The sequence below is a fragment of the Amycolatopsis sp. NPDC034160 genome (assembly GCF_055575355.1).
In genome coordinates, this window is record NZ_JBVISU010000014.1 from 152,203 (window position 1) to 209,873 (window position 57,671).

Annotated in this window: 46 protein-coding genes and 1 riboswitch (2 of these 47 only partly in view); of the genes, 20 read left to right on the forward strand and 26 right to left on the reverse strand. The window is 68.6% G+C overall.

The window, feature by feature from the left end:
• Together ACZ54P_RS26145 and ACZ54P_RS26150 are read right to left on the reverse strand one after the other, a co-directional pair.
• Positions 1-540: the 5' portion of a helix-turn-helix transcriptional regulator gene (locus ACZ54P_RS26145; protein ID WP_465464196.1), read on the reverse strand. It extends 396 nt beyond the left edge of the window; only the first 540 of its 936 coding nucleotides appear in the window; the start codon lies at positions 538-540; its stop codon lies beyond the left edge, outside the window.
• Positions 541-607: 67 nt separating this feature from the next.
• Positions 608-1,411 carry an SDR family oxidoreductase gene (locus tag ACZ54P_RS26150; RefSeq protein WP_465464197.1) on the reverse strand — a complete coding sequence of 268 codons (804 nt, stop codon included), beginning with the start codon at positions 1,409-1,411 and terminating at the stop codon, positions 608-610.
• Between the two features lie 230 nt (positions 1,412-1,641).
• Positions 1,642-1,713: riboswitch (cobalamin riboswitch) on the forward strand.
• Between the two features lie 53 nt (positions 1,714-1,766).
• On the opposite strand from ACZ54P_RS26150, the gene cobN reads away from it, so the two are divergent.
• Positions 1,767-5,348 carry a cobaltochelatase subunit CobN gene (cobN, locus tag ACZ54P_RS26155; RefSeq protein WP_465464198.1) on the forward strand — a complete coding sequence of 1,194 codons (3,582 nt, stop codon included), beginning with the start codon at positions 1,767-1,769 and terminating at the stop codon, positions 5,346-5,348.
• Positions 5,349-5,564: 216 nt separating this feature from the next.
• On the opposite strand, the gene ACZ54P_RS26160 is transcribed toward cobN, so the two are convergent.
• Positions 5,565-6,653: a dihydrofolate reductase family protein gene (locus ACZ54P_RS26160; RefSeq protein WP_465464199.1), complete on the reverse strand. Its 1,089-nt coding sequence runs from the start codon at positions 6,651-6,653 to the stop codon at positions 5,565-5,567.
• 127 nt (positions 6,654-6,780) lie between these two features.
• Between ACZ54P_RS26160 and ACZ54P_RS26165 the strand changes: the two genes are divergently transcribed.
• Positions 6,781-8,352: an ABC-F family ATP-binding cassette domain-containing protein gene (locus tag ACZ54P_RS26165; protein WP_465464200.1), complete on the forward strand. Its 1,572-nt coding sequence runs from the start codon at positions 6,781-6,783 to the stop codon at positions 8,350-8,352.
• A 603-nt stretch (positions 8,353-8,955) separates the two neighbouring features.
• Here the strand turns inward: ACZ54P_RS26165 and paaE are convergent.
• Genes paaE through paaZ form a run of 6 tightly spaced genes read right to left on the reverse strand, consistent with a single transcriptional unit; the run spans position 8,956 to position 14,621 of the window.
• Entirely contained in the window at positions 8,956-10,029 is a 1,074-nt protein-coding gene (gene paaE / locus ACZ54P_RS26170) for a 1,2-phenylacetyl-CoA epoxidase subunit PaaE (RefSeq protein ID WP_465464201.1), read from the reverse strand.
• Position 10,030: 1 nt separating this feature from the next.
• A complete protein-coding gene (paaD, locus tag ACZ54P_RS26175; RefSeq protein WP_465464202.1) occupies positions 10,031-10,519 on the reverse strand; it encodes a 1,2-phenylacetyl-CoA epoxidase subunit PaaD in 489 nt (162 codons plus the stop codon).
• Complete coding sequence (gene paaC, locus ACZ54P_RS26180) at positions 10,513-11,370, reverse strand: 1,2-phenylacetyl-CoA epoxidase subunit PaaC (protein WP_465464203.1); 858 nt, start codon at positions 11,368-11,370, stop codon at positions 10,513-10,515. Before paaC ends, paaD begins: the two co-directional genes overlap by 7 nt.
• A gap of 1 nt (position 11,371) precedes the next feature.
• Entirely contained in the window at positions 11,372-11,656 is a 285-nt protein-coding gene (paaB, locus tag ACZ54P_RS26185; RefSeq protein WP_005168080.1) for a 1,2-phenylacetyl-CoA epoxidase subunit PaaB, read from the reverse strand.
• Positions 11,656-12,594, reverse strand: a complete 939-nt coding sequence (gene paaA / locus ACZ54P_RS26190; protein WP_465464204.1) for a 1,2-phenylacetyl-CoA epoxidase subunit PaaA — start codon at positions 12,592-12,594, stop codon at positions 11,656-11,658. The genes paaB and paaA overlap by 1 nt, the downstream gene beginning before the upstream one ends.
• On the reverse strand, positions 12,591-14,621 hold the full coding sequence (gene paaZ, locus ACZ54P_RS26195; RefSeq protein ID WP_465464205.1) for a phenylacetic acid degradation bifunctional protein PaaZ: 2,031 nt from the start codon (positions 14,619-14,621) through the stop codon (positions 12,591-12,593). The genes paaA and paaZ overlap by 4 nt, the downstream gene beginning before the upstream one ends.
• Before the next feature lie 206 nt (positions 14,622-14,827).
• Here paaZ and paaI point away from each other — a divergent pair, with 206 nt between their 5' ends.
• From paaI to ACZ54P_RS26210, 3 genes are read left to right on the forward strand one after another with little or no spacing between them, the layout of a single operon-like run.
• Positions 14,828-15,220 carry a hydroxyphenylacetyl-CoA thioesterase PaaI gene (gene paaI, locus ACZ54P_RS26200; protein ID WP_465464266.1) on the forward strand — a complete coding sequence of 131 codons (393 nt, stop codon included), beginning with the start codon at positions 14,828-14,830 and terminating at the stop codon, positions 15,218-15,220.
• Positions 15,217-16,500: a phenylacetate--CoA ligase PaaK gene (gene paaK, locus ACZ54P_RS26205; protein ID WP_465464206.1), complete on the forward strand. Its 1,284-nt coding sequence runs from the start codon at positions 15,217-15,219 to the stop codon at positions 16,498-16,500. Before paaI ends, paaK begins: the two co-directional genes overlap by 4 nt.
• Positions 16,497-17,090: a TetR/AcrR family transcriptional regulator gene (locus ACZ54P_RS26210; protein WP_044856178.1), complete on the forward strand. Its 594-nt coding sequence runs from the start codon at positions 16,497-16,499 to the stop codon at positions 17,088-17,090. Before paaK ends, ACZ54P_RS26210 begins: the two co-directional genes overlap by 4 nt.
• A gap of 87 nt (positions 17,091-17,177) precedes the next feature.
• Here the strand turns inward: ACZ54P_RS26210 and ACZ54P_RS26215 are convergent, their stop codons facing one another.
• Positions 17,178-17,447: a hypothetical protein gene (locus ACZ54P_RS26215; RefSeq protein WP_465464207.1), complete on the reverse strand. Its 270-nt coding sequence runs from the start codon at positions 17,445-17,447 to the stop codon at positions 17,178-17,180.
• A gap of 124 nt (positions 17,448-17,571) precedes the next feature.
• On the opposite strand from ACZ54P_RS26215, the gene ACZ54P_RS26220 reads away from it, so the two are divergent.
• A complete protein-coding gene (locus ACZ54P_RS26220; protein ID WP_465464208.1) occupies positions 17,572-18,237 on the forward strand; it encodes a TetR/AcrR family transcriptional regulator in 666 nt (221 codons plus the stop codon).
• On the opposite strand, the gene ACZ54P_RS26225 is transcribed toward ACZ54P_RS26220, so the two are convergent.
• Positions 18,164-19,192, reverse strand: coding sequence for an AraC family transcriptional regulator (locus ACZ54P_RS26225; protein ID WP_465464209.1), 1,029 nt, complete (start codon positions 19,190-19,192; stop codon positions 18,164-18,166). The two genes, ACZ54P_RS26220 and ACZ54P_RS26225, sit on opposite strands and share 74 nt — an antisense overlap.
• 78 nt (positions 19,193-19,270) lie before the next feature.
• Here ACZ54P_RS26225 and ACZ54P_RS26230 point away from each other — a divergent pair, with 78 nt between their 5' ends.
• The 3 genes from ACZ54P_RS26230 (at position 19,271) to ACZ54P_RS26240 (ending at position 23,623) form a co-directional block, all read left to right on the forward strand.
• Positions 19,271-20,371: a winged helix DNA-binding domain-containing protein gene (locus ACZ54P_RS26230; RefSeq protein ID WP_465464210.1), complete on the forward strand. Its 1,101-nt coding sequence runs from the start codon at positions 19,271-19,273 to the stop codon at positions 20,369-20,371.
• A gap of 130 nt (positions 20,372-20,501) precedes the next feature.
• A complete protein-coding gene (locus ACZ54P_RS26235; RefSeq protein WP_465464211.1) occupies positions 20,502-21,959 on the forward strand; it encodes a flavin-containing monooxygenase in 1,458 nt (485 codons plus the stop codon).
• Entirely contained in the window at positions 21,956-23,623 is a 1,668-nt protein-coding gene (locus tag ACZ54P_RS26240) for a GMC oxidoreductase (protein ID WP_465464212.1), read from the forward strand. Before ACZ54P_RS26235 ends, ACZ54P_RS26240 begins: the two co-directional genes overlap by 4 nt.
• Before the next feature lie 72 nt (positions 23,624-23,695).
• On the opposite strand, the gene ACZ54P_RS26245 is transcribed toward ACZ54P_RS26240, so the two are convergent.
• Positions 23,696-25,189: a chitinase gene (locus ACZ54P_RS26245; protein ID WP_465464213.1), complete on the reverse strand. Its 1,494-nt coding sequence runs from the start codon at positions 25,187-25,189 to the stop codon at positions 23,696-23,698.
• Between the two features lie 161 nt (positions 25,190-25,350).
• Between ACZ54P_RS26245 and ACZ54P_RS26250 the strand changes: the two genes are divergently transcribed.
• Positions 25,351-27,735 carry a Tex family protein gene (locus ACZ54P_RS26250; RefSeq protein ID WP_465464214.1) on the forward strand — a complete coding sequence of 795 codons (2,385 nt, stop codon included), beginning with the start codon at positions 25,351-25,353 and terminating at the stop codon, positions 27,733-27,735.
• A 525-nt stretch (positions 27,736-28,260) separates the two neighbouring features.
• On the opposite strand, the gene ACZ54P_RS26255 is transcribed toward ACZ54P_RS26250, so the two are convergent.
• Together ACZ54P_RS26255 and ACZ54P_RS26260 are read right to left on the reverse strand one after the other, a co-directional pair.
• Positions 28,261-29,991, reverse strand: a complete 1,731-nt coding sequence (locus ACZ54P_RS26255; RefSeq protein WP_465464215.1) for an acyl-CoA dehydrogenase — start codon at positions 29,989-29,991, stop codon at positions 28,261-28,263.
• A gap of 24 nt (positions 29,992-30,015) precedes the next feature.
• Positions 30,016-31,353, reverse strand: coding sequence for a serine hydrolase domain-containing protein (locus ACZ54P_RS26260; RefSeq protein ID WP_465464216.1), 1,338 nt, complete (start codon positions 31,351-31,353; stop codon positions 30,016-30,018).
• Between the two features lie 274 nt (positions 31,354-31,627).
• Here ACZ54P_RS26260 and ACZ54P_RS26265 point away from each other — a divergent pair, with 274 nt between their 5' ends.
• Positions 31,628-33,274, forward strand: a complete 1,647-nt coding sequence (locus ACZ54P_RS26265) for a DEAD/DEAH box helicase (protein ID WP_465464217.1) — start codon at positions 31,628-31,630, stop codon at positions 33,272-33,274.
• Positions 33,275-33,368: 94 nt separating this feature from the next.
• Here the strand turns inward: ACZ54P_RS26265 and ACZ54P_RS26270 are convergent, their stop codons facing one another.
• The 4 genes from ACZ54P_RS26270 to ACZ54P_RS26285 form a co-directional block, all read right to left on the reverse strand.
• Positions 33,369-34,301 carry an acyl-ACP desaturase gene (locus tag ACZ54P_RS26270; protein WP_465464218.1) on the reverse strand — a complete coding sequence of 311 codons (933 nt, stop codon included), beginning with the start codon at positions 34,299-34,301 and terminating at the stop codon, positions 33,369-33,371.
• A 143-nt stretch (positions 34,302-34,444) separates the two neighbouring features.
• Entirely contained in the window at positions 34,445-35,338 is an 894-nt protein-coding gene (locus tag ACZ54P_RS26275; RefSeq protein ID WP_465464219.1) for an ABC transporter permease, read from the reverse strand.
• The gene (locus ACZ54P_RS26280) at positions 35,325-36,107 is read right to left on the reverse strand and encodes an ABC transporter ATP-binding protein (RefSeq protein ID WP_465464220.1); all 783 of its coding nucleotides are present in this window, start codon (positions 36,105-36,107) and stop codon (positions 35,325-35,327) included. Before ACZ54P_RS26280 ends, ACZ54P_RS26275 begins: the two co-directional genes overlap by 14 nt.
• A gap of 16 nt (positions 36,108-36,123) precedes the next feature.
• Positions 36,124-37,185: an ABC transporter substrate-binding protein gene (locus tag ACZ54P_RS26285; protein ID WP_465464221.1), complete on the reverse strand. Its 1,062-nt coding sequence runs from the start codon at positions 37,183-37,185 to the stop codon at positions 36,124-36,126.
• A gap of 232 nt (positions 37,186-37,417) precedes the next feature.
• Between ACZ54P_RS26285 and ACZ54P_RS26290 the strand changes: the two genes are divergently transcribed.
• Positions 37,418-38,938, forward strand: coding sequence for a sensor histidine kinase (locus ACZ54P_RS26290; RefSeq protein WP_465464267.1), 1,521 nt, complete (start codon positions 37,418-37,420; stop codon positions 38,936-38,938).
• Here the strand turns inward: ACZ54P_RS26290 and ACZ54P_RS26295 are convergent.
• Positions 38,935-39,654 (reverse strand): TetR/AcrR family transcriptional regulator, encoded by a 720-nt coding sequence (locus ACZ54P_RS26295; RefSeq protein ID WP_465464222.1) that lies wholly within the window; start codon positions 39,652-39,654, stop codon positions 38,935-38,937. The two genes, ACZ54P_RS26290 and ACZ54P_RS26295, sit on opposite strands and share 4 nt — an antisense overlap.
• Positions 39,655-39,793: 139 nt before the next feature.
• Here ACZ54P_RS26295 and ACZ54P_RS26300 point away from each other — a divergent pair, with 139 nt between their 5' ends.
• Positions 39,794-40,357 (forward strand): dihydrofolate reductase family protein, encoded by a 564-nt coding sequence (locus tag ACZ54P_RS26300; RefSeq protein ID WP_465464223.1) that lies wholly within the window; start codon positions 39,794-39,796, stop codon positions 40,355-40,357.
• A gap of 85 nt (positions 40,358-40,442) precedes the next feature.
• Here ACZ54P_RS26300 and folP read toward each other — a convergent pair whose 3' ends face one another.
• Positions 40,443-41,309, reverse strand: a complete 867-nt coding sequence (gene folP, locus ACZ54P_RS26305; RefSeq protein WP_465464224.1) for a dihydropteroate synthase — start codon at positions 41,307-41,309, stop codon at positions 40,443-40,445.
• Between the two features lie 205 nt (positions 41,310-41,514).
• Here folP and ACZ54P_RS26310 point away from each other — a divergent pair, with 205 nt between their 5' ends.
• The gene (locus ACZ54P_RS26310) at positions 41,515-42,693 is read left to right on the forward strand and encodes a glycoside hydrolase family 88/105 protein (protein WP_465464225.1); all 1,179 of its coding nucleotides are present in this window, start codon (positions 41,515-41,517) and stop codon (positions 42,691-42,693) included.
• 54 nt (positions 42,694-42,747) lie between these two features.
• A complete protein-coding gene (locus ACZ54P_RS26315; RefSeq protein ID WP_465464226.1) occupies positions 42,748-43,752 on the forward strand; it encodes a winged helix-turn-helix domain-containing protein in 1,005 nt (334 codons plus the stop codon).
• A gap of 49 nt (positions 43,753-43,801) precedes the next feature.
• Here the strand turns inward: ACZ54P_RS26315 and ACZ54P_RS26320 are convergent, their stop codons facing one another.
• Positions 43,802-45,373, reverse strand: a complete 1,572-nt coding sequence (locus ACZ54P_RS26320; RefSeq protein WP_465464227.1) for an alkaline phosphatase D family protein — start codon at positions 45,371-45,373, stop codon at positions 43,802-43,804.
• A gap of 43 nt (positions 45,374-45,416) precedes the next feature.
• On the reverse strand, positions 45,417-46,073 hold the full coding sequence (locus ACZ54P_RS26325) for a hypothetical protein (RefSeq protein ID WP_465464228.1): 657 nt from the start codon (positions 46,071-46,073) through the stop codon (positions 45,417-45,419).
• Positions 46,074-46,215: 142 nt separating this feature from the next.
• Here ACZ54P_RS26325 and ACZ54P_RS26330 point away from each other — a divergent pair, with 142 nt between their 5' ends.
• The 3 genes from ACZ54P_RS26330 (at position 46,216) to ACZ54P_RS26340 (ending at position 52,164) form a co-directional block, all read left to right on the forward strand.
• A complete protein-coding gene (locus ACZ54P_RS26330) occupies positions 46,216-49,167 on the forward strand; it encodes an AfsR/SARP family transcriptional regulator (protein WP_465464229.1) in 2,952 nt (983 codons plus the stop codon).
• A gap of 145 nt (positions 49,168-49,312) precedes the next feature.
• Positions 49,313-50,539: a hypothetical protein gene (locus ACZ54P_RS26335; RefSeq protein ID WP_465464230.1), complete on the forward strand. Its 1,227-nt coding sequence runs from the start codon at positions 49,313-49,315 to the stop codon at positions 50,537-50,539.
• A gap of 401 nt (positions 50,540-50,940) precedes the next feature.
• A complete protein-coding gene (locus ACZ54P_RS26340) occupies positions 50,941-52,164 on the forward strand; it encodes a glycoside hydrolase family 88 protein (protein ID WP_465464231.1) in 1,224 nt (407 codons plus the stop codon).
• A 55-nt stretch (positions 52,165-52,219) separates the two neighbouring features.
• Here the strand turns inward: ACZ54P_RS26340 and ACZ54P_RS26345 are convergent, their stop codons facing one another.
• Positions 52,220-52,654 (reverse strand): DUF4396 domain-containing protein, encoded by a 435-nt coding sequence (locus ACZ54P_RS26345; protein WP_465464268.1) that lies wholly within the window; start codon positions 52,652-52,654, stop codon positions 52,220-52,222.
• A gap of 263 nt (positions 52,655-52,917) precedes the next feature.
• Here ACZ54P_RS26345 and ACZ54P_RS26350 point away from each other — a divergent pair, with 263 nt between their 5' ends.
• The gene (locus tag ACZ54P_RS26350; protein ID WP_465464232.1) at positions 52,918-53,940 is read left to right on the forward strand and encodes an autoinducer 2 ABC transporter substrate-binding protein; all 1,023 of its coding nucleotides are present in this window, start codon (positions 52,918-52,920) and stop codon (positions 53,938-53,940) included.
• Position 53,941: 1 nt separating this feature from the next.
• On the opposite strand, the gene ACZ54P_RS26355 is transcribed toward ACZ54P_RS26350, so the two are convergent.
• Positions 53,942-55,156, reverse strand: a complete 1,215-nt coding sequence (locus tag ACZ54P_RS26355) for a DUF6923 family protein (RefSeq protein WP_465464233.1) — start codon at positions 55,154-55,156, stop codon at positions 53,942-53,944.
• Positions 55,157-55,161: 5 nt separating this feature from the next.
• Positions 55,162-55,926 carry a bestrophin-like domain gene (locus tag ACZ54P_RS26360; RefSeq protein WP_465464234.1) on the reverse strand — a complete coding sequence of 255 codons (765 nt, stop codon included), beginning with the start codon at positions 55,924-55,926 and terminating at the stop codon, positions 55,162-55,164.
• Between the two features lie 467 nt (positions 55,927-56,393).
• Between ACZ54P_RS26360 and ACZ54P_RS26365 the strand changes: the two genes are divergently transcribed.
• Positions 56,394-57,419 carry a family 2 encapsulin nanocompartment cargo protein polyprenyl transferase gene (locus ACZ54P_RS26365; RefSeq protein WP_465464235.1) on the forward strand — a complete coding sequence of 342 codons (1,026 nt, stop codon included), beginning with the start codon at positions 56,394-56,396 and terminating at the stop codon, positions 57,417-57,419.
• Positions 57,420-57,476: 57 nt separating this feature from the next.
• On the opposite strand, the gene ACZ54P_RS26370 is transcribed toward ACZ54P_RS26365, so the two are convergent.
• Positions 57,477-57,671, reverse strand: partial view of a CapA family protein gene (locus tag ACZ54P_RS26370; protein WP_465464236.1) — the end only. The gene runs 948 nt beyond the window's last position; 195 of the gene's 1,143 nt are visible here — the last part of the coding sequence; its start codon lies off the right edge, out of view; the stop codon is at positions 57,477-57,479.

Here is a 57,671-nt window from a genome sequence, read left to right on the forward strand (position 1 = left end):
CCGGTCATAGTCGACGAAGAACGTCTTCGCCGCCTCGGGATCCAGATACACGAACCGCGCGGTGTTCGCCGGCCGTCGCGTGTCGGCCAGCACCGGTGCATACAGCGCGCGGGCAAGGTGATTCATGGCCAGCACGTCATAACGGCCGTTGCAAATCCACGCCGGCGCCTCGGTGATGGCGTCGAGCACCTGCTGAAGCGCCGGACGCACCGTCACGGCGGATCGACGGCGGCGTGGACCGCCGGGCGCCCTGGACTGCCGCGCAAGGTGGAACAGGTGATCGCGCTCCGCCTCGTCAAGGTGCAAGGCAGAGGCCAACGCGTCGAGCACCCCGTCGGAGGCGCCGGCGAGGCCACCGCGCTCCATACGCACGTAGTAGTCGACCGATACCCCCGCCAGTAGAGCTACCTCTTCGCGACGCAGGCCTTTCACCCGGCGGTTGCCGCCGTAAGCGGACAGTCCGGCCCGCTCAGGCGTGATCCGCGCGCGACGCGAGCTCAGGAACTCCTTGATCTCAGTGCGCAGATCGATCGTGGCCACCCCTTCACCGTAGGCCCTGTTCGCAGGCGAAGGGAGGTCCTGCCGGTACCCCGTTGAGAGCCGACGCTCAGGTACCCGATGCGGTCGTGGCGGTGCCGCCGTCGACCGGGACGATGGTGCCCGTCAGATAAGACCCGGCCCGGCTGGCGAGGAACACGGCGACACCTGCCATGTCGTCGTCGCGGCCGAGCCGGCGCAGGGGGGCCTTCGCCGCGATCGTGTCGCCGATGGCGTCGATCGTGGCCGCCATCATCTGTGACGGGAACACTCCCGGAGCTACCGCGTTCACCGTGACGTGCTGTGGGCCCAGTTCCCTGGCAAGCACCCTGGTGAGTTGATGGAGTGCCGCTTTGCTGCTGGCGTAGGAATAGTTGGGCGCCTCGGCGACGTGGATGGCGGCGATACTGCCGATGTTGATGATCCGCGCGGGATCATCGGCGGTGCCCGCCCGGCGCAGTGCGGGCAGCAGCGCCTGCACCAGCCAGAACGGCGACTTGAGGTTGAGGTCGATCACCGCGTCCCAGGCCTCGGCCGGGAACGTCTCCAGCGGCTCGCGCCACATCGCTCCCGCGTTGTTGACGAGAATGTCCAGGCGCTCCGAGTCGGCCTTGACGAGATCCGCGAGGCGCTGACACTCGTCGTACCTGGACAGGTCCGCGGGGATTGCTCGAACGTCGCCGAATTCGGACAGCAGACGCTGTGCCTCCGCACACGCGTCCGCTTTGCGCGAGCTGACGACGACGCGGGCGCCCGCCTGCAGAAGGCCGCGCGCGATCATCATCCCGATGCCCCTCGTGCCGCCAGTGACAAGTGCGTACTTCCCACTCAGATCGAAAAGGTCTGCGTGGGTGGTGAACTGATTGCCCGTCATCGGTCTTCGTCCGTTCTATCGTGGAAGCATGCGCCTCGCGTGGCTGCGTTGAACAGGCTGACAGGCATCCTGGGCACCTGGGAGATCCTGGCGATACAGGCACTGCGAGAGCCCCCACGCCGCAAGTAGTCAACTAAACGCGGGACGCGGCCACCCCTGAAGGGCACATCACCTTGACGCCGGGCCGAGCCGCACCGGAGAGTGAGCTCCGACCCACGCGTCGGCAGGTGGAGGAACCCGGTGAAAGTCCGGGGCGGTCCCGCCACTGTCACCCCTGAGCCATCAGGGGAAGCCAGGAACTCCGGCCGGCGCGACCGCACGACCCGGGGCGCGGACACCCCGAGTGAGGACTGCCGTGATCCTGCTTCTGTCCACTTCGGACACCGACCTGCTCAGCGCTCGTTCCAGCGAGGCCGATTACCGGCTGGCGAACCCTGCCCGGCTCGACCTCGCCGAGTTGCCCGCCCTGCTCGACGGCGTCCAGATCGTCGTCGTCCGGATCCTCGGGTCCGAGCGCAGCTGGTCCGCCGGTCTCGACACGGTCCGCGCGAGTGGCGCGCACGTGGTCGTCCTCGGTGGCGAGCAGACGCCGGACGCGCAGCTGATGAAGCTGTCCACGGTCCCGGCCGGTACCGCGGCGGAGGCACACGCGTATCTCGCGCAGGGCGGGCCGGAGAACCTCACCCAGCTGCACCGTTTCCTGAGCGACACGCTGCTGCTCACCGGCGACGGGTTCGAGCCGCCCGCGGTGCAGCCGCTCTGGGGTGTCCTCGAGCGCCACACCTCGCGAAAAGAGGGTCCGGTCATCGCGATCCTCTACTACCGCGCGCATCACCTCTCCGGCAACACCGAGTTCGTCCACTCCCTCGCCGACGCCATCGAAGACGCCGGGGGCCGCGCGCTCCCGATCCACTGCGCGTCCTTGCGGACCCGTGAGCCGGAGATGATGGCCGAGCTGGCCAAGGCCGACGCGCTCCTGGTCACCGTGCTGGCCGCGGGTGGCACCCGGCCGTCCGAGGTCGGCGCCGGTGGCGACGACGAGGCGTGGGACGTCTCCGAGATGGCCGCACTCGACATCCCGATTCTCCAGGCCCTCTGCCTCACCAGCGACCGCGAGACCTGGTCGGCCAACGACGACGGCCTCTCCCCGCTCGACGCCGGGAACCAGATGGCCGTTCCCGAGTTCGACGGGCGGCTGATCACCGTCCCGTTCTCGTTCAAGGAGATCGACGACGACGGCCTCCCCAAGTATGTGCCGGACGCCGAGCGCGCTTCCCGTGTCGCCAAGATCGCGCTCGCCCACGCCCGCCTGCGGCACACGCCGCCGCCGGAACGCCGCATCGCGCTGATGCTGTCCGCGTACCCGACGAAGCATTCCCGTGTCGGCAACGCCGTCGGTCTCGACACTCCCGCGTCCGCGATCGAGCTGCTGCGCCTCATGCGCGACAGGGGTTACGACCTCGGAGACGCCCCGTTCCCCGGCGTCGAGCCCACCGGAACCGACCAGCCCGACGGCGACGCGCTGATCCACGCGCTCATCGCCGCGGGCGGCCAGGATCCGGAGTGGCTGACCGAGGAACAGCTGTCCGGCAACCCGATCCGCGTCCCGGCCGACCGGTATCGCGAGTGGTTCGCCGAACTGCCGGCGGAACTCCGTGAAGCGATGGAGGAGCACTGGGGGCCCGCCCCCGGCGAGCTGTATGTCGACAACGGGGACATCGTCCTGGCGTCCTTGCAGTCCGGCAACGTCATCTTGATGATCCAGCCGCCCCGCGGGTTCGGTGAGAACCCGGTGGCGATCTACCACAACCCGGACCTCCCGCCGAGCCACCATTATCTGGCCGCCTACCGCTGGCTGGAGCAGGAATTCGGCGCGCATGCCGTCGTCCACCTCGGCAAACACGGTTCGCTCGAATGGCTTCCCGGCAAGACGGCCGGACTTTCGGCGTCTTGCGCGCCGGATGCCGTCCTGGGCAATCTGCCGCTGATCTACCCGTTCCTGATCAACGACCCCGGCGAGGGCGCGCAGGCGAAACGGCGCGCACACGCCACGATCGTCGATCACCTGATCCCGCCGATGGCCCGCGCCGAAAGCTACGGCGACATGGCCCGGCTGGAGCAGCTTCTCGACGAGCACGCCAACATCGCCGCGATGGACCCGGCGAAGCTGCCCGCGATCCGCGCGCAGATCTGGACGCTGATCCAGGCCGCCAAGCTCGATCACGACCTCGGCGTCGAAGAGCGGCCGCACGACGCGGAGTTCGACGACTTCCTGCTGCACATCGACGGCTGGCTGTGCGAGGTCAAGGACGCCCAGATCCGCGACGGCCTGCACATCCTCGGTGCCGCACCGGAAGGCGAGGCACGGATCAACCTCGTGCTCGCGATGCTGCGTGCCCAGCAGATGTGGGGCGGCAAACAGGGCGCGGTGCCGGGTCTGCGTTCCGCGTTGGGGTTGAAGGAGAACAGCGACGCCCCACTGTCCGAAGTGGACGCCATCGAGCAGAAGGCACGCTCGCTCGTCGAGGCGATGGAGGCCAGGGATTGGTCCCCCGCCGCCGTCGCGGAGGTCGTCGCCGACGTGCCGGAACATCAGGAGGTCGCCCGCGTGCTGACCTTCGCCGCGACCGAGATCGTGCCGCGGCTGGCGGGGACGAGCGGCGAACTCGACGCGGTTCTCCACGCGCTCGACGGCGGCTACATCCCGGCAGGCCCCAGCGGGTCTCCCCTGCGCGGCCTGATCAACGTGCTGCCGACCGGCCGCAATTTCTACACCGTCGACCCGAAGGCCATCCCGAGCCGGCTCGCCTGGGAGACCGGGCAGGCGCTCGCCGACTCGCTTCTCCGGCGCTACCGCGAGGACACCGGTGACTGGCCACGCTCGGTCGGCCTCTCGGTCTGGGGCACGTCGGCCATGCGCACCTCGGGTGACGACGCCGCGGAAGTCCTCGCGCTGCTGGGTGTTCAGCCGGTCTGGGACGAAGCGTCGCGCCGGGTCACCGGCATCGAGGCGATCCCGCTCGCCGAACTCGGGCGGCCGCGGATCGACGTCACCGTGCGGATCAGCGGCTTCTTCCGTGACGCCTTCCCGCACGTGATCAGCCTGATGGACGACGCGGTGCGCCTCGTGGCGGGCCTCGACGAGCCGGACGAGCAGAACTTCGTGCGCGCCCACACCCGCGCGGATCTGGCCGCGCACGGTGACGAACGCCGGGCCACCACGAGGATCTTCGGCTCCAAGCCCGGCGCGTACGGCGCGGGCCTGCTGCCGCTGATGGACTCCGGGAACTGGCGTGACGACAAGGATCTCGCCGAGGTCTACGCGGTCTGGGGCGGGTTCGCCTACGGCCGGGACCTCGACGGCAGGCCCGCCCGCGAGGACATGGAGAACTCGTACAAGCGGATCGTGGTCGCGGCCAAGAACACCGACACCCGTGAGCATGACATCGCCGATTCCGACGACTACTTCCAATACCACGGCGGGATGATCGCGACCGTCCGCGCGCTGACCGGGACCGCGCCCGCGTCCTACGTCGGCGACAGCACCACCCCGGACGCCGTCCGCACCCGCACGCTCGGCGAGGAGACCGCCCGGGTCTTCCGCGCCCGGGTGGTCAATCCGCGCTGGCTGACCGCGATGCGCAAGCACGGCTACAAGGGCGCCTTCGAGCTGGCGGCGACGGTCGACTACCTGTTCGGTTTCGACGCCACCGCCGGTGTGGTCGGCGACTGGATGTACGAGAAGCTCACCGAGTCCTACGTACTCGACGAGGTCAACCAGGAGTTCCTGCGCCAGGCCAATCCGTGGGCGCTGCGCGGCATCATCGAGCGGCTGAACGAGGCCGCCGACCGGGGGCTCTGGGCGGAGCCGGACGCCGATCTTCTGGCTCAGCTGCGCGAGGTCTATCTCTCGTTGGAGGGCGACCTCGAATCGTGACATCACCCGGTGGAGCGGGCCCATGGCCCGCCCGGCGGTACCACTGTCATATGCGCGGAACTTAGCGTGACAGGGGCGGTGGGACGTCAATGATCGGGAGGACAGCGATGATCAAGCGTCTGTTGAAGGTCGTGCTCCGTCACGGTTGCTGCTCGGCGTGCACCGGTCTGGGCTGCGGCTGCTGCGGCGCCTGCAAGTAGGTCCGCAGGACACGGACTAAGGGTGGACACCCGCGATATGGGTGTTCGCGCGGCGGACGTCGGCGGCGAGGGCGGGTACCTCGATCACCCGGCGTCCGGCCGCTTCCAGCATCTCGGCGCCGACGCAGTCGACGAACACCGACGGCTCGCGCCAGGCGAACACGACTCGGGGAAGGCCGGCGTCGAGGATGAGCTGGGTGCAGCTTCGCGGATGTGACGTCCGCGAGCTGCACGGCTCCAGCGACGTGTACATCGTCGCCTTCGCCAGTCGCGGGTCTCCCGGTTCGAGTTTCGCGAGCGCGGCTTCCTCCGCGTGGTTGGCGGGATCGCCGTCGCCCGAGTAGCCGGTGGAGATCACTTCACCGTCGGCGTCGGTGATGACCGCGCCGACGCGGAAAGTCCGCGGCGGGCAGAACTCCGCCAGCGCGATGGCCTCGCGCAAGCGGAGGATGTCCACTTCGGACGGTTCCGGGGTCGCGTGGTACTCCAGTACGGCGATGTCACCCAGCCGGGTGCTTTCGACAAGGGTCAGCCCGCGGGGGAAGGCACCGGGACCGGCGAACCGCGGCGCGCGCGGATCACCGACGAAGAACGGCGCGATCGCCAGATGCAGCTCGTCGACCAGTCCCTCGGTGAGGAACTGGGTGTGGATCGCGCCGCCGCCTTCGACCATCAGCCGTCGCACGCCGCGCGCGTGGAGGTCCGCCAGCATCTCGCGCAGGCCGGTCAGCTCGACCACGGTGGCCTTCACGCCCGTGACGACGCCGGGCGGCGCGTACACCAGCTTCTCCGTGTCGCCGACGGTGAAGAACTGGGCCGCCGGATCGAGTGAGCCGCTGCGCGTCAGCGTGACCTTGACCGGTTGCGCCGGCCGCCCGGCCGCGACGCGCTCGCGCACCAGCTCCGGCGAGCGGACCAGCAGCCGGGGATCGTCCGCGCGGACGGTGTTGGCCCCGACCAGGATCGCGTCCGATGCCGCGCGCAGACCGTCCACCCTGGCCCAGTCGTCCTGGTTGGACAGCACCAGCCGGGTGTCGGTCGCGTCGTCGAGGTAGCCGTCCAGCGAGACCGCGGCGGACAGCAGGACGTGAGGGCGTTCGATCACGTTCGCCAGTATGCCCCGAAACCTAACGCGAAAAGAGTTGCGTTAGTTCGCGGCGGTCGGTTAGCGTGGCCCCATGATCTTGTGAGACGAACCTGCGCCCTCATCCACCTCCTTCGCAGGGAGTCTCATGTCTAATTCTTTGACGCTTTCCGACGTCACCTTCACCTGGCCGGACGGTGTTCCGGTGTTCGAGCGGCTCTCGCTCACCCTCGGCACCGGCCGCACCGGACTGGTCGGCACCAACGGTTCCGGCAAGTCCACGCTGCTCAGCCTGCTCGCCGGCAGGCTGCGGCCCGAATCCGGTTCGATCACCACGCCGGGGGAAATCGGCTACCTGCCGCAGAACCTGGTCCTGGATACCGAGCGGCGGGTCGACGACGTCCTGGGCGTGACGGCGATCCGCGCGGCGATCAAGGCCGTCGAGGACGGCGACACCGCCGAGGAGTACCTCACCACCATCGGCGAAAACTGGGCTGTCGAGGAGCGCACCCGCGCCATCCTCGACCGGCTCGGCCTGGGCGTGGTCCGCCTGGACCAGCGGGCGGGCGAACTGTCCGGCGGCCAGGTGACGCTGCTCGGGCTGGCCGCGCTGCTCTTGCGCCGTCCGGCCGTCCTGCTGCTCGACGAACCGACCAACAACCTCGACCTGCGGGCCCGCGAACTGGTGCACCGCGAGGTCGAGGACTGGAGCGGGATCCTCGTGGTGGTCTCGCACGACCGCGAACTGCTTCAGTCGGTCGACCGGATCGCCGAGGTCCGCGACGGCGAAGTCACCACCTATGGCGGGAATCTCGCGGACTACGAGCACGCCGTCGAGGTGGCGCAGGAGGCCGCGCGGCGCCACGTCCGGGCGGCGGAGTCGGACGTCAAGCGACAGAAACGGGAGCTGGTCGAGGCCGGGATCAAACTCGCCAGGCGGGCCCGCTACGGCCAGCAGATGTGGGACCGGAAACGCGAACCCAAGGTGCGGATGCGCAAACGTCAGGAGGACGCGCAGATCGCCGCGGGCAAGTACCGGAACCTGCACGCGGACAGGCTGGAGGACGCCGTCGAGACGTTGAAGGCCGCCGAAGAGCTGGTGCGCGAGGACGCCGAGATCCGCGTCGAACTGCCGGAAACCCTGGTGTCGTCGGGACAGGACGTGCTCCGCGTCGACGCCGTTCCCCGCTTCGGCCCGGCGGCGAACCTGCACGTCATGGGGCCGGAGCGGATCGCGCTCGTCGGGCCGAACGGGTCGGGCAAGACCACCCTGCTCCGCACGATCATCGGCGAACTCCCGCCGAAGTCGGGCGAGGTGAGCTTGTTCGTGCCCGCCCGGCTGCTCCCCCAGCGGATCGACATCCTCGACGACGACATGTCCATTGTGGACAATGTGCGCCGGTTCGCGCCGTCGCTGACGGACAACCAGATCCGCGCCAGGCTGGCGCGGTTCCTGTTCCGGGGCACGGCGGCCGAACGAACGGTGGCGTCGTTGTCCGGCGGGGAACGCTTCCGGGCCGCGCTGGCGGCGTTGCTGCTCACCGATCCGGCACCGAAACTGCTGGTGCTCGACGAGCCGACGAACAACCTCGACCTGGCGAGCGTGCGACGGCTCACCGAGGCGTTACGCGCCTACCGGGGCGCGCTGATCGTGGCGAGCCACGACCGGCCGTTCCTCGCCGATATCGGCATCACGAGGTGGCTGGACCTCCGCGTTTAGTCCTCTGGATGCGGTACTTGCACGCGCAACTACCGCGTTTAGAGGACGAAATGCGCGGTGGTCGTGAGTGGCGATTCGGGTTCTCTTGAGGGGTAAGGCAAATATGGCGTGATCGGCTCGTTGCCCTGAAGGTCCCCTTGCTTACCCTGAAGGTAGCAAAGGGGACCTTCGCTACTTGGCCGCAGTCCAGTACTCCCCGCTGAGACTCGGCGCGCCCTTGATTGTCCACAAGGGACACTGTCGGACAACTCCATGTCTGATTTAGGCCTACATGTGCGGTTTCGGGTCGGGTCGTGAGTGCCGATTAGGGTTAGAACACCACTTGGCACTCACGACCCTCTCGGGAAGTCACGCATACTGCCCAAATCGGACACCCACCTGCCAAAAGTGTCCTTTGTGGACACTCTACCCTCGTCCCGACTTCCGGTAGCCAGTCCGGACCCGCGCCAGGGCACGCCATACTTGGCTAACCCACCAACAACCCCAATCGCCACTCACGGACCGTTCAGGCGGGAGTCGGCCAGCTCCGGAAGCGCATTTCGTCCTCTGGATGCGGTACTTGCACGCGCAACTACCGCGTTTAGAGGACGAAATGCGCGGTGATCAGGCGTCGAAGTCGACGGTGACGGACTCGGAGATCGGCACCGACTGGCAGGTGAGCACGAAACCGGCGTCGACTTCGGCCTTCTCGAGCGCGAAGTTGCGCCGCATGTCCACCTTTCCGTCGCAGATCTTCGCCCGGCAGGTGCCGCACACGCCGCCCTTGCAGGCGAACGGCAGATCCGGGCGGTACTTCTGCGCGCCGTCGAGCAGGGAGGAGTTGCGCGGCAGCGTCATCGTCGTCGACCGGCCATCGAGGACCAGCGTGACCTCGCTGGAGGACCCCACGACGGCCGGGTCGATGTGCCGCACCGGCTCCGGCGGGGTGTCCACATAGAACAGTTCCTGGTGGACACGCTCGTCCGGCACGCCAAGGGAGCGCAGCAGTTCCTGCGCGCCGGTCACCATGTCGAACGGGCCGCACAGCCACCAGTGCGCGACGTCGTCGGCCGGGATCAGCACGGTGCACAGGCGCCGCAGCTTCTCCGCGTCCAGACGGCCGGTGAACAGTTCGGCCTCGCGCGGCTCTCGCGAGAGCACGTGGACGAGTTCGAGCCGCGCGGGGTAACGGTCCTTCAGATCCGCGAGGTCGTCGGCGAACATGACGGTGTCCGTACGCCGGTTGCCGTAGAGCACGGTCACCGTGGCGTCGGAATCGCCGAGCAACGAGGACGCGATCGACAGCACCGGCGTGATGCCCGAACCCGCCGCGATCAGCACGTGGTGCCCGGCGGTTTCCAGGTCGGGGGTGAAGTTGCCGGTCGGCGCGGCGACCTCGATCTCGTCGCCGGGGCGCACGTCGCGCACCAGCCACGACGAGAACAACCCGCCCGGCACCTCCCGGACGCCGACGCGCGGTGCCGCACCGGCGGGTGCGCAGATCGAGTACGAGCGGCGTTCGTCCCGGCCGTCGATTTCGCGGCGCAGGGTCAGCGACTGACCAGCCTTGAACCGGAAGGTGTCGGCGAGGTCTTCGGGTACGTCGAAGGTCACCGCGACGGCGTCGTCGCAGAGCCGCTGGACGTCGGAGACCTTGAGGGAGTGGAACCCCGTGCGGCGCAGAGTGGACGCGGTCACGCTAGATCTCCTTGACGTGTTCGAACGGTTCGAGGCAGGAACGGCAGCGGCGCAGCGCCTTGCACGCCGTCGCGCTGAACCGGGACTGCTCCTCGGTGTCCGCGGAACCACAAAGCGGGCAGCGGACCGACGACGCCGGCGGGCTCAACGTGAGCGGGATCGGACCGGTCCGCCGCGGCGCGGCCCCCGGCGGTGCGATCCCCACTTCGGCCAGCTTCCGCTTCCCGTCCTCGGTGATCCAGTCGGTGGACCAGGCGGGCTGGAGCACGGTGCGAACCTCGACCTCGCCGTAGCCCGCCCCGGTCAGCGCGTGCACGAGGTCGTCGCGCATGGTGTCCATCGCCGGGCAGCCGGTGTAGGTCGGGGTGATCGCGACGACCACCCGACCGTCGGATTCGGACACCTCGCGTAGCACACCGAGGTCGGCGAGGGTGAGCATCGGCAGTTCCGGGTCGGTGACCGTGGCCGCCACGGCGTACGCGGTCACCATGTCGCGTCCGGATGTTCCCTGGCGACACTCTGCAGCTCCGCCAGCAGGTAACCCATCCGCTCGGTGTGCACGCCGTCGCGGCCCATCCGGCCGGAAACCCCGGCGATGGCCCCGATCTCGGGGCGCGTCAGCTTCGCGACGGCCAGCACCTGGTCGAGGATCGCGTCGAACTCCGGCCGCAGCGACGGCGAATCGACGAATTCGTCCTGGTGTGCCACGAAAAGCTCGTCGACGTAGGGCCAGACCGCGTCCAGTCCCTCCTGCATCCGCTCGTGCGACAGTTCGGTCCCGTCGCCGAGGCGCACGGCCCATTGGGCGGCGTAGTCGCGGTGGTAGGCGACTTCCTTGACGCCCTTGTCCGCGATGGCCGCGAGCACCGGGTCCTCAGAGGACTGAAGCCGCTGCAACAAAGCCAGCCGCCAGATGGAGAACACCAGCAGCCGCGCGATCAGATGCCCGAAGTGCCCGCCGTCGAGTTCGGCGAGCCGGACGTTGCGATACTCCTGCTCACTCCGGAAGAAGGCGTAGGAGTCCTCGGTGCGCCCGCTCCCGTCGGCCTTGCCCGCGCGCGCCAGCAGCAGCCGTGCCTGTCCGAGCAGGTCGAGCGCGATGTTGGCGATCGCGACCTCGTCCTCGAGTTCGGGCGCGTTCGTGCACCACTCCTGCAGGCGGTGCGAGAAGATCAGCGCGTCGTCGCCGAGCATCAGGCAGTACGCGGCCAGCCGGGCACCGTCCACACCGGACGGAACCGTGGTGTCCACACCGGACAGTGGATCTTCGAACCCGGTGCCGAAGGCCCAGCGGGAGTCGTTTTCCTCGGTGATCGCCTCGTAGGCGTTGTCGAAGCTCATGTCAGATGTGCGGAACGTTGTCGGGGATGTCGTAGAACGTCGGGTGCCGGTACACCTTGTCGCCGCTGGGCGCGAAGAACGGGTCCTTCTCGTCCGGCGAGGACGCCGTGATGTCCGACGCGCGCACCACCCAGATCGACACACCTTCGTTGCGGCGGGTGTAGAGATCCCGCGCGTGATGCAACGCCATGTCGTCGTCGGCGGCGTGCAGCGAACCCACGTGCACATGGTTCAGGCCGCGCTTGCCCCGGACGAACACCTCGTACAACGGCCAGTCGTGCTTCATCACGAACCCTTCTTCGCTGCGTGCGCGGTGGCGGCTTCCCGCACCCATGCGCCGTCCTCTTGGGCCCGGCGCCGGTGCGCGACGCGCTGGGCGTTGCAGGGGCCGTTGCCCTTCAACACGTTCTTGAACTCTTCCCAGTCCACCGCGCCGAAGTCGTAGTGCCCGCGCTCGGGGTTCCACTTCAGGTCCGGGTCCGGGAAGGTGACGCCCAGCGCTTCCGCCTGCGGAACGGACATGTCGACAAAGCGCTGGCGCAGCTCGTCGTTGGTGTGCCGCTTGACCTTCCACGCCATCGACTGCGCGGTGTTCGGCGATTCCGCGTCCGGCGGGCCGAACATCATCAGCGACGGCCACCACCAGCGGTTCACCGCCTCCTGCACCATTTCCCGCTGCTCGTCCGTGCCGCGCATCATCGTCATCAGCAGTTCGAAGCCCTGCCGCTGGTGGAAGGACTCCTCCTTGCAGATGCGGATCATGGCGCGCGCGTACGGCCCGTACGAGCTGCGGCACAAGGGAACCTGGTTGCAGATGGCCGCGCCGTCGACCAGCCAGCCGATCACGCCGACGTCGGCGAAGGTGAGCGCCGGGTAGTTGAAGATCGACGAGTACTTCTGCCTGCCGTTGATGAGCTTGTCGGTCAGGTCCGCCCGGTCGGCGCCGAGCGTGGCCGCCGCCGAGTACAGGTACAGCCCGTGCCCGGCCTCGTCCTGCACCTTCGCGAGCAAGATCGCTTTGCGCCGCAAGGAAGGTGCCCGGGTGATCCAGTTGCCTTCGGGCTGCATGCCGATGATCTCCGAATGCGCGTGCTGCGCGATCTGCCGGATCATCGTCTTGCGGTAGCCCTCGGGCACCCAGTCGCGCGGCTCGATGCGCTGATCACGCGCGATGGTCGCCTCGAAGTGCTGTTCGAGGTCTTCTTCAGACACCGTCGCTGTCATGCCTGCTCCTTCGCCACCAGGGTCAGCACGTCGTACTTGGCGACCGAGTCACCGTCCTGATTGGTCACGTCGGCGTCCCAGCGGACCTCGCCGTACTCCTGGTCGATGCGCGGGGTGATCTGCTTGGCGGTCAGGGTCACGGTCAGCGAGTCGCCGACCTTGACCGGGGTGAGGAACCGCAGGTTCTCCAGGCCGTAGTTGGCCAGCACCGGGCCGGGTTCCGGCGAGACGAACAGGCCCGCGGCGAACGAGACCACGAGGTACCCGTGCGCCACGATGCCGCCGAACAGCGGATTCGCCGCGGCCGCCTCGGGATCAGTGTGCGCGTAGAAGGTGTCACCAGTGAACTCGGCGAAGTGGTCGACGTCGGCTTGCGTGACCTGACGCGGCCCGGCGACCACGGAATCGCCGATCTTGAGTTCTGCCAGTGACTTCCGGAACGGATGGACGTCGCTCTCGGTGCGCGGGGCGCCCGCGACCCAGCGGCCGGTGACCGTGCTGAGCACCTTCGGGCTGCCCTGGACGGCCGTGCGCTGCATGTGGTGCAGCACGCCGCGGATCCCGCCCATCTCCTCGCCGCCACCGGCGCGGCCGGGGCCGCCGTGGACCAGCTGCGGCATCGGGGAACCGTGGCCGGTGGACTCCTTGGCGTCGTCGGCGTCGAGCACCAGCAGACGGCCGTGGAACGGCGCGACCCCGAGCACGACCTCGCGCACGAACTCCTGGTCCGCGGAAACGACGGAACCCACGAGACTGCCGCCGCCGCGTGCGGCGAGCTCGACGACCTGCAGGGTGGAGGTGTAGGGCAGCAACGTCGAGACCGGGCCGAACGCCTCGACCTCGTGCGGCTCGGAACGCTCCGGGTCGGCCTTCAGCAAGACCGGCGAGATGAAGGCGCCGCGTTCGGCGTCCGCGCCGACGACCTCGACCCGCTCCGGGTCACCGAAGACGACCGTGCCGACGTCCAGCAGCGCCTTGAGCGACCGCCGGACCTCCTCACGCTGCTCCAGGCTGGCCAGCGCGCCCATCCGGACGCCCTCGGCGGTGGGGTTGCCGATGGTGACCTTCGCCAGCCGCGCGCTCGCGGCCTCGGCGACGTCGTCCAGCAAATCGGCGGGGACGAAGGCACGGCGGATGGCGGTGCACTTCTGGCCGGCCTTGACCGTCATCTCGGTGGTCAGCTGCTTGACGAAGAGGTCGAACTCGGTGGTGCCGGGTCGGGCGTCGGGGCCGAGGATCGAGCAGTTCAGCGAGTCGGCCTCGGCGTTGAACCGGACGGAATTGCGCACGATCGCCGGATGGGCCCGCAGCTTCTGCGCCGTCGAGGCGGAGCCGGTGAAGGAGACGAGGTCCTGCGCGGTGACGTGGTCGAGCAGGTCACCGACGCTGCCCGCGACGAACTGCAGCGTGCCCTCGGGCAGGATGCCGGACTCGATGATGATCTCGACCAGCCGCGCGGTCAGGTACGCGGTCTGGCTGGCCGGCTTGACGAGGCTGGGCACCCCGGCCAGGAACGCGGGCGCGAACTTCTCCAGCGGGCCCCAGACCGGGAAGTTGAAGGCGTTGATCTGGACGGCGACGCCGCGCAGCGGGACGGCGATGTGCTGGGCGACGAAGGTACCGCCCTTGCTCAGCGGCTCCACGTTGCCGTCGACGTAGACGGTGTCGTTCGGCAGTTCGCGCTTGCCCTTGCCGGCGTAGGCGAACAGCACGCCGATGCCGCCGTCGATGTCGACCATCGAGTCGGTCTTGGTCGCACCCGTGCGCGCCGACAGCGCGTACAGCTCGTCGCGGTGTTCGCGCAGGTGCGAGGCCAGCGCCTTCAGCAACGCGGCGCGCTGGTGGAAGGTCAGCTCACGCAGGGCGGGACCGCCGGTGCGGCGGCCGTACTCCAGCGCGGCGGCGAAGTCGACGCCGTCGGACGAGACCCGGGCGACCTCCTCGCCCGTCGAGGCGTCGTGCAGCGGTACGCCGTCGTTGTCCGCCGTGTGCCACCCGCCGGAGACGTAGCTGCGCAGCAATGCCATGGGGCCGACCCTTCGAATATGGTGAATTACAGACCGTCCGTTCAGTAATTCACTGTAGCTCGCGTCCGGGGTCTTGCAAACCCCCGGACGGCGGCGGATCCTTGACATCCACGCGGAAGCGCGCCTTTACTGGCGGCACCCTTTAACAACCGTCCATTCGGTCAGTAACTAGGTGGTCTGGCTTGAGCAGCAACGCCGCGCACACGATGTTCGCCGACGACCTGGCGTCGAGCGCGCTGGGCATCGAGCTGGTCGAGGCCGCCGAAGGGCACGCCGTCGCCACCATGCTGATCACCGAGACGATGGTCAACGGGCACGGCATCGCCCATGGCGGTTACGTCTTCCTGCTCGCCGACACGACGTTCGCCTGCGCCTGCAACAGCCACGGCCCGGTCACCGTCGCCTCGGGCGCGGAGATCTCCTTCGTCGCCGCTGGAAAGCTCGGCGACCACCTCATCGCCACCGCCACCGAACGGACCCGCTACGGGCGCAACGGCATCTACGACGTCACCGTCCACCGGGAGACCCCCGGCGGGCCGGAGGTCGTCGCCGAATTCCGCGGCCGGAGCCGCACCATCGAGAAAGCCACAGGGCGATGACCTTCAGTGACGACGCCGAGAACCTGACCATCGACGAACTCCAGGCGCGGCAACTGAACCGCCTCCGGTGGACACTGCGGCACGCCTACGACAACGTGCCCTTCTACACCAGGAAGTTCGACGAGGCCGGCGTCCATCCGGACGACTGCAAGGCGCTGGAAGACCTGGCGAAGTTCCCCTTCACCACCAAGCAGGACCTGCGCGACAACTACCCTTTCGGCATGTTCGCGGTGCCGGAATCGCAGGTCAGCCGGATCCACGCGTCCAGCGGCACCACCGGTAAGCCGACCGTCGTCGGCTACACCGCCGACGACATCGACACTTGGGCGACGGTGATGGCACGGTCGATCCGCGCGGCCGGCGGGCGACCGGGCGACAAGGTCCACGTGGCCTACGGATACGGCCTGTTCACCGGCGGCCTCGGCGCGCACTACGGCGCCGAGAAACTGGGCTGCACCGTCATTCCCGCGTCCGGCGGCATGACAGCGCGCCAGGTGCAGATCATCACCGACTTCAAACCCGAGATCATCATGGTCACGCCGTCGTACCTGCTCACCCTGCTCGACGAGTTCGAGCGCCAGGGCATCGACCCGCGGAGCAGTTCACTCAAGGTCGGCATCTTCGGCGCGGAACCGTGGACCGAGCAGATGCGCGCCGAGATCGAAGAACGCGTCGGCATCGACGCCGTCGACATCTATGGCCTGTCCGAGGTGATGGGCCCGGGCGTCGCGCAGGAATGCGTCGAGACCAAGGACGGGCTGCACATCTGGGAGGACCACTTCTTCCCCGAGGTGATCGACCCGTTCACCGAGAAACCGATCGACGACACCGGGGAACTGCTGTTCACCTCGCTCACCAAACAGGCTCTGCCGATCATCCGCTACCGCACGCGCGACCTCACCCGGCTGCTCCCGGGCACCGCGCGGCCGGCGTTCCGGCGGATGGAGAAGGTGACCGGCCGCACCGATGACATGATCATCCTGCGTGGCGTCAACGTCTTCCCCACGCAGATCGAGGAAGTCGTGCTGGTGACCCCCGCGCTCGCCCCGCATTTCCAGCTGGTGCGGTCGACCAAGGGCCGGATGGACCAGCTGACGGTCCGCGTCGAAGCCCGTCCGGACGCGACGGCCGAGCAACGCGCGGAGGCCGCCGCTCGGCTGATCACCGGGGTCAAGGACGGGGTCGGCGTGAGCGTCGGCGTCGAGGTGGTCGACCCGGACACCCTGGAGCGTTCGCTGGGCAAGATGCGCCGGGTACTCGACGAGCGGGACCGCGGTTGAGCACGCCCGCCCGCCGGGGGCGCCCCGGCTACGACCTCGAATCGCTGCTGCAGGTCGCGGTCAAGCTGTTCAACGAACGCGGCTACGACGGCACCAGCATGGAGGACCTCTCCCGCAAGCTCGGCATCACGAAATCCGCGATCTACCACCACGTGCCGAGCAAGGAGGAACTGCTGCGGCTCGCCGTCGACCGCGCGCTGAACGGCCTGTTCGCCGTCGCCGCCGAGACGGAATCCTTCGAGGGCAGGGCGATCGAGAAGCTGGAGCATCTGGTGCGGGGCAGTGTCCTCGTCCTGGTCGAGCAACTGCCGTTCGTGACGCTGCTGCTGCGGGTGCGGGGCAACACCAAGATCGAGCGGGCGGCGCTGGCGCGGCGGCGTGAATTCGACCGGCTGGTCACCGAACTGGTGAAACAGGCCGAGACCGAGGGTGACGTGCGGCCCGACATCGATCCGGCGGTCACCGCGCGGCTGCTGTACGGCATGGTGAACTCGCTGATCGAGTGGTACCGGCCGCGCCGGGGTTCGGCGGGGACGGAACTGGCGGACGCGGTGTGCAAGATCGCGTTCGACGGCCTCCGGACCCAATAGCCGTAACTCGCGTGCTTGAAGGCGTAACTCGCGTGTCTGGAGCCGGACCGGCTTCAGACACGTGAGTTACGCCTCCGAGCACGCGAGTTACGCCTTCGGGGGCAGTCGCGCCTGCCAAATCAGCGCGTCCCGCAACTGCTGGATGAGCTGTTCGTCGTCGGCCTCCGACGGATCGACCCCGAGCGGGATCCACCGTTCGCCGACCTCGGTGCCGTTCTCGAAACTGGTGATCACGATCCCGGCGTAGGAGACGGTTTCGTCTCCGCTGTCACCTTGGATCCGGACGTCACGATGCTGCAGCCGCACACTGACCCACCGTCCGGGGCGGCACACCGGTTCGCGTTCGGCACTGGCCATTCGTCCCTACCTATGACGCCCGCTCCCTCGCCCCCAACGTCGCACCCGGGGCCCGGAGGGTTACCGGCCGGTTGTTCCGGTTCGATAACGGCACCCGCTCACGTGAAACGGTTACGCTCGGGCCATGAGCACCGATCCGGAGATCCGGCGGCGCCGACTCGAACCGGCCGCCCGGCGTGCGGAAATCCTGGCCGCGGCACGGCGGCTGTTCGGCGCGGGCACGTACGCCTCGGTGTCGACGTCGGACATCGCGAAGGCCGCCGGGGTGGCCAGGCCGCTGATCAATCACTACTTCGGCGGCAAACGCGAGCTGTACCTGGAAGTCGTGCGGCAGATGATGATCGTGCCCGCGCCGGTGATCGAGAACCTGCCCGACACGACCGCCGAAGAACGGCTCGAGATCAGTGTCCGGCACTGGATCGAGGTCGTCGAACGCAACGAACAGGCGTGGCTGACCGCGATCGGCCAGGAAGCCGTCGGCCGCGACCCGGACATCGAACGGATCATGCTGGAGGGTGACGAGATCGCCGCCGACCGCGTGCTCGCGGCCGCGCTGATGAGCGACATCACCGAAGGGCGCGAAGAACTCCGCGCGATGATCCGCTCGTACGGCGGGATGCTGCGCGCCGCTTCACGCGAGTGGCTGATCCGCGGCACGCTCGACCGCGAGGAACTGCGGGTCTTCCTCACCGACTCGATCCTGCATCTGCTGCGGGTCACTTACCCGGCCGTGCTCGCAACGCGTTCCGCCGGGCATAAGCCGCCGGCGTCATCCCCTTCCAGCGTTTGAAGGCGTAGATGAAGCTCGACGCCTCGGCGTAGCCCAGCCGCAGCGCCACGTCCTCGACACTGAGCACGCCGGTGTCGAGCATCTCCTCCGCCAGGGCTTGGCGAACCTCGTCCAGCAGCGCGCGATAGCCCGTCCCGGCCTCGAACAAGCGGCGCCGCAGTGTGCGGGGGCTGAGCGCGAGCCGTCGCGCGACCTCGTCCATCCCGGCGTCGACCCCGCCGAGCCGCACCAGCCGTTCCCGGACCTGCTGCGCGATTCCGGATCGCTCGCGTTTCCGGGACACCAGCAGATCGCATTGCGCGGCGCAGACCGCGACCGTCTGGTCGTTGGCCTGCGGCAGCGGTTTGTCGAGCAGGAGCGGGTCCAGGGTTGCGACCTGTGACCGGGCGGAGAACGAGGGTGCCAACCCGAACGTCCGCGCATATTCGTCCACAGTGGAGGGTTGCTCGTGCCGGAACGCGAGGGAACGCAGCGAAATGTCCGGGAGGATGTCGCGCATGACGGTGTGGATGGCGCCGAGGTCGCGCAGCATCAGGAAACGGGCGACGTCGCCGGGCACCCGGCTGTCGTCCATGGTCAAGGCGAGCCGCCCGGCCTCGACGGTCACGTGCGGGATGCAGAAGGTGAAGCTCAGGTCCAGGTAGCGCAGGGCGAAGCGCATCGCGTCACCGAGCGTCGGGCTGCTGATGCACGCGAAGCCGAAGATGCCGAACGCGCTGACGCGGTAGCGCCTGCTCAGCCGCAGCGCGACGTCGTCCCCGGCACCGAGCCCGCGGATCAGCTCGCGGACCACGGCGAGTTCCTGGCGCGCGTCGACCTGGCCGTCCACGGGGGCGTTCTCGTAGTGGGTCAGTCCGGTGACGCCGTGGTCGGCGGCGAAGCGGGCCATGAGCACGATGCTCGCCGTGCCACGGGGGTAGTCCCAATCGCGGATCACCGGCGGCGGTAGTTCCATGGCCGGGATTATGGATCCCGGCAGCGATCGACGCATTGAGGACCGTAACTGTCCTGGATCCCGCTTAAGGTGAGCGGCATGTCCGACACGTTGAGCAGGCGCGCGCTGAACCGCGCCATGCTGGACCGGCAGCTGCTGCTCCGGCGTTCGAAGATGACCGCGCTCGAAGCGGTCGAGCAGCTCGCCGGGTTGCAGGCGCAGGCGCCCAACCCGCCGTACTTCGCGCTGTGGACGCGGCTGCACGGCTTCCGCCAGGAAGACCTGGCCGAGCTGCTGCTGGACAAGAGTGTCGTGCGCATCGCGCTCATGCGTGGCACCGTGCACCTGGTGACGCCGTCAGACGCGCTGGCGTGGCGGCCGATCGTGCAGCCCCTCTACGACCGTTCGATGTACAACACCCAGTTCACCCCCGAGATCGCCGGTCTCGATCACGAGGAGATCGCCCGGACCGCACGCAAACTGCTCGGCGAACGGCCGCTCTCGTCGGGTGAACTCGGCGCGGAACTCGCGAAGCGCTGGGAAAGTGCCGGGCCGTCGGCGCTGGTACACGTCGCACGGGCGCTGCTGCCACTGGTGCAGATCCCGCCGCGCGGCGTCTGGGGCAAATCCGGCCAGCCGACCTATCAGACCACTGGGGACTGGCTCGGCGCCGAGCCGGACGCGACGCCGTCGCCGGAGCGGATGTTCAAGCGATATCTGGCCGCGTTCGGACCGGCGTCCGTGCAGGACGCGCAGGCCTGGGCCGGGATCACGAAACTCGGCGAGGTCGCCGAGCGGCTGCGGCCGGAACTTCGGGTGTTCCGTGACGAGAACGGGCGCGAGCTGTTCGATCTGCCGGACGCGCCACGACCGGATCCGGACACCCCCGCGCCGCCGCGGCTGCTGGGGCCGTTCGACCAGACGATCCTGTCCTACGCCGACCGCACGCGGGTGATCAGCGACGAGTACCGCAAGGTCGTCATCACCCATAACGGCCTGGTGAAGGGCACCGTCCTGGTCGACGGGTCGGTGAAGGGCTTCTGGGAGATCAGAGCGGCGAAGAAGGCCGCTTCGGTCGCCATCACGCCGTTCGAGCGCGTCCCGAAGCGCGATCTGGACGCTCTCGAAAGCTCCGCGCACCGCCTCCTGACCTGGGCGCACCCGACGTCCGAGTCGCACTCCGTGCGTTTCGTCCTCTAAATGCGGTAGTTGGTGGCGCGAACTACCGCATTTAGAGGACGAAATGCGGTAGGGGCGTGGCCGGAAATCTCGATTGAGTGGCCGGTCGTCTACTTCCACCAGGGGTGACCGGTGCGTAACTTCGTTCGGCATGGGCGAGACGAGCGTGCTGATCGTAGGGACGGGCTTCGGCGGGGTCGGGACGGCGATCGAACTCAAACGCGCCGGGTTCGACGACTTCACCATCCTGGAGAGCGCCGCCGAACCGGGGGGCGTCTGGCGGGAGAACACCTATCCGGGCGCGGGCTGCGACATCCCCTCGCCGCTGTATTCGTTCTCCTACGAGCCCAATCCTGACTGGCCGAAGCGGTTCTCACTGCAGCCCGACATCCACGCCTACCTCAAACGCGTGGTCCGCCGCCACGCACTCGAACCGCACATCCGCTTCAACACGCGCGTCACCAGCGCGTCGTTCGACGAGGAGCGCGGGCTCTGGCGGGTGGAGACCGCGGGCGGCGAGACCTTCGAGGCCACCGTCTTCGTCCCCGCCGTCGGACAGCTCTCGCGGCCGGTGCTGCCGGACATCCCCGGCCAGGAAACCTTCGAGGGCCCCAGTTTTCACTCCGCGCACTGGGACCACGACGTCGACCTGCGCGGCAAGAAGGTCGCGGTGATCGGCACCGGCGCGAGCGCGATCCAGTTCGTGCCCGAGGTCCAGCGCCAGGCCGCGGAACTGACGGTGTTCCAGCGCACCGCGCCCTACATCCTGGCCAAACGGGACACCCGTTACCGGCGCTGGCAGCAGCGGTTATTCCGGTCGCTTCCCGCCACGCAACTGCTCGGCAGGCTCCGGATCTTCCTGCTCGCCGAGTACGCCACCTACGCGATGACCAAACATCCGCCGCTGGCCAAGGTCTTCGAACTCCGGGCGGCCCAGTTGCGCCGCCGTCACCTCAAGGACCGGGAGCTGCGCGCGAAGCTCACCCCGGACTATCCGCTGGGCTGCAAGCGGATCCTGTTCACCAACGAGTACCTGCCCGCGCTGGCGCAGCACAACGTGGCGGTGGAAACCGGCCGCATCAGCGCGATCACGCCGTCCGGGATGCGCACCGAGGACGGCGTCGAGCACGAGGCCGACGTCATCGTCTACGGAACCGGTTTCGCGGCGACGGACTTCCTCGGTGACCTCAAGGTGCAGGGTCTCGGCGGCCGCGCGTTGTCCGACGCCTGGTCCGGTGGCGCGCGGGCGTACCTCGGCATGACCGTGCCGGGCTTCCCGAACCTGTTCTGCGTCTACGGCCCCAACACCAACCTCGGCGCGGGCTCCATCATCTACATGATCGAACGTCAGGCGCGCTACATCCGCCAAGCCGTCGAACACCTCAGCCGACCCGGAGTGTCCTATATGGACGTCGTTCCCGAGTTCGAGCAGCACTACGACGAGGAGGTCCAGCGACGGCTCGGCGGCAGCGTCTGGACGACCTGCGCCAGCTGGTACCGCGAGGACAACGGCCGCGTGAGCACGAACTGGCCCGGCCTGGTGACCGAATACGACCGCCGGACCAAAACGCTCGACCTCGGCGACTACCGGACGGCGGGAACGCGATGAACTACGACGTGCTGGTGATCGGTTCCGGCTTCGGCGGCAGCGTGACCGCGTTGCGGCTGACCGAGAAGGGCTACCGCGTCGGCGTGCTGGAGACCGGCCGCCGGTTCGCCGACGACGAGTTCGCGAAGACGTCGTGGCGGCTGCGGAAGTACTTGTGGGCCCCGAAACTGGGCTGCTTCGGCATTCAGCGGCTCACGCTGCTGAAGAACACGTTCGTCCTGAGCGGCGCGGGCGTCGGCGGCGGCTCGCTCGTCTACGCGAACACGCTCTACGAACCCTCGGACACCTTCTACGAAGACCCGCAATGGGCGCATATCACCGACTGGAAGGCCGAACTCGCCCCGCACTACGACCAGGCGAAACGGATGCTGGGCGTGGTGGAGAACCCGCTGGTCACCCCGGCCGACCGGGTGCTGCGCGAGGTCGCCGAGGACATGGGCATCGCGGACACCTACCGGCCGGCGCCGGTCGGCGTCTACTTCGGCAAGCGCGACGTCGACCCGTTCTTCGGTGGCGAAGGCCCCACGCGGCAGCCGTGCACGCACTGCGGTGAGTGCATGACCGGCTGCCGGGTCGGCGCGAAGAACACGACGGTCAAGAACTACCTGTACCTGGCGGAAAAAGCCGGCGCGGAGGTCCACCCTCTCACCACCGCGGTGTCGGTCCGGCCGATCGAGGGCGGGTACGCGGTGGATACCGTCCAAACAGGACGGTGGGTGCGCAAGCGCAAGCGGGCCTTCACCGCCTCACAGGTCGTGTTCGCCGCCGCTTCCCTGGGCACGCAAAGGCTTCTGCATTCGCTGAAGGACTCCGGCACGCTGCCGAACCTGTCGCCGCGGCTGGGGTTGCTCGCCAGGACGAACTCCGAGGCCGTCCTCGCCGCGCGGTCGCTGCGCGAGGACACCGACTTCACCCGTGGCGTCGCGATCACGTCGTCGATCCACCCCGACGCCGTCACGCATGTCGAACCGGTGCGTTACGGCAAGGGCAGCAACTTCATGGGCTTGCTGACGACGGTGCTCGTCGACGCCGAGCCGGGGAAACGCCGGTGGGCGCTGGGCCTGCGCGAACTCGTGCGGAACCGCCGGAACCTGGTGCGGCTGCACAACCCGCGACGGTGGTCGGAGCGGATGGTCGGGCTGCTGGTGATGCAGACGCTGAACAATTCCGTGACCACGTACACCAAACGTGGACTCTTCGGCCGCCGCATGACGACGAAGCAGGGCATCGGTGACCCGAACCCCGAGTGGATCCCCGCCGGGCACGAGGTCACCCGGCGAGTGGCGGACAAGATCGGCGGGCTGGCGCAGGGTGCGTGGACGGATCTGGCGAACATTCCGATCACCGGCCATTTCCTCGGTGGTTGCGCGATCGGCGACGGCCCCGAGACCGGCGTCGTCGACCCGTACCAGCGAGTGCACGGCCATCCCGGCCTGCACATCGCCGACGGTTCGGCGATCTCGGCGAACCTCGGAGTGAACCCGTCGCTGACCATCACCGCGCAGGCGGAGCGCGCGAGGTCGTTGTGGCCCAACAAGGGAGAGGCCGACCCGCGGCCACCGCTGGGCTCCCCCTACCGGCGCCTCTCCCCGGTGGCTCCCCTCAAGCCCGTCGTGCCCCCGCACGCTCCGGCCGCCCTCCGCCTCCCCCTCACCCCGCCCTGACCCCCCGCATTTCGTCCTCTAGATGCGGTAGTGCGTACTGCCAACTACCGCATTCAGAGGACGAAACGCGTATCACGGGAGGCCGGCAAGCCCCGCGCTGACGGTGTTGGACCACGCGTAGCCCTGCGAGGCGTCCCAGTTGATCGACCACGTCATCGCGCCGCGGATCGTCGGGTACGTCGTCGACGGCTTGAACGAACCGCAGTTCGTGCCCTTCGCCAGGCAGTTCAGCGCGTTGACCGTGTTACCGGGCGCCTGGTAGCCGCCACCGGCCGCCGAGCCCGACGCGGGCAGACCGAGCCCGACCTGGTCGGCCCGCAGGCCGCTCTGCAGCTGGATGCAGGCCAGCGCGGTGAGGAAGTCGACCGTGCCCTGCGAGTAGACCTTCTGATCGCAGCCGAGCATCGAGCCGCTGTTGTAGTACTGCATGTTGACGATCGTCAGGATGTCCTTGACGTTGAGCGCCAGCTTGAAGTACTCGGCCGCCGGGCTCTGCATGTCGATCGTCTGCGGCGCCATCGTGATGACCGTGCCGCCCGCCGCGTGAATGCTGCGCAGCGCCTGCGCCATGTAGGTCGCGTTGACGCCGTTCTCGAGGTCGATGTCGACGCCGTCGAAGCCGTAGGTCGCGATGAGCGACTTCATGCTGTTGGCGAAGTTCGTCGCCGCGGCCGAGGAGTCGACGCGGATAGTGCCCTTCTCGCCGCCGACGGACAGGATCACCTTCTGCCCTCGCGCCTGCGCCGTCTTGATGTCGGCCTTGAACTGCGCGTCGGTGTAGCCGCCGAGTTGGCTCGACAACCCCGAGTCGAGGGTGAAGGTGACCGCACCCGGCGTGGCCGTGGCGTCGGCGAAGGACACCGCGATGATGTTGTACTTCGTCGGGACGTCGGCGAGCTTGAGCGCCTTCGCGCCGTTGTAGAAGTTCTGCCAGTACCCGGTGATCACGTGCTTCGGCAGGTTCCCGGTCGGCGGGGTGCTCGTCGTGGTCGTCGGCGAGCTGGTGGTGGTAGTGGTCGTCGGGCTCGTGGACGTCGTCGGCGTGGTCGGCGTCGTCGTCGGGGAGCCGCCGGGACCGTCGAGGTTGACGTCGTCGGCGAAGTAGGCGGGCTGGCCGTACCAGCCGTGCAGGTAGATCACGACGCTCGTGGTGGACGCGCCGGTGGTGAAGCTCAGCGAGAGCTGCGACCAGTTGGCCCCGCCCTGGGTCCAGGTGTTCTTGTCACCCGTCCCGGTTCCGGTGACGCCGAGGTAGGTGTAGCTGCCCTGCACCCACGCCGAAAGCGTGTACGCGGTGTTGGCCTTCACCGGCACGCTCTGCGAGCAGCGGGCGTTGTCCTGCCCGGCCGGGGTGGCGCTGAGCGCGTGGCTGCCCGAGTGGACCGGGGTGCTGACCACCGCGTTGGCGCCGGAGCAGGTCCAGCCGCTCGTGGTCCCGAGTTCGAAGCCGGGGTTGGTCAGGATGTTGGCGGCGGAGGCGCTGCCCGACACCGCGAAAGTCACCCCCAGGCAGACGGCCAGTGACGACAGCAGGGCGAGGAACGCGTGTTTCGGCTTGACTTTCACAGGTGGCCTCCACGAACGGGTGACGTCGGCCACATCAAAATGGACTAGACCAATACGGCTGTCAAGGGTTCGGTTAAGGGAGGCCATACGAAAGTCGGCTCGGTACGAGCGGCAGAATGCAGGGTCCGAGAGCACCCGAGGGCGGATTCAGGAGCGTGGGAGTGAGCGTGCAGGGCCTGCAGACAGTCGAGCAGAAGATCGCCGAAGAACTCGGTGTGCGCGAAGGGCAGGTCAGGGCGGCCGTCGACCTGCTGGACGGCGGATCGACCGTGCCGTTCATCGCCCGGTACCGCAAAGAGGTCACCGGGATGCTGGACGACAGCCAGCTCCGCACCCTCGAAGAACGCCTCCGCTACCTGCGTGAACTCGACGAGCGCCGGGTCGCGGTGCTGGATTCGATCCGCAGCCAGGGCAAACTCGACGAAGCGCTGGAAGCGTCGATCATGGCGGCGGACACGAAGTCCCGCCTCGAGGACATCTACCTGCCGTTCAAGCCGAAGCGCCGCACGAAGGCGATGATCGCCCGCGAGGCCGGTCTGGAGCCACTCGCCGACGGGCTGCTGAGCGACCCGAACACCGATCCGCAGGCCGCCGCCGCGGTGTTCGTCGACGCCGACAAGGGTGTCGCGGACGCGCAGGCCGCGCTCGACGGCGCCCGCGCGATCCTCGTCGAACGCTTCGCGGAGGACGCCGACCTCATCGGCGAACTGCGCGAGAAGATGTGGTCGCAGGGCCGGCTGGCTTCGAGGGTCCGCGACGGCAAGGCCGAAGAGGGCGCGAAGTTCTCCGACTACTTCGACTTCTCCGAGCCCTACACCAAACTCCCCTCGCACCGGATCCTCGCGATGTTCCGCGGCGAGAAGGAAGAGATCCTCGACCTCACGATGGAGTCCGAGGAGCCGTCCGAAGAGCCGCGCACCGGGCCGACCGAGTACGAGACCCGCATCGCGCACAAGTTCGGCATCTCCAACGAAGGCCGTCCTGGCGACAAGTGGCTCAACGACACCGTCCGCTGGGCATGGCGCACGAAGATCCTGCTGCATCTGGGCATCGACCTGCGGATGCGGCTGCGCCAGTCGGCCGAGGACGACGCCGTCCGCGTCTTCGCCGCGAACCTGCGCGACCTGCTGCTCGCCGCCCCGGCCGGCACCCGCGCCACCATGGGCCTCGACCCGGGCTTCCGCACCGGTGTCAAGGTCGCCGTGGTCGACGCGACCGGCAAGGTCGTCGACACCCACGTCATCTACCCGCACCAGCCCGCGAACAAGTGGGACCAGTCCATCGCCGAACTGGCGGCGCTGTGCGCCCGGCACAAGGTGGACCTGATCTCGATCGGCAACGGCACCGCGTCACGCGAGACCGACAAGCTCGCCGGTGAGCTGATCAAGAAGCACCCGGAGCTGAAGCTGACCAAGGCCGTCGTCTCCGAGGCGGGCGCGTCGGTCTACTCGGCGTCGGCGTTCGCGTCGCAGGAACTGCCGGGCATGGACGTGTCGCTGCGCGGCGCGGTCTCCATCGCGCGACGGCTGCAGGACCCGCTGGCGGAACTGGTGAAGATCGACCCGAAGTCGATCGGTGTCGGGCAGTACCAGCACGACCTGTCGGAGGTCTCGCTGTCGCGTTCACTCGACGCGGTGGTCGAAGACTGTGTGAACGCGGTCGGCGTGGACGTCAACACCGCGTCGGCGCCGCTGCTGACCCGCGTCTCCGGCATCACGACCGGGCTGGCGGAGAACATCGTGGCGCACCGCGACGCGAACGGGCCGTTCAAGACCCGCTCCGGGCTGAAGGAGGTCGCGCGGCTCGGCCCCAAGGCCTTCGAGCAGTGCGCGGGCTTCCTCCGGATCCCGGACGGCGACGACCCGCTCGACTCGTCCTCGGTGCACCCGGAGGCGTACCCGGTGGTGCGGCGGATCCTGTCCTCGACCGGCACCGACATCCGCTCGCTGATCGGCAACTCGCGGACACTGCAGGCACTGAAGCCCACGGAGTTCGTCGACGACACCTTCGGTCTTCCGACGGTGACCGACATCCTCGCCGAACTCGAAAAGCCGGGCCGCGACCCGCGTCCGGCGTTCAAGACCGCGACCTTCGCCGACGGCGTCGAGAAGATCGGTGACCTCAAGCCGGGCATGCGGCTGGAAGGCGTCGTGACGAACGTGGCCGCGTTCGGCGCGTTCATCGACGTCGGCGTGCACCAGGACGGCCTCGCGCACGTCTCGGCGCTGTCGAAGAACTTCGTCAAGGACCCGCGTGAGGTCGTGAAGCCCGGCGACATCGTCAAGGTGAAGGTCCTGGAAGTCGACGTACCGCGCAAGCGGATCTCGCTGACGCTGCGGCTGGACGACGAGCCCGGCAAGCCTGCTCGCGAGCAGGGCGGCGGCGGTGGCGGCGGTCGTGACCGCGGTCAAGGCGGCGGCCAGCGTCAGGGCGGCGGTCAGCGTCAAGGCGGCCAGGGAGGACGCGGCGGCAACCGGGGCGGGAACTCCGGTGGTGGCGGCGGCTCGCTGGCGGACGCCCTTCGCAAGGCCGGTTACGGCAAGTAAGCCCTCAGACGTGCAATGAGCCTTTTCCATCCTGAGGTTCAGAGGGTGTGGGGGCGTGAGTGGCGCCATTCACGAGCAGGTCTTACCTCGCAGGTAGTCGACTGTGAGGTAAGGCTTGGCCGGGGTGTCCTTTGCCCTTCCGTAAGGCGGCTGGAGGGTTTGACCCGGTCGGGTCGGGGTGGCGATGTGGGGATCGGGACAGGGAGTGTCCCGATTCCCACATCGTCGTGAGGTTGCCCCGGCCCGATGTTGATCAACGATCGACGTCGTGCCGCTCGGGCTCTGCGGCTGACACAGCCGAGTGGAGGATTCCGGCCGCTGGGCGGCCGGAATCCTCCCCACTCGGACGTAGCGGCACCAAGGCGAGGTCAGGTTCCAGCAGGTCAGCAAGTACCGGTCCGCCAGAACCGTCATCACCACTCACGCCCCCCACACCCTCGGAACCTCAGGATGGAAAAGGATGCGATGAAGGGGCCTTTCATAGCAAAATTTGCTATGAAAGGCCCCTTCATCGCAGTCGGCGGCTCAGGGGTTCATGGCGTAGGCGCCCGAGAGGTCACGCACCAGCGACCACACGTGGTCGAAGCGCGCCGCGTCGACGACCGGCTTCCGGATCGAAGCCAGCGCGAGTGCCTGCTGTGCTTCGGTCGAGGACGACTTCCCGTGCAGCTCGACCGCGGTGGCGCTGAAGTCCTGCACCAGGATGGCGAAGATCTGGTCGACGACCTCGGTCTCGATGCCGGTGATCTCGGCCTGCTCCAGTACCAGCTGCCCGTAGACGACCAGCGTGAACAGCTCGGTCAGCGCGAGACCGAAGTCGATGTCCTGCTGCTGAGCCTCGTCCGGTGCCGCGTCGGTGAACAGCTTCACCAGCGCTTCGGCCTGCTCGGTGAACCGCGCGACGTTCGGGATCGCGGACGCCTTGGCGTAGGCCTCGCGCCAGTCGTGGAACCGCACCTTGGACAGCCCGCGCGCGGGGCCTTGGCGGAACAGGAACTCGTCGTCGGCGGCGTCGGAACGCGTTGGCACCGGCTCGTAGGCCTGCGGCGCGAACAGGTACGCGGGCACGAACTTCGCGATCAGCGCGAGGTTCACCGCCACCGTGCCTTCCAGCTTCGGCAGGCCGTCGATGTCGTTCTTGGCCATCGCGAGGTAGGTGTCGGCCTCGAAACCCTTGGCCGCCACCACGTCCGCGACCAGGCCGATGACCTTCTGCGCCTCGGTGGTCACCTTCATCTTGGTGATCGGGTTGAACAGCAGGTACCGGCGGTCGTCCGGGTTCGCGCTGCGGAAGTAGTCCACGGCGCGGTCGGAGAACAGTTTCATCGCGACGAGCCGCGCGTACGCCTCGACGAATTCCCTGCGCACGTGCGGGAATTCGGTGACCTTCTTGCCGTAGAGCACTCGGTTGTGCGCGTGCGTGATCGCCTCGCACAGCGAGTGCGTCGACATCCCGATGCCGCCGAAGCACAGGTTGAACTTGCCGATGTTGACCGTGTTCAGCGCCGCGGAGAACGCTTCGGCGCCGACATGCAGAATGTCCTCTTCGGACACCGGGTAGTCGTCGAGCTTGAACTCGGCGACGTACATCTGGGACGGCACGACGTTCTTCACCACGTGGTAGTTCGGGTGCTCGGAGTCCGCGTAGAAGAACACGTACTGGTCCGGGCCCTCGACACCGTCGATGCGGCCGAACACCGACACGGTCCGCGCGCAGTTCCCGTTCCCGATGTAGTACTTCGACCCGTTCGCGCGGTAACCGCCCGCACCGTCCGGGGTCAGCACGAGGTCCGACGAGTAGATGTCGGCGCCATGCTCCTTTTCGGACAGTCCGAACGCGGCGACGCCGCCTGCCGCGAGCGAGTCCGCCGCGCGTTTGCGAGCGGCCTCGTTCGCGCTCTGCCACACCGGGCCCAGGCCGAGGATGGTGACTTGGAATGGGTACCAATAATTCAACCCGAAAAAGCCGAGGATTTCCGCAAGCGCGGCGATGCGCGCGGTGTCCCAGCGCTTGTCGGGATTCCCTTCGGCGTTGGCACCGGGCGTGAGGAACGTGGAGAACAGGCCTTCCTTGCCCGCGAACTCGATGAAGTCCGCGTAGAAGGTGCGCTCGTGGTAGTCCTCGACGAGCTTGCGCTTGCCTCGCTGTTCGAACCACTCGATGGTCGCACGCAGCAGGCGACGCGTCTCCGGGTCGAACTGCCGTGGGTCGTACCCACCCGGGTTCAGCAACAACGCGGTCGCCTTTTCGCTCATCGTCACTCCTGGTCGCCGAAGTTACTACCCGGTAACCGTAGCGCGCCGCTTCGCCGTCCGGCCACCGAACTCGACCGAAGTCACCTCCCCGTGCTCATTCCGCAGGAAACGCCCGGCGGGCTTACGGGTGTCGGCGGCCGGGCTGATCGCGTCGTCTCCGACGAACACGGCCTCGAACGGCGGCGACGGCGGGAAGTCCCCGATGTCGGTGACCAGCTGAGCCCACAGCGCGCCATCGCGGTCGCTGACCACGAACGCCAGGTCACCGGTCTGGTAGCGGCCGACGTACTCGGCGATGTCCGGCTGGGCCACCGGTGGCAGGCTCGCGAGCGGAGGCACCCCGACCAGCTTCTCCAGGCACCAGTCGATGATCTTCGCGCCCAGCGCGGCCCCGCCCGCGCTGTTGGTCAGCACGGTGACGGCGAAGTTCTCCTCGGGCAGGGTCACGAAGTCCGACAGCTGCAGATTGCTCACGTTGCCACCGTGCCTGACCAGGCACGCTTCACCGTGGGTCGTATGCAGCCAGCTCAGCCCGACCTCCTCGAACCGCAGCGCGGCCTCGCGCTGCGGCGCGCGCATGAGGTCACGGGAAGTGACACTGAGCGGCGGCTTGCCCCCGGCCTCACCGGTCAGGAAGAACCGGGCCCATTTCAGCTGGTCACCCGCCGTGGACCACAGGCCTCCGCTCGCGCTGTCCGCACGGGTCAGGCCCACGGTGTGCGCGACCGCCGGCCCGCCGTCGCGCACCACGTGACCGACAGCGTGACGGCGCGTGAGCACCTCCCACGGCAGGTAGTACGACTCGGTCATGCCGAGCGGTTCGAGCAGCCGGGCGCGGACCAAGTCCTCGAAGGGTTCGCCCGCCACCACCTCGACGACCCGTCCGGCCAGCTGGAAGCCGGCATTGCAATAGGAGAACACCTCGCCGGGCGGGAAATTCTGCGGCAGCTCGCCGAATTTCGCGATCGCGAGGGCCAGCGCGTCGTCACCCCAGCCGGTGGTGAAGTCGACGTCGCCGAGAAACCCGGCGGAGTGGGTGAGCAGATGCCGGAGTGTCACCGTGTTCCGCGCGACCGGATCCGCCAGCGGGAGCTCGGGAAGGTACTCGACGACCGGCCTGTCCAGGTCGAGCAGACCGTCCTCGACCAAGGCCATGACGGCGGCCGCGGCGAAGGTCTTGCTGGTGGAGCCGATCATGAACAGCGTCCCGGCGTCGACCGGCAGCCCGGTGTCCACACTGGACACTCCGGTGGCGAGAACCGACTCCTGGCCGCGGTGCGTCACCCCCACCACGGCTCCGGGGACACCCGCCTCCCGCGCCCCCTCGTCGAGTACGCCTCGCAGCTCCTGAACGTTCGACACCCGTGTCCCCTTTCATGCGGTCAGGCCAGCGTTTCACCGCGGCGCCGCGCCCGGCTCGTACGAACCGACGAACATCACCGGACCGGTGCGGGCGATATCACGTGGTCCGGGAGATCACGACCCGCTACACTGGAGTCGCGGTCCGCTCAGTTCTGCCTCGGGCCGCGTTTCGTTGTCGAAGACCACGCGCCGCGGCCCCCCGAGGTCTGCGCCGGGCAGGACAACCCTTCCTATCCGTACGGAGATACCAGGGCGCGCCTGTGCCCACACGCTTATGAGCACACCTACTTTCACCGAACTCGGCCTGCCCAAGACCCTCGTGGACTCGCTCGCCGAACAGGGCGTCACCAGCCCGTTCCCCATCCAGGCCGCCACGCTGCCGCATTCGCTGGCAGGCCGGGACGTCCTCGGCCGCGGCCGCACCGGCTCCGGCAAGACCTACGGCTTCGTGCTGCCCGTCCTCGCCCGGCTCGCCGCCGGCCCGACGCGGCGCCGCCCCGGCCGTCCGCGCGCGCTGGTGCTGGCACCGACCCGCGAACTGGCCACCCAGATCGAGGCTTCGTTCGTTCCGCTGGCCAAGCCGCTCGGCCTCAAGGTCACCACCATCTTCGGCGGGGTCAGCCCCAACCCGCAGATCACCCGGCTGCGTGACGGCGTCGACATCGTCGTCGCCTGCCCCGGCCGGCTCGCCGACCACATGCGTTCGGGCGAGGTGAAGCTCGACAACATCGAGATCACCGTGCTGGACGAGGCCGACCACATGGCCGACCTCGGCTTCCTGCCCGACGTCCGGCGCATCATGGCCGAGACCCCGGAGCGCGGCCAGCGGCTGCTGTTCTCCGCGACCCTCGACGCGGGCGTCGACGTGCTGGTCAAGCGCTTCATGCACAACCCGGTCACGCACAGCGTCGACTCGGCGCAGTCACCGGTCTCGACCATGAAGCACCACGTGCTGCACCTGGAGGAGACCCACCGGCTGGCGGTGCTGATCGACCTCACCGCGGCGCCGGGCCGCACGCTGGTGTTCACCCGCACGAAGCACCGCGCCAAGCAGCTGACGCGCAAGCTCATGGCCTCCGGCGTGCCGGCGGTCGAACTGCACGGCAACCTCGGGCAGACCGCGCGGACGCGCAACCTGGAGGCGTTCTCCTCCGGCGCGGCGAAGACACTGGTCGCGACCGACATCGCCGCCCGCGGTATCCACGTCGACGACGTCACGCTGGTCATCCACGCCGACCCGCCGGTCGAGCACAAGGCGTACCTGCACCGGTCCGGCCGGACCGCGCGGGCCGGGGCCTCCGGCACCGTCGTCACGCTGATGACCGACGCGCAGGTCGGCGACGTCCGCGACCTCACCCGCAAGGCCGGTATCAAGCCGACCACGACACAGCTCGGCCCCGGTCACCCGCTGCTGGCCGAGCTGGCTCCCGGCGAGCGTTCGTTCGACGCGTCACCGCGGCGGCCGATCGTGGACACCCGGCCGAAGAAGGTCTCCGCCAGCGGCGAGGCCATCCTCGGCAAGGGCGACGAGGAAGAGGACCGCCCGGCAGGCGGCCGTGGCCGCGGTAACCGGGCAGGCCGTGGCCGTGGCCCGTCCGTCGGTGGCCGGGGTGCTTCCGGCGGCCGTCGCGGTAGCTCCTCGGAAGGCCGTTCGCGTCAGCCCCGGGCGGAGGGCGATCGCCGCGGTGGCGCGCCCACCGGTCAGGGCCGTCGCGCGGCCGAGACCACCGGACGTCGCGAAGGCGCGGCCAAGGGCGGTCAGGCTCGTCGAGGTGCGGCCGAGTCGCAGCCGCGCCGGGCTTCCGGTGCCGCGAAGTCCCAGTCCCAGTCCCGCAACGGCTCCGGCGGCGCTCCGGCCCGTCGTGGTGGTGCCGCCGCGTTCTCCTCGGGAACCCGCGCCGGAGCCCGCCGCTCCCGCTGAGGCTCGCCTCGTACCGGCAGTGTCATGAGGGGTCCCCATAGGACGAATCACGTCTTATGGGGACCCCTCATGACGTTTCGAGACGGCGGTCACCTCAGTTCCGGGCGGCGGCGCGGGCTTCGGCGGCCGCACGGCGCTCTTCGAACCGCGACGCCTGGGTGTCGAGGGTCTTCAGGAACTGATCGAGTTCGTCCCTGGCCTTCTCCCCCACCTCGCCGAGCCCTTCCAGCTCGAAGATCTTCCACTGCCGCAGCAACGGCCAGATCACTTCGTCGTGGTGGATTCGCAGGTCGTAGATGCCCGCCTTCGCGATCAGCGCGGCCTTTCGTACGAAGCTCGGGATCACTGCGCCCGGCATCTGGAACTGGACGACCTCGTCGGTGATCGCGCGCATCATCGCGTCGGGGGTGAGCTCCAGCGACGCCTGCACCAGATTCCGGTAGAAGACCATGTGCAGGTTCTCGTCCATCGCGACCCGGGAGAGCAGCTTCTCGCACAGCGGATCCTGCGTGTACCGCCCGGTGTTGCGGTGCGAAATCCGCGTCGCCAGCTCCTGGAACGACACGTAGGCGAAGACGTTCAGCAACGCCTTGTCGCCACTGTCGTATCCGGCCTGCATCGTCTGCATCCGGGCCCGCTCCAGCTCGACCGGGTCCACCGCGCGCGTCACCAGCAGGTAGTCGCGGATGCAGATGCCGTGCCTGCCCTCCTCCGCGGTCCAGCGGTGCACCCAGGTGCCCCACGCGCCGTCGCGGCCGAAGGCCCGCTCGATTTCCCGGTGGTAGCTCGGCAGGTTGTCCTCGGTGAGGAGGTTGACCTCCAGCGAGGTCCGCGCGATGGGCGACACCCGCGACTGCTCGGGATCCCACGGCTCGCCGCCCAGTTCGGCGAAGTTCTTCCCTTCGCTCCACGGCACGTACTCGTGCGGCAGCCATTCCTTGGCGACCGAGAGATGGCGGTTGAGGTTCTCCTCGACCGTCCCCTCGAGCTCGAGCATCAGCCGGGTGCTTTCGGGGACCGTGGTCATGCGTTCGTCCTTCCTGGGTACGGAAAACGCCTACCTACGACACCGTAACTTACGGTCTCGTAGGTAGGCCACCGTCGGAAGATGAACGCTCAGGCCTCGTGAGTGGTAATGACGGTTAGAACCGTCATTACCACTCACGAGGCCTAGAGCGAGGCGGTCAGCCCCCGCGCGCGCAGGACCGACCGCTCCAGCGGCCGGAACACGATCAGTTCGATGCCGACGCCGACCAGCAGGATCAGGAAGATCGCCGAGATCACGGCCTCCATGCTGTTGAACGACGAGCCCTCGTTCAGGTACGCGCCGAGCCCCTTGCCGAGTGCCGGGGACAGCGCGATCAGTTCGGCCGCCATCAGCGAACGCCACGAGAACGCCCAGCCCTGCTTGAGCCCGGCCAGGAAACCGGGCAGCGCGGCGGGCAGCAGGATGTGCCGGGCGGAGGAGAGCCTGCCCGCTCCCATCACCTGGCCGACCCTCGGCAGGATCGGCGGGATCTGGTCGATGCCCGAGACGAGGCCGTTCGCGATCGACGGCACCGAACCCAGCAGGACGACGAAGTAGATCGAGGCGTCGTTCAGCCCGAACCACAGGATCGCCGCCGGCACCCAGGCCACCGACGGAAGACTTTGCAGCCCGGTCAGGAACGGCCCGACGGCTGAACGGACCAGCCGGACCTTCGCCACCAGCAGGCCGAGCGGGGTGCCGATGAGCACCCCGATCAGGAAGCCCAGCGCGGCACGGTGCACCGATGTCCAGACGAACTCGAAGATCTCCCCGTCGGTGGTGATGCCGACGAGTTCGGCCCAGACCGTGAGCGGGGCGGGCAGCATCGACTCGGGCCAGAACGCGGCGGCCCACAAGGCCTGCCACAGCGCGACCAGCAAGATCAGGAAGACCACTGGCGGCACGAAGCCGCGCAGGAACCGTTTCCCCCGGCTTTCCCGGCGTTCCCCGGCGGGGGTGTCGAGCGAGTCGAGCCCCGCGCCGACGGCCTCGTCCGCCTCCTCCGCCGCGATTTCGGGGCGGTCAAGCCGCGGCATGGGTACTGATCACCTCCCGGAGGTGACCGGTGATCTCCAGCGTCAGCCCTTCGGCGTCGGAGGCTTGGACGTCGCGCCATTCGCGCACCACGCGGCCCGGCCGCGACGAGAGCAGCACGACCCGCTGGCCGAGCCGGACGGCCTCGCGGACGTCGTGGGTCACGAACAGCACCGACGTGCCGGTGCTGCGGTAGACCCTCAGCAGTTCCCCCTGGAGGACGTCGCGGGTGATGGCGTCGAGCGCGGCGAACGGCTCGTCCATCAGTAGCAGCGACTGCTCCGGGTCACCGCCTACGCGCAGGGTCGCGGCCAGCGCCCTGGCGAGCGCGACCCGCTGGCGCATCCCCCCGGACAGCTCGTGCGGCCGCTTGTCGCCCGCGCCGCCGAGGCGGACGAGATCGAGGAGTTCGCCCGCCTTTTCGCGGCGCTCGGACCGGCCGAACCCGGCCAGCCGCAGCGGGAGTTCCACGTTGCGGGCCGCGGTCAGCCACGGCATCAGCGCGGCCTCCTGGAACATCACCGCGGGACGGGAGGTCTCGAGGGTGATCGAGCCGGAAGTCGGCTGGTCGAGGCCCGCGACCAGGTTCAGCAGGGTGCTCTTGCCACAGCCGGAGGCGCCCAGCAGGCAGACGAACTCGCCGGGGGCGACGGTCAGATCCATCCCGTCGAGGGCCACGACGGCACGGCCGGTGGGACCGAACGCCTTCCGGACGCCGTCGAGGCGCACGGCGACGCCGGTGGACAGGCCGGGCTCCAAGGTGGTCGTCATCGCTGATCCCCTTCGGTCACTTCGTCAGCCCGGGCGCGTTCACGCCCGGCTGGCCCTGCTGGGAGAGCACTGCGTTGAGCGGGCCGAAATCGGCGAACCCCTTGAGGTCCACCGCGGATTTCACGACGCCGGCGGTCACCGAATCCTGCGCGAGCTGGCTGAAGGTCGACGCGGCCGGGTCGATGCCGAGCTCGATACCCGAGAACGCGCGGTCGAGAACCGCCTCACTCAGGGTGCTGCCCGCCAGCGCCTTGAGTTCTCCATTGACCACCGTCTTCGCCTCGGCGGGGTTCGTCTTCGCCCATTGGATGGCGGCGAGTTCACCCTTGAGGATGGCGGTGACGGTCTCCGGATGCTGCTGCAGGAACTCGCTGCGGACGATCACGACCGTGGTCGGGAACTTGCCTTCCGGCCACAGGTTCTTCTCGTCCACCAGCACCTTCGCGCCGGCGTCCAGCACCAGCCGCGACGACCACGGCTCCGGCAGCCAGCCGCCGTCGAGTTCGCCCTTCTTGAACGCGTCGAACGTCTTCGGGTTGTCGAGGTTGGTGACCTTGACTCCCGCCAACTTCTTCTCGGCGACGAACTTCTTCAGCGCGACGTCCTGGGTGTTCGCCAGCGACGGCGTCGCGATGTTCTTGCCGGACAGCTGCTCCGGGGTGGTGATCTCGGGCTTCACCACCAGCTGCGCGCCGCCGGTGACCGCACCGGAGACAAGCTGGATGGCGCCCTTGGACTTGGTGAAGGCGTTGATCGCCGGACCGGAGCCGATGAAGGCGATGTCGAGCGAGCCGCCCAGCAGCGCGTTGACCTCTTCGGGTCCGGCGTTGAACGTCTGGGGCGTGAGCTTCGTCGAGCCCAGCTCACCGGCGAAGAATCCCTTCTTCACCCCGATCAGCGCGGGCGCGTGCGTCACGTTCGGGAAGTATCCGACCCGCACTTCGGACGCGGCTCCCTGGCTCTTCAGCTCGGCGGGGGCCGTACCGCTGTCGGCGCGCGAACACCCCGCGATCCCGCCGGCCAAGGTCAGTACGGCGAAGGCCGCGGCCAGCAGACGGGCTCTGTGGTGGGTGCGCACGGAAAGTCGCCTTTCGGAGGGTACGACGCTGCTCGGGTGGTGGCGCGAGAGTCGCATGTTCACCCACCTGCCTGCATCGCCATCCGAATGACGGGAAAGATCCCGAGAAACCTTGACACCAGGCGGAACTGTTGTTCCATATGTCAAGACGCGGCGAGCGGCCTCCTGGTGTAACGGTCCGGGCCGAACGGGCGAATCACGCTTAGTGGTGACACCCCGTCGGACCGTCGCGATGGCCGGCGTGCTGACCGCCGGCCTCGGGCTGGGCGTGCTGGCGATGACGCTCAAGATCGCCGACGGTACGCACACCGTGCTCGACACCACCCTGTCGACGACGACCGGGTTCCTCTTCCTGCTCGCCGGCGCCGTCGCGCATGTGCGACGGCCCTCGAACCCCACCGGTCTCCTCATCGCGCTGGCCGGGCTCGCGTTGTTCGCCGAGGACCTGCAGTTCGCCGGAAACGCGGTCACGCACACCGCCGGGCTCGCGCTGTCCGCCGCGTCCAGCCCGGTGATCGCGCATCTGGTGCTGGTCTTCCCGCACGGGAGACTCCGGTCCCGCGGGGAACGCGCGCTCGTCTTCTCCGCCTACGGCGTGGTCTTCGGTTCGGCGGTACTCGGTCTGCTGGTCAACGACGATCCGCGGAACCTCGCCGCGGTCGCGGCCTCCCCGGAGGCCGAACAGCTGGTCAAACGGCTGCTGGAACTCGTCGGCGCGCTGATCGGCGGCGGTGTCGTCGTGGTGCTGGTCTACCGCTGGCTCGCCGGGCGGCTGCCGCAGCGGCGCCTGCTCTCCCCGGTCGTCGCCATCGCCGTGATCGGCGCGGTGAGCACGACGGTCGGCAGCGCGCTCGGCTCCGGGCATCCGGTCGCCGAACCGCTGCTCGACGTCTACCGCGTCTCGTTCTGCCTGTGGCCGTTGGCGTTCCTGATCGGGGTGCTGCGGGCGCGGGTCGGCAACGCGGAGATGATCCGGCTCCTGCTGGAACGCGACGGCTCCGGGCTGGCCGCGCTCGTGCAGGACGACGAGGTGTGGAAGGACACCCGGTCGATCGACGCGCTGAACGCCGCGGCCGGGCTGGTGCTGGACAACCAGCGTCTCGCCGCGGAACTGGAGGAGCGGCTCGTCGAGGTTCAGGCCTCGCGGGCCCGCATCGTGGCCGCCGCCGACGACGAGCGGAGACGAGTCGAACGGGACCTGCACGACGGCGCGCAGCAGCGGCTGGTGAGTGTCGTGCTACTGCTGAGAATGGCGGAACGGCGCCTCGGCGACGAGCTGACCCCCGCCGTCGCGAAGCTGCTGAGGAGCACCATCGACGAACTGCAGGCCACCGTCACCGAACTGCGCGAACTCGCGCGCGGGCTGCGTCCCGCGATCCTCACCGAGGCCGGGCTGATCCCCGCCGTCCGATCGCTGCTGGACCGGATCCCGCTCGCGGTCGACCTCGCCGGAGCTGACGTGCCCCGGCTCAGCGGCGCCGTCGAGGCGACGGCCTACTTCGTCGTCTCCGAAGCGGTCACCAACGCGTTGAAGCACTCGCAGGCCGGGGAGGTCAGGGTGCGGATCGACGTCGAGGATGACCGCTTGCGGGTGGACGTCCACGATGACGGCACCGGCGCGGCCGACATCGGCGGCGGATCCGGGCTGCACGGTCTCCGTGACCGCGTCCGCGCGCTCGGCGGCGAACTCACCGTCGACGGCGAGGCCGGTTCCGGCAGCACGGTGTCGGCCGTGATCCCGTTGGACGGTTAGACCCGCTGCGCGATGAGCACGGCGAGCCCGTCGAGGATCCGCTCCAGCCCGAACTCGAACCCACTGTCGGCGGGCGCGCCGTCGACCGACTTCGCCGCTTCCAGCAGGGCCGGGAACATGTCCGGATTCGCCGCGACATGCCCGCGCAGGGCGCGGTCGTCCTCCCAGGGCTGGGTCCCGGCGTTGTTCGTCGAAAAGGTGTTGCGCAGATGCCCGCTGAGCAGGAAGACCGCGTCCATCCGCTCGGCGCCGGTGAGTCCGGTGTCCGCCAGTGCGGCGACGGCGGATTCGGTCCAGCCGATCTCGCGCGGCCCGGTCGCCCGGACCCCGACGGTGGCGTCGGGCAGCCACGGATGCCGCTGCCAGGTCTCGCGCATCTGACGCGTCCATTCCGCGAGCCTGGACCGCCAATCACCCGGAAGCGCGACAAGGTCCGGCGCGGGCCCGATGGCCAGTTCGGTCATCACCGCGAGCAGTTCCGCCTTGCTCTTGACGTGGCGGTACAGCGCCATCTTCGTCACGTCGAGCCTGCTCGCGACGAGTTGCATGGAGACGCCCGCGATGCCGTCGGCGTCGGCGATCGCCGTCGCGGCGGCGGCGATCCGTTCGATCGTCAGCACCGGGCGACTGCGTTTGGGTTCGCGCCGGGACAGCCCCCAAAGCAGGTCGATGCTGCCGTCACCGGAATCCGGGACGCCTCCCGTCGAGGTCGCCATCGTGCACTCCAATTCCGAAGATTCGGGCTTGTCATCCGGTATCGGATGTGTCTAACGTACACCATGTGTCCGGCGGACACATCGCTCTCCTGGGGATACAAGAGCGTCCAAGAGATACTCACTGGGAAGGAACGGCGCCATGCGCAAGTTCAAGCTGCAGGTCCAGACCACCGTTGACGGCTACATGGGCGGCCCCGAAGGCGAGATGGACTGGATGACCATGCCGTGGACCGACGACGTCAACGCCTACGTCGGCCCGCTCTGGGACCCGGTCGACTGCATCGTGCTGGGCCGCAACCTCGCCGAAGGTTTCATCCCGGCCTGGCAGTCGGGCATGGAGGGCGAGACGCAGGAAACGATCGACAAGATGAACAACACGCCCAAGGTGGTGATTTCGAACAGCCTGACCGAGTCGCCGTGGGAGAACACCACCATCGCGGGTGGCGACCTCACGGAGATGGTGCACAAGCTCAAGGACCAGCCCGGCGGCGACATCATCACCTCGGGCGGCGCCCGGCTGGCTGCGGATCTGATCGCCAAGGGCCTGCTGGACGAGATCCACCTGTTCGTCAACCCGACCGCGATCGGCGCCGGCCTGCCGGTGTTCCCCGCACTGGGCACCAATCAGCCGCTGCGGCTGGTGTCGTCCAAGACGTTCGATTGCGGGATCACCGCGCTGCACCTGGAGCCGAAGAACTCCTGACCACCATGCGTTTAGTCCTCTAGATGCGGTGGTTGGTGGTGCGTACTACCGCATTCAGCGGACTAAACGCGAGAGGGGGCGGGTGTCAGGCCAAGCCGCGGATCGCGCGCGCGGGTGGCCGCACCCCCTGGATCGACGCGATCATCTCCAGCACCTGCCGGGTGCGCTTCACCTCGTGCACCCGGAACACCTTCGCCCCCTCGGCCACCGCCCAGGCAGTCGCGGCCAGGGTCCCGTCGACCCGTTCCGCGAGTTCCACGCCGAGCGTCTCCCCCACGAAGTCCTTATTGGACAGTGCCATCAGCACCGGCCAGCCGGTGTCGGCCAGTTCCCGTGCGTGCCGCAGCAGCGCGAGACTGTGCCACGTGTTCTTGCCGAAGTCGTGAGTCGGGTCTATCAGCACGCCCTCGCGCGGGACCCCGAGTGCGACGACCGCTTCGGCACGCGCCGCGGTCTCCGCGACGACATCCGCGACGACGTCCGGGTAGCGCACCCGGAAGGGACGGGTACGCGGGACGGCGTTGCCGGTGTGCGAGCAGACGTAGCCGGTGCCGAACTCCGCCGCGACCTCGGCCAGCCGCGGATCGGCGCCCGCCCAGGTGTCGTTGATCAGGTCCGCGCCCGCCTCGGCCGAGCGCCTGCCCACCTCGTGCCGCCAGGTGTCGACGCTGATCACCAGATCCGGATGCAGTGCACGGATCCGCTCGACGAACGGGACCACCCGTCGGATCTCTTCTTCGACGTCCACGTCCGCACCGGGGCCCGCCTTCACACCGCCGATGTCGACGATGTCCGCCCCCTCCGCCACCGCCCGCGCGACGGCCGCGAGCGCGTCCGGGTCGGCGAAGGTCGCTCCCTGGTCGTAGAACGAATCCGGGGTGCGGTTGACGATCGCCATGACCAAGGCGCGGTCCCGGGCGACGCGGCGCCCGCGGAAGGTCAGCTCGTTCACCTCTCGATCGTAGGCGAGGGCCGGTGCGGGTGCCGCCCACCGGGACCGTCCCGGACACCGGAGCGGCCATTCGAGTGGCTGCATCCCAGGTACGACACCAGACATCGGATCTCTCTTGACGCACCGCCGAGAAGGCGAGTAGTGCTTGTCCCGCAAGGAAAACTCAGCCCGGCGACCCGATCTCCCCGGCGCAGGAAGGGCCACGATGTCCTCAGATCCTCTTCGCGCGGCACGGCTTTCGCGGCGCACGGTGCTGGCCGGAACCGCGGGCGCCCTCGGCGCGCTCGCCCTGCCCGGCGTGGCCGGCGCGGTACCGGTGGACTGGTCCCGGGCGGTCGTCGAGTCGACGATGAAGCGCCACACCCCGGCCACCCTCGGCGGCTGGGGCTACACGCGCGGCCTGTACCTCTACGGCCAGTACCTGGTCTACGAACGCACCGGCGAGAAGCGCTATCTCGACTACATCCTCGCCTGGTACGACCGGTTCGTCACCGAGAACGGAATCTCCAACGAGTTCACCAACCTGGACGCGATGCGCTCCGGGCAGATGTTCCCCTTGCTGTACAACGAAACCGGGCATTCGAAGTACAAGACAGCGGCGGAACAGCTCCGCCGCCGGTTCCCGTCCTATCCCCGGACGTCCGACGGTGGGATGTTCCACGCCACGAGCAAGACCGGACAATTGTGGGCGGACGGCGTGTACATGGCGCAGCCGTTCCTCGCCTTGTACGGCAAGACCTTCGGCGATCGCGGTTACTGCTACGAAGAGGCCGCGAAGAATGTCACCGTCTACTTCGACCGGCTCAAGGAACCCGCCAAGGGCCTGCTCTACCACGCCTACGACGAGGACGGTTCGGAACCGTGGGCGACGGGGGCCGGGCGGCATTCGAAGTACCACTGGGCCCGCGCGATCGGCTGGCTCGGGATGACGGCGATCGACCTCCTGGAGATCCTCCCCGCCGACCACCCGCGACGGCGACGACTCGTCGACGTCGTCAAGTTCCTCGCGGCCGGCTACACCCGGTGGCAAGACCGGACTTCGGGCCGCTGGTTCCAGGTCGTCGACCGCGGCGGCGACAAGGACAACTGGCTGGAGACCTCGGCCTCGGCGATGTACACGTTCCTGCTCTCCAGGGCGGTGGAACGCGGGTACATCGGCGCGGAGTACGGGCCGGTCGCCGCGAAGGGCCACGCCGGCGTCCTGTCCCAGATTTCCACCGGTTCCGACGGGCTGACCGAAATCAAGAACATCTCCGAAGGCACGAATGTCGGCGACACGGCGTATTACTACGCGCGTAAGCGCAACACCAACGATTTCCACGGTCTCGGCGCGTTCCTCATCATGAATGAGCAACTGGCTTTCCAAGGCGGTGTCGGGTATTGACCTGAGGCGCTAACATCGCGTGCTGCGACGCCCACTCCCAGGAGGGACGACCGGATGCGCGAGACGCCGACCCAGGCCTCCTTTACCCGGCTCGAACTCGGTGACACCAGCAAGATCCCGGTCAGTGTGACGGTTTCCCCGCATATCTCACTGGTTTCGATGCTCGTCGAGGTCGTCGGCGGGTACGACCGCGGCCTGCCCGCTCCCTGGCGCCGCCAGGTGGGCTCGGCGATTCCGGAGCAGGGATACCGCGCGGCGAGCGCGCTCGCCCGCCGGGGTACCTCCGTGCAGCCGGATTTCATCGTGCCGATCAGTCCCACCGAGGACGCTTCCGCCGCCGCACAGGCGGAAATGCTGCGCGAACTGCCGGAAACCGACGTTTTGAAAGGCCTCGAAGAGGTCTTCGGCGACCAAGTGCCCGCGCAGTGGCGGCAGGCGGCCGACCATCCGAGACGCTGGGTCGCCTCGCTCGCGGACGCCTTCACCGCGACGAGGGTGGCGACCGAAAAACTCTGGACCAAGGCCCGTCCCCTGCTCGACCGCGAGATCGAACGGATCGGCGTCGCCTCCGTCCGCGGCGGGACGGATGCGGTACTTGGCCTGCTGCGGCCCCATTTCCGGTTCAGCAACGGCGCACTGCTGCTGCCCGACGCCGAACCGGCGCGCTACACCACCCGTGGCCGCGAACTGATCCTCGTCCCGATGCTCGCGGGCTGCCGGTCGGTGGTGTCCAACTTCGACGAGGAGGACGCCATCTGGATCGGTTACCCCCTCCCCGGGCTGGACGGCCTGCTCGAGAACGGCAAGCCCGAAGCACCCCCAGTAGCGGAGGGGCTCGACCTCGTCATCGGCGCCCACCGCGCGAAACTGTTGCGACACTTGGGAAAACCCGCCCGCATGGGGGAGATCGCGAACCTGCTGTCCTGCGCCGCGAGCACCGCGACCTACCACTGCGAGCAGCTCGTCTCGGCGGGCCTGATCCAGCGTCACCGCGAGGGCCAGGTCGTCCTGGTGGTCCGGACACCCCGCGGTGACGCTTTGGTGGATCTGTTGTCCTGACTCGTGAGTGGTAATGACGGTTCTAACCGTCATTACCACTCACGAGGCCCTAAACCCGTTGCAGGCCCGGCTTTCCCGCCTCGACGACGTAGCTGCGGTCCGCGGCGAGGGTCACCTTCGAGAAGTCGCGCTCGGTGGTGTCCGAGACGGTCATGAAATCCGCCCGCATCTGCGCCTGCGTGGCCGTCACCCGGACATAGCCGCGCTTTCCGCGGCAGTACTTGATGTGCGGGTTGTGCGAGAGCCACGTCGACGACGGATCGCTCGCGGTGTCGCTGTTGCTCGTCACCGACGTGGTCACCAGTTCCGAACCGAACACCGGGTCGCTGTGGTTGAAGTAGTCGCGACGCAGATCCGCGGCCCAGTGCCGGTGGACGTCGCCGGTCAGCACGATCGGGTTCGGCACCTTGCGGTCCACGATGCCCTTGGCGATCCGGTCGCGGGAAGCCTCGTAACCCTGCCAGGAGTCGGGGCTTTCGCAGGTCGCCTTGTTGCCGTCGCCGTCACGGGTGGCGAAGAAGACCTGCTGGCCGAGGAAGTCCCACTTCGCCGGGGCCGTCTCCAGCGCCTTCAGCAGCCACGCTTCCTGTGCGGTGCCCAGGATGCTGCGCGACGTCGACCGCATGTCGGTGCACGCGGGCCCCGCGTCGCCGGAAGGGTCGGGTACCTGCGCGTTGCGGTACTGCCGGGTGTCGAGCAGGTGGAACCGGGCGAGGTTGCCCCAGGCGAACTGCCGGTACAGGCGGATGGTCGAACCACTCGGCTTGGCGGTGGACCGGATCGGCATGTTCTCGTAGAACGCCTGGAATCCGTTGGCCTTCCGCTCGGCGGTCGCGGGGGTGGCGGTGCCGTTCCAGTTGTTCATCACCTCGTGGTCGTCGAAGACCACGATCCACGGCGCCATCGCGTGCGCCTTCTGCAGGTCGGCGTCGGTCTTGTGCTGCGCGTGCCGGGCGCGGTACTGCGCCAGCGTCGTCACGTCCTCGGTGAAGGCGAGCCTGCGCGGATTCAGTTCGGCGGCCGCGCGCCCGGACTTCCTCTCGTACATGTAGTCGCCGAGGAACAGCACCAGCTCCGGGTTGTCGGCGAGCATTCCCTTGTACGAGTGGTACCAGCCCTCCTCCCAGTGCTGGCAGGAGGAGAAGCAGTACTTCAGCTGATTGACCGTCGCACCGGCGGCGGGCGCCGTCCGCGTCCGGCCGACCGGCGAGATGTACCCACTGGTCTTGAAGCGGTAGAAGTACTCGCGTCCCGGCGCGAGGCCGACCGGCTCGATGTGCACGCTGTGCCCCGAAGCGCGGGCCGCGGTCGCATTGCCGCTCTGGACGATCGAGGAGAACGCCTCGTCGTTCGCGATCTCCCAGTCCACTGTGTACGCGGCGTCCGGCATTCCGCCGAAACCGTCCGGGTTCAGCGGAGCGGGGGCGAGCCGCGTCCACAGCACGACGCTGTCCGGCAACGGGTCACCCGAGGCGACACCGAGCTGAAACGGATCGTGGATGGCCGGCGCCGCCGCCATCGTTCTCGCGTTCGCCCACGAAGGCAACGTCGACGTCAACGCCGCCGCCGAAACCGCCGCGGCCCCACCGAGGAGTACCGCCCGCCGGTTCACCTGACCCATGAGAATTCAACCTTTCGAAGTGGGGAAAGAACAGGGAGGGATCTCACGCGGCGTAATCGGTGATGCCGCCACTGCAGGCCTCGAGTACCGGATTCGCGGCGGCGTTGGCGACGCAGACCTTGTAATAGACCCACGACCCCTTCGCGACCGGCACGGCCTTGTCGACGTGCGTGCCGTTACCGCCGGAAGCCCAGACGTAGAACGGGCCGGCGCCACCCTTCGTCCAGTAGGCGACCACGGCGGACTTGCCGTCGGCGTCCTGGTCGTAAACCAGGAAATGAGCATCCGATGAACGGAACTGCCCTTCGCCGGCGCAGGTACCGGTGGAACATTCGGCGCTGCCGGAACCGACCCCGCAGTCGGGCGCGATCCGCTGATCGGAGCCGGTGTGGACATATCCGTCCGAAATGTAACCACCGAGCGCGGGAACGTAGTCCCACAACGTCGTCGTGCCGAGCGGACCGGTGACCGAGGTCCCGATCGTCTGGCAGTCGATGGTCACCGTGGCGCCGTTGGCCACCGTGCGCACCGCGGTCGACGCCGTGTTCGGCGCGCGGCGCACGTTCAGCGGATCGCCTGCCGTCTTCACGGTCCCGGTCGCCGCGGCCAGCGCGGGGGTGGCACCGGCGAGCCCGAAGGCACCCGCCGTCACCAGCACGAGGAAGAAACCGGCGAGCCGCCGGACACTTGAACGCTTCATGGCCGCAGCGTCGACCGGAGTCGTACACATCCCGTACAAACACCGAAGGCCGTCTGCACATGCATACGAATGGATCTAGCCAACCATGGCGGTACGGCAATATTATCGACGGAATGGGGCTCCTGCCGTATTGGCGGTTTAGGTGACTATTCTCGGGTTTCGCGTTCTCGGTCCGCTGGAAGTGGCGGTGGACGGACAGGTGGTGCCGCTCGGCGGCCCCAAACCGCGTCTGCTGCTCGCCGCTCTGCTTCTCCAGCCCAACGTCGTCGTCTCCACCGAACTGCTGATCGAGGTCCTGTGGCCCTCGTCGGCTCCCCGTTCGGCGGCGGCGAACATCCGCACCTACGTCCATTCCCTCCGCAAACGCCTCGCCGATCACGATCCGGAACTCGGGGAACGGATCGGCAGCCGGGCGTCCGGATACATCCTGAAAGCTTCACCTGGGGAAATCGACCACATCAGGTTCGGCGAACTGGCCGCGCTGGCACAGGACGCGCTCGGCCGCGGGGAGGCCGAAACCGCTCTCGACCTGCTGGGGCAAGCCGAAGCGCTGTGGCGCGGGGAAGTCCTCGAAGGGCTACCCCACGACCACGGCTGGGGCGCGACGGTGGCCCGGCTGACGGAATCGCGGCTCGCGGTCTCCGAACAACGGCTGCGGGCGAGGATCGAACTCGGCCGTACCGCCGAAGCCGTCGCCGAACTGCGCGGCCTGGTCACCGAGCATCCCTTGCGTGAAGAACTCTGGCAGCAGCTGATCGTCGCGTTGCGGGCCGACGGCCGCATGGCCGACGCCATCGAGGCCTACGAAACGGCCGAGAAGGTGCTGGCCGAGGAACTCGGCACCGAGCCGGGACCGCGGTTGCGGGAAGTGCGGGCCTCGTTGGTCGCGACGCCGTCCGTGGCCGCGGAAACCGTGGCCGTCCCGCTCACCCGGCCGCTGGCGCCGGTCTGCCAGCTGCCCCTGGACCTGCCGGACTTCACCGGCCGCGACGCGGTGGTCGGCAACCTCGTCGAGCTGTTCCGACGCCGCCGCGAGCAGGGAAAACCGGCGATCGTCGTGCTTTCGGGGGCACCGGGGGTCGGCAAATCCTCGGTCGCGATCCGGGTCGCGCACGCGGTACGCGAGGACTTCCCGGACGGCCAGCTCCACGTCGACCTCGCCGGGACGTCGTCCTCGCCCCGGCCGCCGATGACCGTGCTCGCGGAGTTGCTCCGCGCGCTCGGCGTCCCCGACGCGGGCTTGCCGCGCGAGCTTCCCGAACGCGCGGCACTGCTGCGATCCCGGCTGGCGAGTACGCGGATGTGCGTCGTCCTCGACGACGCCGGCAGCGCGGCGCAGGTCCGGCCGCTCCTGCCCGGCGCGGGCACCTGCGCGGTGCTGATCACGAGCCGGGTACGCATGCCGGATCTGGCCGGGGCCACCCCGGTCGACGTCGATCTGCTGCCCGAGGCCGAGGCCGCGGAGCTGCTCGAAGGCATCGTGGGCGAGGACAGGGTGGCCGCCGAGCCGGAGTGCGCGGCCGCGATCCTGCGCCAATGCGGGTACCTGCCACTGGCGATCCGGGTCGCCGGGGCGAAGCTGACCCACCGGCCCGGCTGGACGCTGCGCGTACTGGCGGACCGGCTGCGGGACGAGCGACGAAGACTCGACGAACTCCGCGTCGGCGATCTGGCCGTCCGCGCCAGTGTCACGCTCAGCTACGACCTCCTGCCGATGTCGGCGGCGACCGCGTTCCGCGGCCTCGGCGGCCTCGGCTCGGTCCAGTTCCCCGCTTGGGCGGTGGCGGCCCTGCTCGGCCGGACCCACGCCGACGACGTCCTCGACGTGCTGGTGGACGCTCACCTGGTCGAACTCACCGGCTCGGACGGCACCGGCGAGCCGCGCTATCGCCTGCACGACCTGTTGCGGTGTTACGCCGTCGAACTGCGGGCACAGGACGTCCCGGCGAAGGCGCGCGACGCCACGAAACGCGTACTGGAGGGATATCTAGCCCTCGCGGTCGAAGCCGCGGATCGGATGCCGATCCACTTCTTCGGGCTCTACCGGGACGACACCGCCGTCCAGCCGGCTCTCCCGCCGGGGACCGCGAGGCTGGTCGAGGATCCGGCCGCGTGGTTCGCCGCCGAGCGGCACACCTGCGTCGCCGCCGTCTCGCTGGCCGCCGACCTCGGTTTCGACGCGCTCGCCTGGCGGCTCGCCGCCGCGCTCGCGCCGTACTTCGACCAGCGCGGGCACCAGGACGACTGGCTGCACACGCACGCCGTGGCGCTGGCGGCGGCCCGCCGGTCCGGCGAGGTCCGAGGCGAAGCGATCATCCAGCGCAACCTCGGTCAAATCCAGCTGTACCAAGACAGTTACGCCGAAGCGCTGGTCGCGTTCGAGCAGTCGCAGCTGCTGTTCGACAAGATCGGCGACGCCCGGGGCGCGGCGATCGCACTGGCCGGGCTCGGCACCGTGCTGCGGATCAAGGGCGAGGTCGCCGTCGCGCTGGAGCACTGCCACGCGGCGCTCGACCAGTTCTCGGCGGCCGGTGACCCGCACGGCGAGGCCGTCGCGCGGATCGCGATCGGCGCGGTGTGGCTGGCGCGGCGCCGGTTCGCCGACGCGGAGCGCTGGTTCACCGAGGCACTCGAACAGGCCGCGGACATCGGCGACCGGCATCGGGAGGCACACGCGCTCAAACGGCTCGCGATGTTGCAGCAGCATCAAGGAAACCTCGCCGGGGCGCGCGAGCGGGTCGACCGGGCCATCGCGATCTTCAACGAACTCGGCGACGATCACTGCGTCGGCTACGCGAACCAAAACCTCGGCGAGCTTTATCTGCACAGCGGCGATCTGGCCCACGCGCAACTGCTGCTGGTCAATTCGCTGAGCGTGCACCGGCGCAACGGGGACCGCCGGTCCGAGGCCGAGGTGTCACAGTTGCTGGGGCAGCTGCACGAGGCACTGAGCCAGCCGGAGCGGTCGCGGACGTACTCGGAACGCGCGCTGGCGTTGTGGCGGGAACTTTCCGCGCGGCCACAGGAGTCCGCGCTCGCTTCGCGGCTACAGGAATCCGCCGAAGCCTCCTACGGCGACTCCGCGAGCGCCTGACGTCGAAGTACATGAAGGCCCCCTTCCTTGCGCCTAAGTACAGGAAGGGGGCCTTCATGTACATCCCGGGCGTTTGTATCGATCGTGTACAGGTCCCGGCGAAGCTCCCTTCGTAGCAACCGAGAGTGCTCGAAGGGAGACCGGAATGGTCCGGACCGTGAAGGCCCGCCGTGTGATGGCGGCCGTGCTGGCCATGGGGGCGGTCACCGCGCTGGCCGCCAACCCCGCGAACGCGGCGCCCGAAGGAAGCTGGCGCGCCGACTTGTCCACTGTGGACGGTGACGACGTCAACGTCCGCAGTGACGGTGGCGTGCTCAGCCTGGAAAACGCCGCCTGGCACAGGAAACCCGATTCCATCGGCAGCCAGGGCTACCTGCTGCTGGCCGAGCAGAAGCTCGGAAAGCCGGTGAACCGCGTCACCGCGCGGGTGACCGCCGACGCGCCGAAGGGCACGGCCGTCGAGGTCGACGTCCGGGGCAAGCTCAACAACAACGACTGGACCGAGTGGACACCCACCGAGGACGGTGGCGCCCAGCTGTCCACTTCGGTCTCCACCGTCCAGGTCCGGGTCGGCCTGCGCACCGTGAACGACGGCCTGACTGCGAAGGTCAGCGACATCACGCTCCAGGGCGAGCTCGGCCCGCAGACCAACGCGATCGGCGCGGCCGCCGCCCCGCTGACCTACAAGGTGTTCGGCACCCGTGAAGGTCTCGTCGGCGGCACCACCGCCAACGGCCACGTGATCAAGTCCCGCGACCACTTCGTCGCGCTGCCCTCCGGCCGCGGCCTGGCGCCCAAGAACACCGGCAACTACACCGTCCGCATCTGCCGCACCGACAACAGCCGCTGCGAGTACGCGCCGGTATGGGACGTCGGCCCGTGGAACACCAAGGACGACTACTGGAACCCGTCGGCCACCCGCCAGATGTGGAAGAACCTGCCCCAGGGCAAGCCTGAAGCGCAGGCGGCGTACCAGGACGGCTACAACGGCGGCAAGGACGAGTTCGGCCGCAAGGTGGCCAACCCGGCGGGCATCGACCTCGCGGACGGCACCTTCTGGGACGGCCTGAAGATGACCGACAACGGCTGGGTCAACGTCTCCTACCTGTGGACCGGCTCCGGCCCGACGGGTGTCGTCAGCACCGCCGGCGACCCGATGAACGTGCGGGCTTCGGCGAGCACCACGGCGGCCGTCAAGGGCCTCGCGGCGAACTACGCGAAGGTCAACATCGAATGCTACGTCGAAGGTGAGACCGTCACCGGCAAGTTCGGCACCAGCAACGTCTGGGACCGGATCGGCCCGGATCACTACATCTCCGACACCTACCTGCAGACCGGATCGGACCTGCCCGTCGCGCCCAAGTGCGCGTGACCCCCTGAACGCGAAGGCCCGGCGCACCCCCATTGCGCCGGGCCTTCGCCCTTTTCCGTGGGTGACAACCCCGAAGTTCGCGTAGTCCGTGAAGCCTCCTTCCCTACCTTGAGAGTAGGGAAGGAGGCCTTCACGCGCCGCCGTACTCGCGTGCTCAGAGACGGGACTCGCGTGCCTTGGAGGAATCGAGACACTCAACGTCCCAATCCCTTCATGGATGCGAGCACCAAGCCGCGGCCTGGGCCGCCAGCCCCCAAGCCGCGCCGAATCAGCCTTACCATCACCATCAGAAGTGTCCCACTGAACGGCGCCTTTATTCACAATCATGAATGGCCTTCACAAACGCTCAGCCGTCGTGCGAAACTCCCGTGACGCATTCCCACTGACGAATGGCGGGCATCGTGAGCGTTTCCCGGCGCACCCTGTTGACCACCGCCGCCGGTGCCGCCGTCGCGGCGACGGCGATCACCCCCGCCACCAGTGCGACGGCGCAAGAAGCCGACGGGCTGAGGACTTTCCGCCGAACGGCCGACTACGCGGTGACCAAACTGCGAGCCGTCGCACCCCGCGTCACCGCCTTTCCGGAGATCACCCGATTCGAGAAATGGACCTATTCCACGAACGGGGGCTGGATCGGCGGTTTCTGGCCGGGGACATTATGGCTCGCCTCGATCTACAGTGGTGATCCGCAATTCCGGGCACTCGCGATGGCGGCCGCGGAAAAGCTCGCGCCGCGCCAGCACGAAACGCGTGATCACGACCTCGGATTCCTGTTCTATCCCTCGTGGGTGACCGGCTGGCGGCTCACCGGCGACGAGAAGTGGCGCACCGGCGCGCTCAACGCCGCCGCGTCGCTCATCCAGCGCTACAACGAAAAGGGCCGGTTCATCCGGGCGTGGGGCGCGCTCGGCACGCCGGGCAACGCCGGCCGGGTCATCGTCGACACGATGATGAATCTGGACCTGCTCACCTTCGCGAGCGAGCAGACCGGCGACCGGAAGTACCTCGACATCGCCGTCTCCCACGCGAAGACCACCGAACGGGTCTTCCTGCGGCCGGACGGTTCGACCCCGCACGTGTTCGACTTCGATCCGGACACCGGCGCCGAACTCGGTCCGAACTCCGTGCAGGGTTACGGCCCGGCGTCGTGCTGGTCGCGCGGCCAGGCCTGGGCGATCTACGGGTTCACCACGATGTACCGGCGCTCCGGCGACCCGCTGTTCCTGCGGACCGCGCAGCGCCTGGCCGACTTCGCGCTCCGCGCCCTGACCCCGGACAACGTGCCGGTGTGGGACTACCTCGCCCCGCAGGCGCCGCACGACATCAAGGACTCCTCCGCCGGAGCCGTGATGGCATGCGGGCTGCTCGACCTGGCGAAGGTCGCGAACCGGCCGCAGTACCGCCAGGCGGCGATCCGGATTCTCACAGCGTTGTGCGACACCTGCTTGACCACGAAGTCCACCCGCGCCGAGGCGATCATGGCGCGGGGCACCCGCAACCGCCCGGCCGAGGACGGCGTCGAGGTCTCACTGCCCTACGGCGACTACTACCTGCTCGAAGGCATCCTGCGGGTGCTGATGCCCGCGGAGCTCGACAAGGCGATCGACCTCTCCACCGGTCCGTGAAGCCGTCTCGTGAGTGGTAATGACGGTTAGAACCGTCATTACCACTCACGAGGCGTCAGTGCGCGTGGTGCGCGTGGTGCGCGTGGACCTTCGCGTGCCCCAGGCCGCGCCCGATCATCCACTTGTTCACCGGCACCGTCAGCACGAACGCGACGGCCAGCGAGAACGCCAGCGCGCCCCAGAACAGCAGGCTCCCCAGCCCGGCGTCCATGGCGCCCGGCACGGCCACCATGATCCCGTTGTCGACGATCTCCATGACCGCGATCGAGACGGTGTCGGCGGCCAGCGCCACCTTGAGGGCCGCGCCGATCCGCAGGCCCGACTTCAGCACGCCGCGCATCGTCAGCGCGTAACCGAAGACGAAAGCCAGCGCGACCGACAGGACGATCGTCGCCGCGTTGTGCAGGCCGAGTGCCGTGCCGATCACCATGCCGAGGACCTCGCCGATCGCACAGCCGGTGAGGCAATGCAGGGTCGCCGACGCCGCCATCGACCAACTTGCTCCATGCCGTGTCTCGTTCATACGAACCAATATACCCCCTACCCGTATACCTGGTGCGGTGACGCGGCTCTCCCGGTCGCTCACCGTCACCCCCGTAGGCCGACTCGGTAATCGGGCCAGGTCGATGAACTCACTTCCGTAACCCTTTGCGCTCATCCGGTTGACCGGGGTAACCGGAGACCCTAGTTTCGCCGGAGGTCTCCACCGCGCGCAGACCGATCGGCTGGTTCAGGTAGTTCCGTGACTATGGGGTGGAGATGCGAGGGCCGACGAAGACGCTCGTGGTGGCGGCCGTGTGCGCTTTGGGCATGCTGTTCGGGCTGATCGGGTGCGGCGGCGAAGAGCCGACCGGGACGGCGGCCAAGCCGATCCGGATCGCGTTCGTGCCGAAGGTCGCGGGCATCCCGTACTTCGAGGCGATGAACACCGGCGGGCACGCCGCGGCCAAGCAGCTCGGCGTCGAATGGGTCTCGACCGGGCCGGCGACGGTCGACCCCGCCGCGCAGGTCTCGATCGTGCGCGGCTTCGTCGACCAGCGGGTCGACGTCATCGCGATCGCCCCGAACGACCCCAAGGCGATCGCGCCCGCCATCGCCGAGGCGCGCGCCAAGGGCGTCCACGTGATCACTTCGGACACGGACGCACCCGGCACCGGCCGCGAACTGTTCGTCAACCAGGCGACCCCAGAGGGCATCGGCGAGGCGCTCACCGACGCCCTGATGAAGAAGATGGGCGGCACGGGCAAGTACGCGATCGTCTCCTGCGGTGAGAACGCCGAGAACCTCAACGCGTGGATCGCCGTCCAGCGGGCCTATACCGCTACCCGGTACCCCCAAGCCCAGCTCGTCGAGACGGTCTACGCCGGCGAAGATCGGAACCACGCCACCACGCTGGCCAAGAACCTGATGATCAAGTACCCGGACCTCACCGGCCTCGTCGGCGAGTGCACGACGTCCGCGCCGGGAGTCGCCGAGGCGGTCCGCACGCAGCAGAAGATCGGTCACGTCTTCACCGTCGGCGTCGGGACGCCGCAGGCGATCAAGCCCTATCTGCTGGACGGTTCCGCGTCGCTTTCGGTGCTGTGGAACGTCGAATCGCTCGGCTACCTCACCGCGTGGGCGGGCAAGCAGATCGCCGAGGGCAGGCAGCTCGGCCCGTCGAACAAGGTGAACCTCGAACTCCCGGCGATCAAGTACGACGCCGCCACGAAGACCGTCCTGCTGGGTGATCCGCTGCTGATCACGCGCGAGAACGTGGACCAGTTCAAGTACTGACTCACCGGGCCCGCCGCGCGGCACCGGCCGCCGCCGCACCACCGAGGATCAGCACCAGCGTGGTCATCCCCCATCGTCGCTTCTCCTTCGTGTGGGCGTGCGGGTCGGCCTCCGCCGCTTCCTCGCGCTCCCGGACGGCGGCCGAACGCTTCGGCGGCGGCACGGGAGCGGGCGGCTCGACCACCCTGGGTGTGGACGTGGGCCTCGGCGCCGGGCTCGGTGTGGGCGTCGGGCGGGGAGTCGGTGTCGGGCTGGGGCTGGGGCTGGGGCTCGGTGATGGCGTAGGGGACGCAGAGGTGGGTGTCGGCGTGGGGGCAGGAGTGGGGGACGGCGTGGGTGTCGGAGTTGGTGTCGGCGTCGGCTTGGGCGGTTCCGGTTTCGGCGGCTCGGGGACTTCGGGGGCGGTGAGACAGCCTGCGGCGTCCGACCCCGCGAGCGGCGGGCCCGACCGCACCTCGGTCACCCGCCCGCCGCGATCGAGGCGGTAGAGCACGCTGCGCCCGCCGATCCGGTTCGCCGTGGCGTACAAGGCACCGTCGCGGCCGAGCACGACGGAACCGTAGACATCGGCCGGCGGGAACCGGGCATCGTCGGCTTCGCGCACCTTGCCGGACGCCGGATCGATGGTGATCACGACGCCTTTTCCGCGCCAGGTGGTCGAAACGCCGTAGAGCAGTCCGTTGTGGTAGGCGAAGTCGTTGACGTCGTGGGCGAGGGTGATCGGCCGCAGGAACACCGTCCGGATCACCCGCAGGTACCGGGTCCCCGGCGTCAAGTCCACTGTGTACAGTGTGCCGTTCCTGAGCAGGTACCAGGAATTCCCGCCGATCGCGCCGGCGGTCACCCCCGCGACGGGGCTCCACACCGGCAACCGGTTCCCGGCGCGGGTGATGAGACCGAGATCCCGGGCGGTCCCGTCACGATCGATCGCCACCGCGTGCGCGCCCCGGCTGTGTCCTTCGGCGACTCCGAAGATCTGGTCTCGCGTCGCGGAGTAGCCGAGCGCGTTGAGCCGGTAACCCGGATCGGTGACGCGCAGCGTGGTCCCCGAACCGACGTCGAGCCAGCGCAGCTTCGACTTCCCGTGCGACCCGTTCTCGGCCTGCACCACCAGACAGGACTCGGCGGCGCGCGCGGCCATCGGGGCCAGCAGCGCCGAGGTGCCGACCAGTCCGGCGACGGCCACCGTCGCCGCGGCCCGCGTCACGCCGTCCACGGCGCTCAAACGAGCCTTGCCCGTGCGGAGGTGAACGCGTCGGGCGGGATCCGGACCCCACCGCCGAACGGGTTCTGCAGCTGGTAGATCGAGAACAACAGGAGGGTGATCGTGCCGGCCAGGGTGGAGACGATGACGAGATGCGCGGCGAGGCGGGTGCCGCCGAACAGGTTGGGCAGCAGGACCGAGATGAGGCTGCCGAGGATCAGCGCGAACCAGACGACACCGCCGACCCGGCTGCCCCCGACGGCGTTGAGCCGAGCCTGACGGGCTTCGTAGACCTGCCAGAGCTGAGTGGTCGCCTCGGCCTTGCGCTCACGGACCCAGTCGTCGTCCGTCGGCGCCTTTTCGACCGCCTTGCGCAGCTGGTCGAGTTGCGCCCACCCGGCGTCAGGGACGGCCTCGTCGCCGGCGGTCATCAACGGCCACTCCCGCTGTTCGACCGTGGTGACGTACTCCGCGCTCAGCTTCCGTACCTCGTCCTTGACCTCCGTCCCCAGGGAATCCGCGGCCCAGACGGCGGCGACGAGACTGTCCGCCTCGTGGTAGGAGCCTTCGCGCGCCGCGCTCGCGGAGTCGAACAGGGAGATCAAGATGAACGCGACCAGTACCGCGTGCAGCCCGCCGACGATGGTGAACACCTGGCCGGCGGCGTCGTTGTTGTCACGCCGCCCCTCGTCCCAGCCGAATTTGCGGACGAGGTAGCCGACGAACCCGGCGAAGACCGCCGCACCGACGACCCAGGCGATGCCGGTCAGATAAATGCCCATTCGACTCCTTCGCTCCGAAGACTGTTGAAACTAGTTCACCGTTCGGCGCGTCGAAAAGGTCAATGGGATCAATTCATACTCGCGGCGCAACGCGGTCTGTCGAGCATCACCTTCCCGGTGCGATTTCTCAGCACGCGAAACGTTTTACGGCACCCGCCGGAAAGGCGCGTCACCGGTTGGAGAGCGCGGCTTCACGACCGAGTGAGCAGCGGACACAAGACGTGACCAACGCGCCCGTTTACCGACGGACCGGTCGGCTTCGACGCCCGAACGGCCCTCACGAACAGCGCCTACCAGTGCCGATCCGGCAAACAGGTGAACATACCCCAAGACCCGATCGAGTGTTTGTGCCGGGATTACCGCTTGCTATGTTCATTTTGTGCGTACCCCACTCGAATGGGTAGCCGCGAATACGCGATCAGCAGTTCTCATGGCGGAATGACCCGCCACGACGACGGGTGGATTCCTTGACGACCATCGAGACCCGCACCGGCGCCCGGCCCGCCGGCGAAATTCTGACCTGGAGCCGTAATCTGCTCGATCCGGCGCTGCGCGATACCGTCGGAAACCTACCGGAGTCGATGCGCTTGATCGCCGGCTACCACTTCGGCTGGTGGGACGAGCACGGCCGCCCGTCCACTTCGGACGGTGGCAAGGCGTTGCGGCCCGCGCTCGTGATGCTGGCCGCCGAGGCGGTCGGGGGCGACGCCGAGATCGCCGTCCCGGTCGGGGTCGCGGTGGAGCTGGTGCACAACTTCTCCCTGCTGCACGACGACGTGATGGACGCCGACACCACCCGGCGGCACCGCCCGACGGCCTGGACCGTCTTCGGCACCGGCGCCGCGATCCTGGCCGGGGACGCCCTGCTGTCGCAGGCCTTCGAGGTGCTTGCCCCGTTCGGGCAGACCGCGTTGCGGGTGCTGAGCACGGCCGTGATCGACCTGCTGGAAGGGCAGAGCGCGGACCTGAAATTCGAAGAACGCGGTGACGTCGACACCGCCGAATGCGTCCGGATGGCCGAAGGGAAGACCGGCGCGTTGCTCGGGGCGTCGTGCACGCTCGGCGCGCTCGCCGGGGAGGGGAGGGAGGATCAGGTCGACCGGCTGACCGAGTACGGGAGGGCACTCGGACTGGCATTCCAGCACATCGACGATCTACTCGGGATCTGGGGTGATCCGGCGGTGACCGGGAAACCGGTCCACTCGGATCTCGCCAACCGGAAGAAGTCCCTGCCGGTGGTGGCCGCGCTCCACTCCGGCACGGCTGCCGGGCGAGAACTGGACGCCTTGTACCGCAGGGAAAACCTCGACGCCGCGGAGCTGCCCCACGCGGCGGAACTGGTGGACCGGGCGGGCGGCCGGACGTGGAGCCAGGAGCAGGCCGACGCGCTCCTGACCGGCGCGCTGCACCATCTCGCCGTCGCGAACCCGGTGCCTCGCCCAGGTGCCGAGCTCGCGGCCCTCGCGAAACTCGTGGTGCGGCGACGATATTGAGGACGGACGCGGAGAAGGCATGGATGGGCCGGGCGAAATCTCCGGCCCACCCGTGTTTCAGCGGCCGGGGCGGGTCAGCCCCCGGTCACCGGCACCGCGGCTGAGGACGACCTCGTCGGTGTCTTTGAGCGCGGTGGCCTTGAGCGCTTCCGCCCCGGCGTTTCCGCTCTGCCCCGCGGTCAGGTCCAGCAGCCGGATCGGCGGGCCGAGCTGCACCAAGGTCGGGACGTACTCGGCCTTGTCGACCTTCCA

Coding starts and splice junctions, on each gene's coding strand:
- ACZ54P_RS26150 (WP_465464197.1), bottom strand. CDS start 1,411: ATGACGGGCAATCAGTTCACCACCCACGCAGACCTTTTCGATCTGAGT.
- ACZ54P_RS26165 (WP_465464200.1), top strand. CDS start 6,781: ATGTCTAATTCTTTGACGCTTTCCGACGTCACCTTCACCTGGCCGGAC.
- paaD (WP_465464202.1), bottom strand. CDS start 10,519: ATGGTGACCGCGTACGCCGTGGCGGCCACGGTCACCGACCCGGAACTG.
- paaC (WP_465464203.1), bottom strand. CDS start 11,370: ATGAGCTTCGACAACGCCTACGAGGCGATCACCGAGGAAAACGACTCC.
- paaB (WP_005168080.1), bottom strand. CDS start 11,656: ATGAAGCACGACTGGCCGTTGTACGAGGTGTTCGTCCGGGGCAAGCGC.
- paaA (WP_465464204.1), bottom strand. CDS start 12,594: ATGACAGCGACGGTGTCTGAAGAAGACCTCGAACAGCACTTCGAGGCG.
- paaZ (WP_465464205.1), bottom strand. CDS start 14,621: ATGGCATTGCTGCGCAGCTACGTCTCCGGCGGGTGGCACACGGCGGAC.
- paaI (WP_465464266.1), top strand. CDS start 14,828: ATGTTCGCCGACGACCTGGCGTCGAGCGCGCTGGGCATCGAGCTGGTC.
- paaK (WP_465464206.1), top strand. CDS start 15,217: ATGACCTTCAGTGACGACGCCGAGAACCTGACCATCGACGAACTCCAG.
- ACZ54P_RS26215 (WP_465464207.1), bottom strand. CDS start 17,447: ATGGCCAGTGCCGAACGCGAACCGGTGTGCCGCCCCGGACGGTGGGTC.
- ACZ54P_RS26220 (WP_465464208.1), top strand. CDS start 17,572: ATGAGCACCGATCCGGAGATCCGGCGGCGCCGACTCGAACCGGCCGCC.
- ACZ54P_RS26225 (WP_465464209.1), bottom strand. CDS start 19,192: ATGGAACTACCGCCGCCGGTGATCCGCGATTGGGACTACCCCCGTGGC.
- ACZ54P_RS26230 (WP_465464210.1), top strand. CDS start 19,271: ATGTCCGACACGTTGAGCAGGCGCGCGCTGAACCGCGCCATGCTGGAC.
- ACZ54P_RS26235 (WP_465464211.1), top strand. CDS start 20,502: ATGGGCGAGACGAGCGTGCTGATCGTAGGGACGGGCTTCGGCGGGGTC.
- ACZ54P_RS26240 (WP_465464212.1), top strand. CDS start 21,956: ATGAACTACGACGTGCTGGTGATCGGTTCCGGCTTCGGCGGCAGCGTG.
- ACZ54P_RS26255 (WP_465464215.1), bottom strand. CDS start 29,991: ATGAGCGAAAAGGCGACCGCGTTGTTGCTGAACCCGGGTGGGTACGAC.
- ACZ54P_RS26265 (WP_465464217.1), top strand. CDS start 31,628: ATGAGCACACCTACTTTCACCGAACTCGGCCTGCCCAAGACCCTCGTG.
- ACZ54P_RS26270 (WP_465464218.1), bottom strand. CDS start 34,301: ATGACCACGGTCCCCGAAAGCACCCGGCTGATGCTCGAGCTCGAGGGG.
- ACZ54P_RS26275 (WP_465464219.1), bottom strand. CDS start 35,338: ATGCCGCGGCTTGACCGCCCCGAAATCGCGGCGGAGGAGGCGGACGAG.
- ACZ54P_RS26280 (WP_465464220.1), bottom strand. CDS start 36,107: ATGACGACCACCTTGGAGCCCGGCCTGTCCACCGGCGTCGCCGTGCGC.
- ACZ54P_RS26290 (WP_465464267.1), top strand. CDS start 37,418: ATGGCCGGCGTGCTGACCGCCGGCCTCGGGCTGGGCGTGCTGGCGATG.
- ACZ54P_RS26295 (WP_465464222.1), bottom strand. CDS start 39,654: ATGGCGACCTCGACGGGAGGCGTCCCGGATTCCGGTGACGGCAGCATC.
- ACZ54P_RS26300 (WP_465464223.1), top strand. CDS start 39,794: ATGCGCAAGTTCAAGCTGCAGGTCCAGACCACCGTTGACGGCTACATG.
- ACZ54P_RS26310 (WP_465464225.1), top strand. CDS start 41,515: ATGTCCTCAGATCCTCTTCGCGCGGCACGGCTTTCGCGGCGCACGGTG.
- ACZ54P_RS26315 (WP_465464226.1), top strand. CDS start 42,748: ATGCGCGAGACGCCGACCCAGGCCTCCTTTACCCGGCTCGAACTCGGT.
- ACZ54P_RS26320 (WP_465464227.1), bottom strand. CDS start 45,373: ATGGGTCAGGTGAACCGGCGGGCGGTACTCCTCGGTGGGGCCGCGGCG.
- ACZ54P_RS26325 (WP_465464228.1), bottom strand. CDS start 46,073: ATGAAGCGTTCAAGTGTCCGGCGGCTCGCCGGTTTCTTCCTCGTGCTG.
- ACZ54P_RS26335 (WP_465464230.1), top strand. CDS start 49,313: ATGGTCCGGACCGTGAAGGCCCGCCGTGTGATGGCGGCCGTGCTGGCC.
- ACZ54P_RS26345 (WP_465464268.1), bottom strand. CDS start 52,654: ATGGCGGCGTCGGCGACCCTGCATTGCCTCACCGGCTGTGCGATCGGC.
- ACZ54P_RS26360 (WP_465464234.1), bottom strand. CDS start 55,926: ATGGGCATTTATCTGACCGGCATCGCCTGGGTCGTCGGTGCGGCGGTC.